This window comes from Pseudomonas imrae, from assembly GCF_046352735.2.
Classification (GTDB): Bacteria; Pseudomonadota; Gammaproteobacteria; order Pseudomonadales; family Pseudomonadaceae; genus Aquipseudomonas; species Aquipseudomonas imrae.
The window spans coordinates 3,616,326-3,671,446 of record NZ_CP110853.2 but is presented as its reverse complement, the minus strand read 5'-3'; the positions used below and the strand labels follow the sequence as shown (position 1 = coordinate 3,671,446).

The 55,121-nt window shown below is 56.5% G+C and carries 63 protein-coding genes (2 of these 63 cut by a window edge); 44 read left to right on the top strand and 19 right to left on the bottom strand.

Going from position 1 to position 55,121, the window contains the following annotated elements; genetic code table 11:
- The 7 genes in view from OQ460_RS16540 to OQ460_RS16510 are tightly spaced (at most 38 nt apart) and all read left to right on the top strand, a layout consistent with a single transcriptional unit that may run on beyond the window.
- Positions 1–2,172 carry the 3' portion of a polysaccharide biosynthesis tyrosine autokinase gene (locus tag OQ460_RS16540; RefSeq protein ID WP_410018485.1) on the top strand. It extends 39 nt beyond the left edge of the window, so the window shows 2,172 of its 2,211 coding nt (coding positions 40–2,211); its start codon lies off the left edge, out of view; the stop codon is at positions 2,170–2,172.
- A gap of 38 nt (positions 2,173–2,210) precedes the next feature.
- Entirely contained in the window at positions 2,211–3,311 is a 1,101-nt protein-coding gene (locus tag OQ460_RS16535; protein ID WP_410018484.1) for a glycosyltransferase, read from the top strand.
- Positions 3,308–4,420, top strand: a complete 1,113-nt coding sequence (locus OQ460_RS16530; RefSeq protein ID WP_410018483.1) for a polysaccharide pyruvyl transferase family protein — start codon at positions 3,308–3,310, stop codon at positions 4,418–4,420. The genes OQ460_RS16535 and OQ460_RS16530 overlap by 4 nt, the downstream gene beginning before the upstream one ends.
- The gene (locus tag OQ460_RS16525) at positions 4,417–5,637 is read left to right on the top strand and encodes a phosphoribosylaminoimidazole carboxylase (protein ID WP_410018482.1); all 1,221 of its coding nucleotides are present in this window, start codon (positions 4,417–4,419) and stop codon (positions 5,635–5,637) included. The genes OQ460_RS16530 and OQ460_RS16525 overlap by 4 nt, the downstream gene beginning before the upstream one ends.
- The gene (locus tag OQ460_RS16520; RefSeq protein ID WP_410018481.1) at positions 5,637–6,740 is read left to right on the top strand and encodes a hypothetical protein; all 1,104 of its coding nucleotides are present in this window, start codon (positions 5,637–5,639) and stop codon (positions 6,738–6,740) included. Before OQ460_RS16525 ends, OQ460_RS16520 begins: the two co-directional genes overlap by 1 nt.
- Before the next feature lie 12 nt (positions 6,741–6,752).
- Entirely contained in the window at positions 6,753–7,787 is a 1,035-nt protein-coding gene (locus tag OQ460_RS16515; protein ID WP_410018480.1) for an acyltransferase family protein, read from the top strand.
- Positions 7,788–7,814: 27 nt separating this feature from the next.
- Positions 7,815–8,981 carry an SGNH/GDSL hydrolase family protein gene (locus tag OQ460_RS16510; RefSeq protein ID WP_410018479.1) on the top strand — a complete coding sequence of 389 codons (1,167 nt, stop codon included), beginning with the start codon at positions 7,815–7,817 and terminating at the stop codon, positions 8,979–8,981.
- Positions 8,982–9,054: 73 nt separating this feature from the next.
- Here OQ460_RS16510 and OQ460_RS16505 read toward each other — a convergent pair whose 3' ends face one another.
- Together OQ460_RS16505 and galU are read right to left on the bottom strand one after the other, a co-directional pair.
- Positions 9,055–9,552 (bottom strand): mannose-1-phosphate guanylyltransferase, encoded by a 498-nt coding sequence (locus tag OQ460_RS16505; RefSeq protein WP_410018478.1) that lies wholly within the window; start codon positions 9,550–9,552, stop codon positions 9,055–9,057.
- Between the two features lie 69 nt (positions 9,553–9,621).
- A complete protein-coding gene (gene galU / locus OQ460_RS16500) occupies positions 9,622–10,455 on the bottom strand; it encodes a UTP--glucose-1-phosphate uridylyltransferase GalU (protein ID WP_410018477.1) in 834 nt (277 codons plus the stop codon).
- Positions 10,456–10,843: 388 nt separating this feature from the next.
- Here galU and galE point away from each other — a divergent pair, with 388 nt between their 5' ends.
- From galE to OQ460_RS16470, 6 genes are all read left to right on the top strand, one after another.
- A complete protein-coding gene (gene galE, locus OQ460_RS16495) occupies positions 10,844–11,860 on the top strand; it encodes a UDP-glucose 4-epimerase GalE (protein ID WP_410018476.1) in 1,017 nt (338 codons plus the stop codon).
- A gap of 254 nt (positions 11,861–12,114) precedes the next feature.
- Entirely contained in the window at positions 12,115–12,351 is a 237-nt protein-coding gene (locus OQ460_RS16490; protein ID WP_410018475.1) for a hypothetical protein, read from the top strand.
- A gap of 85 nt (positions 12,352–12,436) precedes the next feature.
- Positions 12,437–13,549, top strand: a complete 1,113-nt coding sequence (locus OQ460_RS16485; protein ID WP_410018474.1) for a polysaccharide biosynthesis/export family protein — start codon at positions 12,437–12,439, stop codon at positions 13,547–13,549.
- A 14-nt stretch (positions 13,550–13,563) separates the two neighbouring features.
- Positions 13,564–14,229, top strand: coding sequence for a YjbF family lipoprotein (locus OQ460_RS16480; protein WP_410018473.1), 666 nt, complete (start codon positions 13,564–13,566; stop codon positions 14,227–14,229).
- Complete coding sequence (locus tag OQ460_RS16475; RefSeq protein ID WP_410018472.1) at positions 14,226–14,987, top strand: capsule biosynthesis GfcC family protein; 762 nt, start codon at positions 14,226–14,228, stop codon at positions 14,985–14,987. Before OQ460_RS16480 ends, OQ460_RS16475 begins: the two co-directional genes overlap by 4 nt.
- Positions 14,984–17,062, top strand: a complete 2,079-nt coding sequence (locus OQ460_RS16470) for a YjbH domain-containing protein (RefSeq protein ID WP_410018471.1) — start codon at positions 14,984–14,986, stop codon at positions 17,060–17,062. The genes OQ460_RS16475 and OQ460_RS16470 overlap by 4 nt, the downstream gene beginning before the upstream one ends.
- A 177-nt stretch (positions 17,063–17,239) precedes the next feature.
- Here the strand turns inward: OQ460_RS16470 and OQ460_RS16465 are convergent, their stop codons facing one another.
- From OQ460_RS16465 to OQ460_RS16450, 4 genes are all read right to left on the bottom strand, one after another.
- Positions 17,240–18,634 carry an undecaprenyl-phosphate glucose phosphotransferase gene (locus OQ460_RS16465; RefSeq protein ID WP_410018470.1) on the bottom strand — a complete coding sequence of 465 codons (1,395 nt, stop codon included), beginning with the start codon at positions 18,632–18,634 and terminating at the stop codon, positions 17,240–17,242.
- Between the two features lie 346 nt (positions 18,635–18,980).
- Positions 18,981–19,652, bottom strand: a complete 672-nt coding sequence (locus OQ460_RS16460) for a winged helix-turn-helix domain-containing protein (protein ID WP_410018469.1) — start codon at positions 19,650–19,652, stop codon at positions 18,981–18,983.
- A 146-nt stretch (positions 19,653–19,798) separates the two neighbouring features.
- On the bottom strand, positions 19,799–20,395 hold the full coding sequence (locus OQ460_RS16455) for a hypothetical protein (protein WP_410018468.1): 597 nt from the start codon (positions 20,393–20,395) through the stop codon (positions 19,799–19,801).
- A 32-nt stretch (positions 20,396–20,427) separates the two neighbouring features.
- The gene (locus OQ460_RS16450; protein WP_410018467.1) at positions 20,428–21,171 is read right to left on the bottom strand and encodes a winged helix-turn-helix domain-containing protein; all 744 of its coding nucleotides are present in this window, start codon (positions 21,169–21,171) and stop codon (positions 20,428–20,430) included.
- A 562-nt stretch (positions 21,172–21,733) separates the two neighbouring features.
- Here OQ460_RS16450 and OQ460_RS16445 point away from each other — a divergent pair.
- The gene (locus OQ460_RS16445) at positions 21,734–22,567 is read left to right on the top strand and encodes an undecaprenyl-diphosphate phosphatase (protein WP_410018466.1); all 834 of its coding nucleotides are present in this window, start codon (positions 21,734–21,736) and stop codon (positions 22,565–22,567) included.
- A 39-nt stretch (positions 22,568–22,606) separates the two neighbouring features.
- Here the strand turns inward: OQ460_RS16445 and dusA are convergent, their stop codons facing one another.
- A complete protein-coding gene (gene dusA, locus OQ460_RS16440) occupies positions 22,607–23,626 on the bottom strand; it encodes a tRNA dihydrouridine(20/20a) synthase DusA (protein ID WP_410018465.1) in 1,020 nt (339 codons plus the stop codon).
- Positions 23,627–23,728: 102 nt separating this feature from the next.
- On the opposite strand from dusA, the gene OQ460_RS16435 reads away from it, so the two are divergent.
- Genes OQ460_RS16435 through OQ460_RS16425 form a run of 3 tightly spaced genes read left to right on the top strand, consistent with a single transcriptional unit; the run spans position 23,729 to position 27,536 of the window.
- Positions 23,729–24,823, top strand: coding sequence for a site-specific integrase (locus tag OQ460_RS16435; protein WP_410018464.1), 1,095 nt, complete (start codon positions 23,729–23,731; stop codon positions 24,821–24,823).
- Positions 24,824–24,875: 52 nt separating this feature from the next.
- Complete coding sequence (locus OQ460_RS16430; protein ID WP_410018463.1) at positions 24,876–25,589, top strand: ImmA/IrrE family metallo-endopeptidase; 714 nt, start codon at positions 24,876–24,878, stop codon at positions 25,587–25,589.
- A gap of 18 nt (positions 25,590–25,607) precedes the next feature.
- A complete protein-coding gene (locus OQ460_RS16425) occupies positions 25,608–27,536 on the top strand; it encodes an AAA family ATPase (protein ID WP_410018462.1) in 1,929 nt (642 codons plus the stop codon).
- A gap of 92 nt (positions 27,537–27,628) precedes the next feature.
- Here OQ460_RS16425 and OQ460_RS16420 read toward each other — a convergent pair whose 3' ends face one another.
- The 11 genes from OQ460_RS16420 to OQ460_RS16370 are packed head-to-tail and all read right to left on the bottom strand — an operon-like array spanning position 27,629 to position 33,177.
- Complete coding sequence (locus OQ460_RS16420; protein WP_410018461.1) at positions 27,629–27,901, bottom strand: pyocin activator PrtN family protein; 273 nt, start codon at positions 27,899–27,901, stop codon at positions 27,629–27,631.
- Positions 27,898–29,643 carry a DNA cytosine methyltransferase gene (locus tag OQ460_RS16415; RefSeq protein WP_410018460.1) on the bottom strand — a complete coding sequence of 582 codons (1,746 nt, stop codon included), beginning with the start codon at positions 29,641–29,643 and terminating at the stop codon, positions 27,898–27,900. The genes OQ460_RS16420 and OQ460_RS16415 overlap by 4 nt, the downstream gene beginning before the upstream one ends.
- Positions 29,640–30,317 (bottom strand): hypothetical protein, encoded by a 678-nt coding sequence (locus OQ460_RS16410; protein ID WP_410018459.1) that lies wholly within the window; start codon positions 30,315–30,317, stop codon positions 29,640–29,642. Before OQ460_RS16410 ends, OQ460_RS16415 begins: the two co-directional genes overlap by 4 nt.
- A complete protein-coding gene (locus OQ460_RS16405) occupies positions 30,314–30,856 on the bottom strand; it encodes a phosphohydrolase (protein WP_410018458.1) in 543 nt (180 codons plus the stop codon). Before OQ460_RS16405 ends, OQ460_RS16410 begins: the two co-directional genes overlap by 4 nt.
- Complete coding sequence (locus tag OQ460_RS16400; RefSeq protein ID WP_410018457.1) at positions 30,853–31,071, bottom strand: hypothetical protein; 219 nt, start codon at positions 31,069–31,071, stop codon at positions 30,853–30,855. Before OQ460_RS16400 ends, OQ460_RS16405 begins: the two co-directional genes overlap by 4 nt.
- On the bottom strand, positions 31,068–31,484 hold the full coding sequence (locus OQ460_RS16395; protein WP_410018456.1) for a hypothetical protein: 417 nt from the start codon (positions 31,482–31,484) through the stop codon (positions 31,068–31,070). The genes OQ460_RS16400 and OQ460_RS16395 overlap by 4 nt, the downstream gene beginning before the upstream one ends.
- Positions 31,485–31,539: 55 nt before the next feature.
- Positions 31,540–31,776, bottom strand: a complete 237-nt coding sequence (locus OQ460_RS16390) for a hypothetical protein (protein ID WP_410018455.1) — start codon at positions 31,774–31,776, stop codon at positions 31,540–31,542.
- A 43-nt stretch (positions 31,777–31,819) separates the two neighbouring features.
- The gene (locus OQ460_RS16385; protein WP_410018454.1) at positions 31,820–32,146 is read right to left on the bottom strand and encodes a pyocin activator PrtN family protein; all 327 of its coding nucleotides are present in this window, start codon (positions 32,144–32,146) and stop codon (positions 31,820–31,822) included.
- Complete coding sequence (locus OQ460_RS16380) at positions 32,139–32,276, bottom strand: hypothetical protein (RefSeq protein WP_410018453.1); 138 nt, start codon at positions 32,274–32,276, stop codon at positions 32,139–32,141. The genes OQ460_RS16385 and OQ460_RS16380 overlap by 8 nt, the downstream gene beginning before the upstream one ends.
- Positions 32,277–32,301: 25 nt before the next feature.
- A complete protein-coding gene (locus tag OQ460_RS16375; protein ID WP_410018452.1) occupies positions 32,302–32,586 on the bottom strand; it encodes a phage antirepressor KilAC domain-containing protein in 285 nt (94 codons plus the stop codon).
- Between the two features lie 9 nt (positions 32,587–32,595).
- The gene (locus OQ460_RS16370) at positions 32,596–33,177 is read right to left on the bottom strand and encodes a hypothetical protein (protein WP_410018451.1); all 582 of its coding nucleotides are present in this window, start codon (positions 33,175–33,177) and stop codon (positions 32,596–32,598) included.
- Between the two features lie 366 nt (positions 33,178–33,543).
- Here OQ460_RS16370 and OQ460_RS16365 point away from each other — a divergent pair, with 366 nt between their 5' ends.
- Positions 33,544–34,560: a DUF2806 domain-containing protein gene (locus OQ460_RS16365; protein WP_410018450.1), complete on the top strand. Its 1,017-nt coding sequence runs from the start codon at positions 33,544–33,546 to the stop codon at positions 34,558–34,560.
- Positions 34,561–34,566: 6 nt separating this feature from the next.
- On the opposite strand, the gene OQ460_RS16360 is transcribed toward OQ460_RS16365, so the two are convergent.
- Entirely contained in the window at positions 34,567–35,292 is a 726-nt protein-coding gene (locus OQ460_RS16360) for a LexA family protein (protein ID WP_410018449.1), read from the bottom strand.
- 78 nt (positions 35,293–35,370) lie between these two features.
- On the opposite strand from OQ460_RS16360, the gene OQ460_RS16355 reads away from it, so the two are divergent.
- The 26 genes from OQ460_RS16355 to OQ460_RS16230 form a co-directional block, all read left to right on the top strand.
- Positions 35,371–35,631, top strand: coding sequence for a hypothetical protein (locus OQ460_RS16355; protein ID WP_410018448.1), 261 nt, complete (start codon positions 35,371–35,373; stop codon positions 35,629–35,631).
- A gap of 330 nt (positions 35,632–35,961) precedes the next feature.
- Entirely contained in the window at positions 35,962–36,486 is a 525-nt protein-coding gene (locus tag OQ460_RS16350) for a phage regulatory CII family protein (RefSeq protein ID WP_162947755.1), read from the top strand.
- Positions 36,368–36,706: a TraR/DksA C4-type zinc finger protein gene (locus tag OQ460_RS16345; protein ID WP_410018447.1), complete on the top strand. Its 339-nt coding sequence runs from the start codon at positions 36,368–36,370 to the stop codon at positions 36,704–36,706. Before OQ460_RS16350 ends, OQ460_RS16345 begins: the two co-directional genes overlap by 119 nt.
- Entirely contained in the window at positions 36,696–38,918 is a 2,223-nt protein-coding gene (locus OQ460_RS16340; protein WP_410018446.1) for a VapE domain-containing protein, read from the top strand. Before OQ460_RS16345 ends, OQ460_RS16340 begins: the two co-directional genes overlap by 11 nt.
- Positions 38,911–39,276, top strand: a complete 366-nt coding sequence (locus tag OQ460_RS16335) for a hypothetical protein (RefSeq protein WP_410018445.1) — start codon at positions 38,911–38,913, stop codon at positions 39,274–39,276. The genes OQ460_RS16340 and OQ460_RS16335 overlap by 8 nt, the downstream gene beginning before the upstream one ends.
- A 518-nt stretch (positions 39,277–39,794) precedes the next feature.
- Entirely contained in the window at positions 39,795–40,139 is a 345-nt protein-coding gene (locus OQ460_RS16330; protein WP_065940028.1) for a phage holin family protein, read from the top strand.
- 205 nt (positions 40,140–40,344) lie between these two features.
- Entirely contained in the window at positions 40,345–40,947 is a 603-nt protein-coding gene (locus OQ460_RS16325) for a terminase small subunit (RefSeq protein WP_410018444.1), read from the top strand.
- 3 nt (positions 40,948–40,950) lie between these two features.
- Complete coding sequence (locus OQ460_RS16320) at positions 40,951–42,975, top strand: phage terminase large subunit family protein (protein WP_410018443.1); 2,025 nt, start codon at positions 40,951–40,953, stop codon at positions 42,973–42,975.
- Between the two features lies 1 nt (position 42,976).
- Positions 42,977–43,183 carry a phage head-tail joining protein gene (locus OQ460_RS16315; RefSeq protein ID WP_120733737.1) on the top strand — a complete coding sequence of 69 codons (207 nt, stop codon included), beginning with the start codon at positions 42,977–42,979 and terminating at the stop codon, positions 43,181–43,183.
- Complete coding sequence (locus OQ460_RS16310) at positions 43,183–44,664, top strand: phage portal protein (protein ID WP_410018442.1); 1,482 nt, start codon at positions 43,183–43,185, stop codon at positions 44,662–44,664. The genes OQ460_RS16315 and OQ460_RS16310 overlap by 1 nt, the downstream gene beginning before the upstream one ends.
- Positions 44,661–45,797 (top strand): head maturation protease, ClpP-related, encoded by a 1,137-nt coding sequence (locus tag OQ460_RS16305; RefSeq protein ID WP_410018441.1) that lies wholly within the window; start codon positions 44,661–44,663, stop codon positions 45,795–45,797. Before OQ460_RS16310 ends, OQ460_RS16305 begins: the two co-directional genes overlap by 4 nt.
- The gene (locus OQ460_RS16300) at positions 45,794–46,138 is read left to right on the top strand and encodes a head decoration protein (protein ID WP_410018440.1); all 345 of its coding nucleotides are present in this window, start codon (positions 45,794–45,796) and stop codon (positions 46,136–46,138) included. Before OQ460_RS16305 ends, OQ460_RS16300 begins: the two co-directional genes overlap by 4 nt.
- Positions 46,139–46,202: 64 nt before the next feature.
- A complete protein-coding gene (locus OQ460_RS16295) occupies positions 46,203–47,198 on the top strand; it encodes a major capsid protein (RefSeq protein WP_410018439.1) in 996 nt (331 codons plus the stop codon).
- A gap of 2 nt (positions 47,199–47,200) precedes the next feature.
- Complete coding sequence (locus tag OQ460_RS16290; protein ID WP_410018438.1) at positions 47,201–47,521, top strand: head-tail joining protein; 321 nt, start codon at positions 47,201–47,203, stop codon at positions 47,519–47,521.
- A complete protein-coding gene (locus OQ460_RS16285; RefSeq protein WP_410018437.1) occupies positions 47,518–48,174 on the top strand; it encodes a hypothetical protein in 657 nt (218 codons plus the stop codon). Before OQ460_RS16290 ends, OQ460_RS16285 begins: the two co-directional genes overlap by 4 nt.
- Positions 48,167–48,700 carry a hypothetical protein gene (locus OQ460_RS16280; RefSeq protein ID WP_410018436.1) on the top strand — a complete coding sequence of 178 codons (534 nt, stop codon included), beginning with the start codon at positions 48,167–48,169 and terminating at the stop codon, positions 48,698–48,700. The genes OQ460_RS16285 and OQ460_RS16280 overlap by 8 nt, the downstream gene beginning before the upstream one ends.
- Positions 48,700–49,275, top strand: a complete 576-nt coding sequence (locus OQ460_RS16275) for a phage baseplate assembly protein V (protein ID WP_410018435.1) — start codon at positions 48,700–48,702, stop codon at positions 49,273–49,275. Before OQ460_RS16280 ends, OQ460_RS16275 begins: the two co-directional genes overlap by 1 nt.
- 59 nt (positions 49,276–49,334) lie before the next feature.
- The gene (locus OQ460_RS16270; protein WP_410018434.1) at positions 49,335–49,625 is read left to right on the top strand and encodes a hypothetical protein; all 291 of its coding nucleotides are present in this window, start codon (positions 49,335–49,337) and stop codon (positions 49,623–49,625) included.
- Positions 49,626–49,630: 5 nt separating this feature from the next.
- Positions 49,631–49,957, top strand: coding sequence for a GPW/gp25 family protein (locus tag OQ460_RS16265; RefSeq protein ID WP_410018433.1), 327 nt, complete (start codon positions 49,631–49,633; stop codon positions 49,955–49,957).
- Entirely contained in the window at positions 49,954–50,934 is a 981-nt protein-coding gene (locus OQ460_RS16260; RefSeq protein ID WP_410018432.1) for a baseplate assembly protein, read from the top strand. The genes OQ460_RS16265 and OQ460_RS16260 overlap by 4 nt, the downstream gene beginning before the upstream one ends.
- A complete protein-coding gene (locus tag OQ460_RS16255; protein WP_410018431.1) occupies positions 50,931–51,650 on the top strand; it encodes a phage tail protein I in 720 nt (239 codons plus the stop codon). The genes OQ460_RS16260 and OQ460_RS16255 overlap by 4 nt, the downstream gene beginning before the upstream one ends.
- Complete coding sequence (locus OQ460_RS16250) at positions 51,647–52,333, top strand: phage tail protein (RefSeq protein ID WP_410018430.1); 687 nt, start codon at positions 51,647–51,649, stop codon at positions 52,331–52,333. The genes OQ460_RS16255 and OQ460_RS16250 overlap by 4 nt, the downstream gene beginning before the upstream one ends.
- 6 nt (positions 52,334–52,339) lie before the next feature.
- Positions 52,340–53,074, top strand: coding sequence for a hypothetical protein (locus OQ460_RS16245; RefSeq protein WP_410018429.1), 735 nt, complete (start codon positions 52,340–52,342; stop codon positions 53,072–53,074).
- A gap of 7 nt (positions 53,075–53,081) precedes the next feature.
- Complete coding sequence (locus OQ460_RS16240) at positions 53,082–53,543, top strand: hypothetical protein (protein WP_410018428.1); 462 nt, start codon at positions 53,082–53,084, stop codon at positions 53,541–53,543.
- A 100-nt stretch (positions 53,544–53,643) separates the two neighbouring features.
- Complete coding sequence (locus tag OQ460_RS16235) at positions 53,644–54,810, top strand: phage tail sheath subtilisin-like domain-containing protein (RefSeq protein WP_410018427.1); 1,167 nt, start codon at positions 53,644–53,646, stop codon at positions 54,808–54,810.
- An 18-nt stretch (positions 54,811–54,828) separates the two neighbouring features.
- Positions 54,829–55,121 carry the 5' portion of a phage major tail tube protein gene (locus tag OQ460_RS16230; protein ID WP_410022031.1) on the top strand. Its footprint extends 211 nt past the window's final position, so the window shows 293 of its 504 coding nt (coding positions 1–293); it begins with the start codon at positions 54,829–54,831; its stop codon lies off the right edge, out of view.

Here is a 55,121-nt window from a genome sequence, read left to right as displayed (position 1 = left end):
CGAGATGATATTGATCTGCTCGGTATATTAGGCAGTTTAATTGATCGTAAATGGTTAATAGCCGCGTGCACCGGCGTATTTATGGTGAGCGGCGTTGCCTATGCGGTTTTGTCGACACCCGTATATCTGGCAAACGCTTTGGTTCAGGTCGAACCAAAAAAGAGCGACATGCTTGGTTTCTCTGATCTCAACAGCATGCTCACTGGACAGTCTCCGTCGGTGACCGAGATCGGCATCATCAAGTCTCGAGCGGTGATAGGCAAAACCGTCGACGACCTGCACCTTGATATCGAAGTCACGCCCAACAGCTTCCCGGTCATTGGCGGTTTTCTTGCCCGACGTTATAAGGGCGGTGCCGTCGCCGCGCCGCGTTTGGGCTTGAACAGCTACGCCTGGGGCGGCGAGCACCTGGACATCGCACAACTCAATCTGCCGGAAGAATTGTTGGGCAAGAAGCTCACGCTGGTTGCCGCCGAACAGCATCGATTCCAGATTTTTGATGACAACGACAACCTGTTGGTGGACGGCAGCGTCGGTGAAGGGTTTGCGCAAAATGGCATCGAGGGGCTGATCGCCACGATGGCGGCCAATCCTGGCACCCGTTTTGAAGTGGTGCGCAAACCGCGCATCGTCACCATCCTTGATTATCAGGAGGCGCTGGATGTTTCCGAGCAAGGCAAGGAGTCGGGCATCATCCGGCTGGCGCTGGCCAGCACTGACTATGCCCAGGCGGTGAAGATCCTCAATAGAATCTCCACGTTGTATGTGCAGCAAAACGTGGAGCGCACGTCGGCCGAGGCGGCGCAAAGCCTGGACTTCCTGCAGGCCCAGTTGCCGCAGGTCAAGAGCGACCTGATCAAGGCCAGCGATGCACTCAACGGTTATCAAACCCGCGGCAAGACCGTCAATATTTCTCTCGAAACCCAATCGGTGCTGGAGCAGATTGTCGGCCTGGATACGCGTATTTCGGACTTGAAGCTGCAACAGGCGGAGCTTGATCGCAAGTTCACCAAACAGCACCCGGTCTATCGCGCCTTGATGACACAGATCGGTGAACTGACTCGCCAGCAGCAGAGCCTGGAGAACAAGGTTCAAGATCTGCCTGCCACGCAGCAGGAGTTGCTGAACCTGACCCGTGATGTGGAAGTGGCGTCGCAGATCTACACGCAGTTGCTGAACAAGTCCCAGGAACTGGACATTGTCAGGGCCGGGGCCGTGGGTAATGTTCGCCTGATCGACACCGCCGATGTCGACAACACCACGCCGGTCAAACCGCGCAAAGCCCTGATTGTTCTGATTGCGACGTTCCTCGGAGCGTTTTTCGGCGTCGCCCTGGTGCTTCTGCGCAAATCCTTGAGTCGAGGCCTGGAGGGGCCTGAAGCCATCGAGCAGCTTGGGTTGCCGGTGTATGCGTCGATTCCCTACAGCGCGCTGCAACAGGAAGAGGACAGTAAAAAAAACCGCTTGGGCGACGACTTTCGCAGGCAGGCTTTTTTGTTGGCCTCAAGCAATCCGACAGACCTGTCTATCGAGTCGATCCGCAGTCTGCGTACTTGCTTGCACTTTGCGGGACTGGATTCGACCAACAACCGGATCATGATTTCCGGCCCAAGCCCGCAGGTCGGTAAAACCTTCGTGTCTTCCAACCTCGCGGCAGTCATGGCGCAAAGCGGGCAGCGGGTGGTGTTGATCGATGCCGATATGCGCAAGGGGCATTTGCACAAGACGCTCAATATACCCATCGCCAATGGTTTGTCAGACCTATTGGTCAAGCGCTGCAGCATCGAGCAGGGCATCCATCAAACCGAGATTGAAAACCTGCATTTCATCAGTCGCGGGCAGGTCCCACCTAACCCCTCGGAACTGTTGATGCATGTGAACTTCCGTGAGTTGCTGGCACAACTCAGCGACTTGTATGACGTGGTGATCATCGACACCCCACCGCTCCTGGCGGTGACGGATGCCGCCATTGTCGGGCGTGAGACGGCGATCAGTTTGATCGTTACCCGCTTCGGTGTGAACCCTGCCAAAGAGATCGAATTGACGATTCGTCGATTCGCCCAGAACGGTATTCAGTTGAAGGGCGCGGTGTTCAATGGTGTCCAGAAACGCGCAGCGAGCTATTACGGCGAGGGCGGTTACAACTACGAGTATGCGTCCGACAAATCTTGATTCGACGTTGCTGATTACCTGCATGGAAAGGGTGGATTGTGAAAAAAGTACTGCACGTGGCCGAAACGATCAAAGGTGGAGTGGCCACCGTAATTCGTACGATATCGGCGCCACCTCAAGGCGAAGCTTCGAACTATGAGCTGGTGTATCTGATCCCGCTCGACCAGAAAAAAGAGTTGCAGGGCATTGATGAGCAACAGATCAGAACCTTCGTCAGAACCAAGCGAGATGTACTGTCGCTGCTGCGATTTGCCTGGAGTCTGGCCCGTGTGATTTTCAAGGAAAAACCTCATGTGGTTCACTTGCACAGCACCTTTTCCGGAGTCATTGGTCGTTGTGTGTGCCTGCTCCTGAAGCCGTGGCGTTCGCCGAGGATTATTTACTGCCCCCATGCCTTTTCGTTTCTGATGGAAAGTTCGCCGGCCAAACAGAAAGTCTATTCGCTGATTGAGCGGCTGTTGCAGAAAGTCACGGATGTGATCATTTGCGTCAGCCAATACGAGCTGGACACCGCCGCGACGTTTGGCATTGATCGCCATCGCATGACCTTGATCTACAACGGTATCCACCACAAGGACGATGTGCCTGCGAGCAATGAGCAAGGGCCTGTCCATCTGCTTTTTGTGGGTCGGCTCGACTATCAGAAGGGCTTTGACGTGTTGCTCAAGGCGTTTGCCGAGGTGCGACGCACTGATCTGAAACTGACCGTCGTTGGCAGTGCGGTCATCGAAGATGCGGTCGACCGACCGGTGATAGATGCGGTCGAGTATGTGCCGTGGGTGACGCCGGCCGAAGTGAGCGCGCTTTATCAGGCCGCAGATGTGCTGATAGTCCCCAGTCGCTGGGAGGGCTTTGCCATGGTGCCTCTGGAAGGCATGGCCATGGGGCTGCCGGTGATTGCCAGTGACTGCACGTCTTTGCCCGAGTTGGTCACCCATGGTGTGACCGGCTACATCTTCCCCACGGGTGACCACCAGGCTCTGACCGAGTTGTTGGCGAATATCGAGAAGCCCGGGTTGCTGGCACTCGGTGCCGAAGGCCGCAAGATAGTCCGCGAGCGATTCAGTGCCTCGTTAATGATCAGGCAAACCTACGACGTGTATTCCGCTCCCTCTTATCAAGTAGAACTCAGCTCATGAACGTAACTATTTTGCATGGCTACAGCGCCTCCAACTCCGGTGATGGCCTTCTTGTGGATTTGGCTATCGCCCTGGTGCTGCGAAATTTTGGCGCGGACACCTCAATCAACGTGGTGGCCTCAGACCCGCAGTCATTCAGTTACTTGCCCTACAAGCGCTTTGATGCACCGGTGATGGCCGCCAAGGGAATGGGACGGGTCAAGCAAGCGCTGTTTCTTGATCAGTCCTACACCGGCCTTGCGGACCTCCTGCGTTCCAGTGACTTGATTGTCGGCGTAGGCGGCGGCTACATGCGCTCCAAAAGCGCGTTTGAACATATCAAATTGAAGCTGGGGCATGCCAAGCAACTGGAAACGGCGATTCTCAGCAAAGTACCGTCGGTGTACCTGCCGCAAAGCATCGGTCCCTTCCACGGTGAAAGCAGCAAGATCGTCGGGCATTACGCCAATGCCAACGCGGTTTTTGTCCGGGACAACAGGTCATCGCAGATTTTCGCGGCCCATGAAAATGTCTACCGCGCACCTGACCTGGCCGTGCAGGCATTGGCCAGCAAGATTCTCCTGCAGCCCAAGTTCACCCGTTGTGCGTCTTCGCCTGCCGTGGTGTGTGTGGTGCTGCGCAAACCGCCGGCGTGGAGCAAGGAAAAGAAAGTCGCTTACGTGGCTAACCTGAAACGCCTGTTACAGCGGCTGAAGAACAAGAGCAAGGTGGTCTGCGCGGTGCAAAGTGCTGTGCGCGGCAACGACGACGGTGCGTTCTATCGAGAACTGGGCATTACCGAAGAGCTGCTGTCACTCAAGGCGACCCTCGCCAAATATCAGCCAGACGTGGTCATTTCCGTCAGGTTGCACGGTGCTATCGAATCGCTGCTGGCAGGCGTGCCTGCGTACCACATCAGCTATGAGCGCAAGGGCTTTGGCGCCTATCAGGACATGGGTGTGGAAGATTGGGTGATCAATGGCGGCGATATCAATGTCGACACCATTATCGACACGGTGTACGCACCGAATGCATTGTCCCGATTTGGCAAACAGTTGACGGATACCTGCAAGGAGATCGAAGCCAAGACGTTGGTCATGGACGGCATCATCAAGGGAATCGTTCGATGATATTTCGGCTATTGCTCCGGGGCGGAGCTTTAGGCGCGAAATTTTTGCTGGTGTTGGCCATCACCCACTATCTGGGATATGAAGCGTTGGGTTTTTACGGCGTGGTGATGGCCGCGTCTTTGATTGCGTCGAAGTTTTACAGCGTCGGGTTCAGTTCCGAAATCAATCGGCTGATCAGCGTCGGTGACAGTTCGCGATGGGTCGTGGATAAGGTCCTGCTGCTGTACCTGGCCGTGGGAATCGTGTTGTCGGTGGCGACGGTGGCGGTCTATTCGTTGTTCCAGGAGGTCGAGGCGAGTGCCGCGCTGATCGCTTGTGTGGCACTTTTGCTGCTCACCGAGCATCTGTCTTTTGAAATAAATTCGTTTGTGTTCTCTGCCCAGAAATCCACCTGGGGCGCGATTCTATTCTTTATCAAAACCGGGCTTTGGGCGCTGCTGGCGTTGGGCGGGTTGTTGCTGGGCTGGGTATCCAGTATTGCCAGCGTGCTGTGGTTGTGGGTGGCGGCCAATGTGCTGGTGATTGTTGCCGGTTACCTGATTGTGGTGAACGTTCACCACGAGCGGGCGACAGGTACCCTCACCACGGCCTCGGTCTGGAAGGCCGGGTTGCCGTTTTATCTGGGCACGGGCTTGATCGCGCTGAGCCAATACACCGAGCGCTTCCTGATTCTCGACATCGAGCCCTATGCGAGTCTGGGCAAGTACGTCTACGCCTGGTCCGCAGCCAATACCTTGCAAGCGCTTTCCTACGCGGTGGTTGCGGTAGTGGGCATCCCGGCACTTGCCAAGCGCTATCAGAACGACCGGCAAGCGCTGACCGTCCGGCAATTGTTCATGAACCAGTGGGTGATGCGCTCTCTGCTGGTGTCCGGCGTTGTGGCGTTGATGATCTATCTGTTCTTCAATGTCGCGCTTGATTATGTCGGTACGGCGGTGCCGCGTCCGGATAACGCCATCCTTGGCGTGCTGATTTTTTCCTTCGCCCTGCGTGCCGTCGGCGACATCGTCTGGGGCGGTCTTATCGCCTCGAAAAACAGTCGACTGTCACTCATGAGCGCGCTCATTTGCCTGTTGGTTTCCCTGCCGGTCAGTTATGTGCTGATCAAGCATCACTCTATTTATGGTGCTGCCTGGGGGAATGTCTTTTCGATCACCGTACAGCTCGGCGCCATTGTCTTGCTGACCCGGTTTTCTCGAGCGAAGGTGACCGTGTAATGGGATTGAGGCTGCCTTCCATCGAGTTTCGCGGCAGAAAACTCGACTCGTCGCTCTCGTTTCTGATTCTGTTCAGTGGCCTGTTTCTTTCTGTTGCCATGCCGCTTTTGATGCACCGGGATCCGGGCCCTGATGCCATGACGTTGTGGTCGTCGTACGCGCGTGCGGACAACTGCAACTTCTGGAATCCCTTCTCACCAGACAGGTCCTCCTACGAGTGCTCGGCATATCTACTACGACCCACTGGTATTGACCTGACCAATGCCTGGGCCTACGGGATGGCGTGCAATTTGTTCCTGACGGCAATCCCGGTGTTTATCTTCAGGCGCATGCCCCTGACAATTTTCCTCACCCTGTGCTTGTGGGGGGTGGTGCGCTCGTTTTTCTTGGAAAACCTGACCAAGGAAATCATTGTCTCGGTAGCGATGATTTCCATTTTGCTGTTCGCGTTTTCCAGGCGCTACCGCGGAGGATTTTTCTTCACGGCGCTGATCTACGGCGTGTTGATCCGGCCTTACTGGATATTGTTTTCGCTGGTCTGGGTCGGCGTGAGCTTCATGAAAAAGCACGTGTCTCGCCTGACCTTTTTCCTGATGTTGTTTGTGTTCTACCTGGCAATCGCCACGGCCATTCAGCTGGTGGCCGGTTATTCGGTGTCGTCGATTCGTGCCAGCAACAATGAGCTGCGCACGGCGGGCGAGGAGGGGTCGAAGTCGTTGATTGTGTCCTGGCTCAGCGGCGGTGACTTCGTGTCGCAGGCGCTTGATTCGATGATGATCTTTTTCCGCCTGTCGTTTCCCGTGGAGTTGATCCTGCTCTCAGGCCCAGGCCAGGTCATCTTTGTGGTGCTGATGATGATGACCTCGTTGCTGATGTTCAAAATGATCACGTCCAGCGACTACAAGGGCGTACGTATCGAAACCAAGGTCAAGGAACTGATCGCCATTCCCCTGTCCTTTTTGCTGGTGCAAGGTTTATTCGAGCCAGACTTCGGTTCCTTCGCCCGACACTTTTCCATGGTAGTGCCGGTGCTGTTCCTCGGCCTGGGGTTGCAGATGCGCGCCAGGAAACCTGAGTCGGTTGAATCAAGAATCCTGAACTGAGGCTTGTGCTTTATGTCGAGCAAGAATAAGTCGCTGGAGATCGAGACCCTGCGGGGTTTGGCCTGCCTGTTGCTGGTGCTTTATCACGTGATAGGCCCTTTGGGCGGTGGCTTGAAAATAGACCTGGGTTCGCCTTTGCGGGTGCTCGCCGACTCCATGGTGTATGTGCGCATGCCGTTGTTCACCTTTATTTCGGGCTACATCTATTCCATCTACAAAATCAGAGGCAATGACTTTTCTGCTTACTTTTTCGGCAAGGTCAGACGATTGATCGTGCCGTTGTTTTGCGTGGGTATTCCGTTCTCGGTGTTGCAGGCGGTCGGACCCGGGGTGAACAAGGAGGTGGATCTGGCCAGTGCGTTGCTGTCGTTCTATGTGCCGGTCAATCACTTCTGGTTTTTACAGGCAGTGTTCATCATTTTCATGTTTGTCGGCCTACTGGAATGGCGGGGCCTGTTGCACACAGTGAGGCGCTTGTATCTGTTGCTGGCGTTCGCGGCAGTGGTGTTTCTGCTGCCACCCTTTGCAGTCGATGCTTTTGGCATCAACGGTGCGATCTATCTGCTGCCGTTTTTTGTGATGGGGATGATTGGCCATGAAAAGGTCAACGCGATAAGGCAATCGCTCAAGGTCATCGGGCCGCTGGTATTTGTTTTGATATCAGTGGCGCTGGTGTATGTGGCGGCGATGGACCGCGAGTTGATTGTCGATCGCCGAGGCCTGGTTGGGTTGCTGGTGGGATGCGTGTCTTGCGTGGCCCTGCTGTCGAGCAACATGCGGGCGCAATGGCTGATCTGGCTCGGCGGATATTCCTACGGGATTTTCCTGTTTCATGTGCTGTTTGCTGCCACTTCCCGGCTCGTGCTGGGTCGCCTGGGTGTCAGCAATGAAGGCGCCCTGGTACTCAGCGGCCTGGTCTGTGGCCTGCTGGGGCCGGTAGTGCTGTCGAGCATTTTCAGCCGCTTCGCCCTCACCTCCACGTTGTTTCTGGGGGAGCGCGCGGCCCGTAAAAAAACACCGGCCGCTGTTACGCTACCGCAATCCTGATGACGACCCAGATAAGGGAGGTGGTGCATGTTCGCAATCGATGACGTGCGTCCCGCACCGGCTTCGGTGATCGAAGTCGGTGATGCTCGCGCACGGTTCGAGCACTGGCGCGCAGGAAAGTCAGGGAAGGTGCTGGCCATCTCGGTGATCGGCGACAGCTACAGTGCCGGACAGGATTTTTATCTGAACAAGCTTGTCCAGCGGCTTACTAAAGTGGCGGGCTTTGCCGGGCCGGGCTACGTCGGGTTCAACCACGGCGCGGCGCTTGGCGGTACACACTACAAATACACGCGAAGCAGCGGAAAGTATTTCGGCGGCGATTGGACGGTGTCCCGCCTTGGCCAGGCGAGCCCCGACAGTCGCACCATCAAGGGCCGGCCCGGTGCTTATCTGCAAATAGATGCCAGCCCCACAGCTGCCGTTGATACGTCCATGGACCAGGCGAAATTACTCTACTTGGGGAACGGAGAAACCAACGAGGTGCGCTACCGCTGGGCGGCATCGGATACCTGGCATGTGTTGAAGCTCGGTGGCACAGGCGTCCAGGAGGTATCTGTGCCTGAAGTGCCTGATACGGCCAAGTGGGCGTTCCGGCTCGAGGTGGTCAAAGGCGCGCCAACGTTGTTCGGCCTTTGGTTGGGCAATCAGCAGGGGGGAGCCAGGGTGTCCAAGCTCGCGGCTTCCGGCGCAGCATCTGCAGATTTCTACAACAGCGATAGCCAGTGGCAGACCCAGTGGAAAGCGGTGGTGTCAAAGATTCCTGCAGACATTTACCTGATCATGTTGGGTGGCAATGACCAGGGGGTTGGCGTGAAACCGCAACAGTACCTGCAGAACATTCAAGGCCTGGTGCGAATGGTGCGCGAGATTCAGCCCGCGGCGAGCATCAACCTGATCCTGCGCCAGGACACTACACGCTCGAGTGCTTATCCGATGTCGGCTTACGCGCAGGTCCTGGTGCCTTGGGCGCATGCCGAACACCTAGGGTACGCGGACATGCAGTGTGCATTCGGTCCCGACTTCAAGCGCTACGCCAAGAACGGGCCCACCCCGATGATCGGCCCCGACAGCATTCACCCGATCCCGGGCTCGGGAGGGCGGGTGATCGCGGATTACATCTATCGCCTGATTGTCGGTGGGAATGCTGCGGTTTCGCCGCAGGATAACTGTGGCGCGAACCCCCCCTCACCCTAACTCTCTCCCCAGAGGGGCGAGGGAACTGGCCGAAGTGTGCCGAGAAAATTCGCGGCCTGCCGAACCGAGTCGATCATGGATTCAAAGCGCTACCTTCATGCTGCCGCAAATCTTCAATCTCCCCTCCGGGGAGAGGGTTAAGGGGCGCGCTCAAGCCAAACATGCCTTTCTCGAAGCGCTCCAACTGGCTCAACAGTTCTGCGGTCTTGAGGGGCATCAACTGCTGGTCGCAGCGGGTCTCCACCGTGATGACGATGGCGGGATCGCTGCCGTGGATACGCGCCCGGAATCGCCAATCGCTGAAAATGACTTTAAGCCCGTCGCGCTCGTCGATATCCAGCGCTTGCTGGCCATACAGCGATTTCAGATGTGAGAGCAGGGCGTCGGGGTTGAGAACCGGTCGACGGATCTCCCCGGAGGAGGGGAACAGCCCTATCCGTTCAACCATCAATGTGGCGCCCAACCAGGCGCCAATGGGGGAGGGCAACGACGGATACAGTGACGCCCACGCCATCACCCCGACGTTGCCCATCTTCAGTTCAATATCTGCCGCGCGTTTTGCAATGTTCATAGTGGCCTGCCTGGATAACGATTGGCGATGGTTGTGCCTTGCGAGCGATGAGGTGAGATGGCAGCGCGGTTAAAGGCCGTTGAGGTATAGGTGCTCGTAACAGAAATTGGTTGCCTCGACATAACCCTCTGCACCGCCGCAATCGAAGCGCAGGCCGGCGAACTTGTAGGCCAGGACGAAGCCAGCCTGCGCCTGTTTCATCAAGGCGTCGGTAATCTGGATTTCTCCCCCTTTACCGGGCTGGGTATCGGCGATCAGATCAAAGATATCGGGTGTCAGGATGTACCGGCCAATGATCGCGAGGTTGGACGGAGCGTCTTGCGGGCTGGGCTTTTCAACCATGTTGCTGACGCGGTAGACACCTTCGCCAATCAACTCGCCGGCGATCACGCCATACTTGTGGGTCTGGTCGCGGGGGACTTCTTGAATAGCCACGATCGAGCAGCGGTATTTCTTGTAGAGCTGAATCATTTGCGCCAGTACACCATCACCCTGCAGGTTCAGGCACAGGTCATCGGCCAGCACCACGGCAAAGGGTTCATCACCGATCAACGGGCGGCCACTGAGAATCGCGTGGCCCAGGCCCTTCATTTCGACCTGGCGGGTGTAGGAGAAGGTGCAGGTCTCGATCAGCTCGCGGGTACCGGCCAGGAACTTCTCCTTTTCGGTGCCGCGAATCTGATGTTCCAACTCGTAGCTGATGTCAAAGTGATCTTCCAGTGCGCGTTTGCCTCGCCCGGTAACGATTGCCATGTGTTGCAGGCCGGCGTCGCGTGCTTCTTCTACCGCGTACTGAATCAGCGGTTTGTTGACGATCGGCAGCATCTCCTTGGGCATGGCTTTGGTAGCCGGCAGGAAACGCGTGCCATAGCCAGCGGCGGGGAACAAACATTTACGAATCATAATTTATCCTGGTAGTCATGAATCACAGGCGACTGATGTGTGCAATAAAACAGTGATTATAAGTTTTACTAAACGACTACTTTAATACCTGAGATAGGTTGTTAATGGCAATTGCTCCCAGGTGTATAGCGTTGGAATGTTATGACTTGTCGGCTTGCGCGCTGTTAGTTATTTTTCGTCGGTATCTGTTGATAGTGGAGAGCGTTTCATAGTGCTAAATAAGTACCGTTATTACTGTATGGCTGGCTTGAATATTTGTCGGCAGCAGTTGAACTAACGGTACCTCTTGCTGTTGTTGCCCCATTTTTCTGTGCCGTGCATTTCACGCGCACATTCAAGTGGGGCACGGCACAGGTTATTAGCCCTTGATCTTACTATGGACCGCGCTATGAAGATTCTAGTAACGGGTGGCACCGGATACATCGGCTCGCACACCACTCTTGCGCTGCTCGAAGCTGGTTTTGATGTGGTGGTGCTGGACAATCTTTGCAACAGCTCCGACGCTGCGCTGCACGCTGTGGAAGCCATCTGCGGCAAGAGTGCGCTGATGATTCATGGGGACGTATGCGACAGAGCGTTGCTGGACCGGATTTTCCAGCAGCATGCCATCGATGCTGTCCTGCATTTTGCCGGGCTCAAGGCGGTCGGCGAGAGCGTGCGCAAGCCGCTCGAGTATTACGAGGCCAATGTCGGTGGCAGCCTCACGCTGTGTCAGGCGATGACCGCCGCCGGTGTGTTTCGCCTGGTGTTCAGTTCATCGGCCACGGTGTACGGCACACCGGAGCAAATGCCGATCAGCGAGGACCTGCCTACCGGCAGTCCCACCAACCCCTACGGCCAGTCCAAGTTGATCGTCGAAAACCTGCTGCGCGAGTTGTGTGCGGCGGACCCGCGCTGGAGCATCGCACTGCTGCGCTACTTCAATCCGATCGGTGCGCATGCCAGTGGCCACCTGGGCGAAGACCCCAATGGCATACCTAACAACCTGGTGCCCTATATCAGTCAGGTGGCGGTTGGCAGCCTGCAAGAATTGTCGATCTTCGGCGACGATTACCCCACGGTCGATGGCACCGGCGTACGTGACTATATCCACGTCGTGGACCTGGCAGACGGGCACCTGAAGGCTCTGCAGTCGATTTCGCAACGCACGGGCATCAATATCTGGAATCTCGGCACGGGTGACGGCTATAGCGTGATGCAAGTGCTGCGCGCGTTCGAGCAGGCATCAGGTCGCCCGGTGCCCTATAGAGTGATGCCGCGCCGCTCGGGTGATGTCGCCGAGAGCTGGGCAGACCCTTCCAAAGCCGCTCGTGAACTTGGCTGGAAAGCCACACGCAGTTTGCAGCAAATGATGACAGATACGTGGCGTTGGCAATCGAACCACCCGAGGGGATACCTCGGATAAAGACGCGGCGATCGTTGCAAGCAATCCCTGTGCTGAACGTTATAAAACGGCTGGAATGTTAATTATCGTCGGGAAAATCGGCTGGCATTGCCTTTGGCAAGTCCGTAGATATAAACCCTGCCGTTCGACATTTATTCGTCAGGTTTGACTGTGAATGAACAACGGATCTTGTTCGCACTTTTTGCGGCTTGAACTTTCCACCTCTAACTGAGTGTCTGTTTTATAACAGGCGCGAACGTTAGAAAGGAGTTGATATGAAAAAAGTGATGGCAATTGCCCTGTTGTCGATGTTTGGCAACTGGGCGTCCGCAGCGGAAACACCGCTGACACAAGCAACCAATGTCGCGGGTAACGTAGCTGCTTCACAGGCGCCTGCGGCCAGTACGGCAATGGTGGCAAGTGCAGTGGCCGCTTCCAACAGTGGCGGCAACGCCAACGGCGGTACAACCGGGACGACAGGGACTACCGGTACTACCGGCACCAGTAACTGAGAAACCCTGTAGGTGTAATACAAGGTCGCCCGATGAAAGTCGGGTGACCTTGTTTAGATTTGCCCTTGAATAGCGTAGTGCCATTATGACTCGTAGTTTTCCTTTTTTGATGCTGGCAAGTATCGCTTTGCAAGGTTGTATGTTTTCTCCGGGGCAACACCTGAGTACCAGCGATATCACGCGCCAAGGTGCCAGTGAGAGCAGCCGCGTCGAGCTGATCCCGATCACGCCCAAGCTCATAGCAATGGACAGGGCCACGCACAAGCGCGCGGCGCTGCCGGCGGAGTTGTTGAGCGCCCCGGCGGAATATCGCATCGGTAACAACGATGTTTTGTACATCACGGTCTGGGACCACCCCGAGCTGACGGCGCCCTCCGGAGCGCAACAGCAGATCGATGCCAACGGTCGCCTGGTACGATCCGATGGCACGCTGTATTACCCCTATATCAAAGAAGTCCAGGCGGCCGGTAAAACCATCCAGCAACTGCGTTCGGACATTGCCTCAAGGCTGTCGGCCTTTATCGCCGACCCGCAAGTGGATGTCGCGGTGTTGCGCTTTGCCAGCCAGAAAGTGGTGGTGTCGGGTGCGGTCTCGAAGGCCGGTCCGCAACCGATTTCCACCAACCCGCTGAGTTTGGTCGAAGCCCTCGGTTCTGCCGGTATCGATCCGCTGAATGCGGACCTCTCCGGCGTACTGCTGACGCGCGGCGAGCGGGTATATCCGTTGAACCTCGATGCGCTCAACCAGCAGGATTCCGAGTTGCAGAACGTCTACCTCAAAGGTGGCGACCAGCTGTATTTACCCTACAACGACAACAAGCGCATCTACGTCATGGGCGAGGTCAACCAGCCGCGCGCCCTGACGTTCAAGACCGCGACCATGAACCTGTCCGACGTACTGGGCTCGGTGGGCGGGTTGAGCCAGACCACCTCGAACGGCAACGCGGTGTACGTAATCAGGGGGGTCGAGAACCTTGATGTGGAGCCGGCGAAAATCTATCAACTGCAAGCCGAATCGCCGACGGCCATGGCGTTGGCCACGCACTTCGATGTACGTCCCCAGGACATTGTCTATGTGGGTCCGGCCAATGTGACCCGCTGGAACCGTTTTATCAGCCAACTGGTGCCGTCGGCAGCCATCCTTGGCGCGGGGGCTTCGGCAGCGAAGAACCTGAATGATGCCAGCAGCAATAAATAAGGCCTGGTCTGACTGTGAGAACGTTGAATGTTTGCGTCTGCGTGATAGCAGCGGCCTTGTTGTGTGGATGTAACCCGCTGATGAATGCATCTATGACCAACTTCAAGGCGGCGGTGAGCGGGCCCGATGATGTGGATGTGACGGCGGCCCAGGTGGCGCAGGTCAAGTTTCCCCAACTCATATTGACCACGCCTACCGGCTCCGGCGTGTTGGCGATGGTGCGTGAGCGGGGCGACCTGCAGTTCTGGGTCGCATCCGGCAAGCAGGTGCTTCTGCTGCGCGACGGGCTTGCGGTACGCACCGTCGGCCTGGGCTTTGACGGCGACCTGGACGGGACACGGCTCGCTGCGGTCTCGCCTTTCAAACAAGGCCTGCACACCCTGCCTGAGGGCTACACCAGCCAGCGCTGGATTGATCTTTACCGTGGCAGCGAAGTGGGTGTGACGTTGAACAGCCGCTTCTCGCGCAAGGCCATGGAAACTCTCGAAATCCTCGGTAAGGAATATGCCGTGCTACGTGTCGACGAACAGATCGACGCCCCGGCCATTGGCCTGCGCGCGACTAATCACTATTGGGTTGATCCGGTGGACGGCTTCATTGTGCAGAGTGAGCAGCAACTGACCACTCGCCTGCGGATCAAGATCGTTCAATTGATTCCTGAGCGCAGGTTTGCCCATTGAAGCGGGTAGCGTTGTTGTCGGCGTGCATGCTGTTGATCAGCGGTATGAGCCAGGCGGCAGTCACCGTCAGTGGCGATGTGCTTAATCCGGGGCCGGTTGACCTGCCAGCGGGCGCAAGGTTGTCGGACGTAATCAGCGTTGCCGTGCCCAATGCCGAAAGCTATTGGCTGGCGGCTGCCCTGCTGCGCCAGTCACTGCTGGAGGCGCAGACTCGGCTCAAGACCGGTGTGCTGTTCGATCTGCAGGTGCTGCAGCGTACAGCCTTGCTCTTCGACAAGCCCAGTCGGGCAAGCCTAGCAATGCGTCTGCACCAGCAAATCAATGACATGCCGGTCACCGGGCGCCAGGTCACGATCCTGGACCCGGTTGCTATCGAGGTCGGGTTCGCCCGCAACCTGCGTTTGGGCGACGGCGATCACCTCATCTACCCGTTGCGTGTCGATGAAGTTGAAGTGCTCGGCGCCGTTGCACAACCCTGCCGGTTGCCTTTTGTCGCCCTGCAAGAGGCCCGGGATTATCTGCAAGGGTGTGCAGCGCTGGCCGATGCCGAGGCCGACTACCTGTGGCTGATCCAACCCAATGGCGTCACCCGGCAAGTCGGCATCGCGCCCTGGAATCGTGAGAGCGGGCAGGTGCCTGCAGCTGGCAGCAAAATCCTGGTGCCTGTCAAAACCGATGATCTTGATCCGCCTATTCCTGAACTGAATCAGCAGTTGGCCGAATTTCTTGCCACGCAACAGGCTGAGGTGGTTCGTTGAATTTACGTTTTGCAGCCGTATTGTTATTGCCCTGTGGTTTGGCGCATGCCGAGCCGCGTTTGACTCAGAATGATTTTGGCGGTGTGGGCTTGCTACAGACGCCGACAGCCAGGATGTCCCCGGCCGGCGAGTTGAGCGTGAATGCCAACCGGACCGAGCCCTATAGCCGTTACAGCGTGGCGCTACAGCCGTTCGACTGGCTGGAAGGTGCGTTTCGCTACACCGCAATCACCGACCGTCCCTACGGCCCCGAATCACTGAGCGGCAGCCAGAGCTATAAGGACAAGGCGGTCGACCTCAAAGTCCGATTATGGAAAGAAACTCATTGGACGCCCGACGTGGCGTTGGGGTTTCGCGACATCGGCGGTACGGGCCTGTTCGCCAGTGAGTTCCTGGTGGCCAGCAAGCGCTATGACAATTTTGATTTCAGTGCCGGCATTGCCTGGGGGTACCTGGGCAATCGCGGCGATTTCAACAACCCGGCAGGTTGGGTCGATGATCGCTTCAAGACCCGGCCTGACATGGAGGGCACTGGTGACGTCAACACCGGCGCCTACTTTCGCGGGCGGCCTTCGTTGTTCGGCGGCGTGACCTACCAGACACCCTGGGACCGGCTCAGCCTGAAGCTCGAGTACGAAGGCAACGACTATAAGAACGAGCCCAGTGACAGCGTGATCAAACAGGACTCACCGATCAATGTCGGCGCAGTGTTCAAAGTCACCGACTCGCTGGACTTCAATGCGGCCTGGGAGCGGGGCAATACCGCGATGTTCGGCCTCACTCTCCACACCAACTTCGTCAGCCGCAAGGCCCCGGCCAAGACCTTCGACCCGCCCGCAGAACCGTTGCCGGCGAAGATCCCGAGTACCTCGATGGCACAGGTCGATTGGCCTGACGTATCGCGGCGCCTGCAGCAAAATGCCGGCTACAAGGTAGAGCGAATCAGCCAACGTGGCCCCGAACTGATCGTGTACGGCGAGCAAGGTCGGTATTTTCATTCGGCCAAAGCGGTCGGCCGCGCCAGCCGGATTCTGGATAACAGCGTCAACCAGGACATCGACTGGTTCACATTGGTGAACAAGCGTTACGACCTGCCGCTGGAAGAAACCAGCGTGCCTCGCAAGACTTTCCGTGAGGTGCTCAATAATGAGGAGCCGCTGCAAGCGTTGCACCGCACCACCGAGATCAATCCCGCGATGCCCCACAACGAGAAGACCCTTTATACCGAGGCGCGCGCCCCCCTCAGCTACGGCATGGGGCTGGGCTTTAAACAGAACGTCGGCGGCCCTGACGGTTTCCTCTACCAGTTCAGTGCCGACGCGGACGCCGAGTATCGCTTCAACCGCAACACCTGGTGGAGTGGCCTGCTCAGCGCCAATCTGCTGAACAACTTCGACGACTTTGACTACGACGCACCCAGTGGCTTGCCTCGGGTTCGCACGGACCTGCGCAAGTACCTGACCACCTCTGAAGTGACCATGCCGCTGTTCCAGTTCAGCCACGCCGAGCAATTGGACAAAGACCTGTATGGCATGGTCTACGGTGGCTATCTGGAGTCGATGTTTGCCGGTGTGGGCGGCGAGGTGCTCTTTCGCCCGGAGGGCCAGCGCTGGTCGGTCGGCGCAGACCTGAACTACGTGCGTCAGCGTGAATTTGACCAAGGCTTTGGCCTGCGGGACTACTCGGTCGTCACGGGGCACGTCACCGGGTATACGGACCTGCCGTTCGACACGCTCGCAGCGGTTAGTGTCGGACGCTACCTGGCGGGGGATTGGGGGACCACGATCGATCTGTCGCGAGAGTTCTCCAACGGAGTGCGGTTTGGGGCCTGGGCCACGTTCACTACCGCCTCCGGCGCCGAATATGGCGAAGGCAGCTTCGACAAGGGTCTGTATCTCTCTATCCCGTTCGATGAACTGATGAGCATGTCGACCATGCGCCGCGCCAATCTGGTCTGGGCGCCGCTGACCCGCGATGGTGGTGCACGACTCAATCGCAGCTTCCAGTTGCACTCGATGACCGATAGCCGTGACAACGACATGTTCTACCGCAACTTCGAGAAGATCACCGAGTAAAGGCTGATGGTCTGCAGGGCTGGCAGCCTTGTAGATCAGGCCTTTGGCGTGAACGGTAGTGCCTGCGCCGTACAGGACTTCTGCATTCAATCCTGAAGCCGACAAAACCCTGAAGCACACCCATGAAAAAGGGGACTTTCGTCCCCTTATGGCGGTGCGTGCTCAATACTCAGGGCATCAATAGATGTCCTTCGAGAGCAGGGTAAAGGGCGTCTTGACCAATATCTTCAGATCCAGCCACAACGACCAGTTGTTGATGTACTTCAGGTCGATCTCGACGCGCTTCTGCATTTTGTCGATGGTGTCGGTTTCGCCGCGGCAACCGTTGATCTGCGCCAACCCGGTAATGCCCGGCTTGATCCGATGGCGTGCCATGTAGGCAAGAATCTTCCCCGAGTAGTAGTTGTTGTGCGCGATAGCGTGCGGTCTCGGGCCGACCAAGGCCATATGTCCTTGCAGCACATTGAACAGTTGCGGCAGCTCATCGAGCGAAGTGCGGCGGATAAAGCGACCGACGGCGGTTATGCGCGAGTCGTTGCGGCTGGCCTGCTTGACCTCATGGTCGTCGTGCACGCGCATCGAGCGAAACTTCCAGACCTGGATCACCTTGCCATTCCAGCCATGACGATCCTGCTTGAAGAGGATCGGGCCGGGGGAGTTGAGTTTGACCGCCAGCGCAATGAGCGCCAGCACCGGGCTCAGCAGGATGATTGCCAGCAGCGCCACGCTTTTTTCCAGCAAGCTCTTGCTCAGTGCGGCGGTGGGCTGGCTGGTCAGTGGGCTTTCGTTCAAATAGATCGCCGGCAAGCCGTCCACGACTCGCACCGAGTGATTGAGCAGCGTCAGGCTGTTTAAGTCGGGCACCCAGACCACGTCGACGTTGGCGCCCAGCAAATCGATATACATGGCTTCGATTTTTGCCGCTTCGTTCAGTGGCAGAGTGATGTACAAACGTCGAATGTCATGGAGGCTGATCAGTTCCAGAAGGTCTTCCTGCGCACCCGCGATGCGTGGCGCATCGGGTGCCAGCGGGCTTACGGCTCCCGTGCTGACCAGTCCGACCAAGGGCAGGTTCTCCAGACTGCTCAACTTCCTGGCCAGGCCGAGCGCAAGCTCCCCTGTCCCGACGATCAGCGTTCTGTGCTCGCTTTTGCGCGAGCGTTGATAGTACTTGGAGAACCGGTGCAAGGGCGCATACAGCAGCGCCTGTCCGAGGAAACCGAACACCGCCCAGTTGAGTATTACCTGGCGGGAAAACAGCGCATCGGCCTTACAGACAAACGCCATGCATGCCAGCGCAGCCATCGTCATCGACCAGCCCATGAACAGCCGGCCCAGTCCTGTCAGGTAGCTATCTCGTTTTCTATATACACCGCTGAATGTATAAGCCGGAACCGACGCCAGCACCGCCAATGCGGCGCACACCCGATAATAGAACTCGACCGTTCCGGTCTGCCGCTCAGCGAGTATGAATAACAATGTAACGGCAAAGGCTTGCGCCAGCGCCCATTGGCCCCAGAAGGTAAGCCCCTTCAGGCCGGTATTGCGATTGATACGAAACGTACTGTCCATGCGATATCCCCTAAGACGTCCATTAAATATCGGCAGTCGAGACGCGAGTTGTTTAAGCAGGAGTTGTTATTGTTTTAACTGATGTCCTGAGGCTAACAGCATCAAGAAGTCGAACTGTCGTCAGTCAATAGATTAAGTTATTGATGGAGGGGGCTGTCTGACGAGTTCTAACAAGTAGCGAAGTGCCATTTTTTCAAAATGTAAATTCTGATTGTTAGAAAACGTCGACAACGAATTGCGTCGGCAGCAACAGGGAGAAGATGAGGGGGGCGGTAGCGAGAGTAACAAACAAAGTGCGTTTTTTATTGTTGTAGTCGCACTGTCACATGTTTGTGTTAGAAGGGGGTCAGGCGGGGTGCGTCTCGGAAACTACTTCTTGGATAAGGCAATAACCACGGTTTCTCACGGCACGAAACAGTCGTTCGCCTTTGCTGGCGTTTTTGAACTTGTCTTGCAGTCGACTCAAGCACATTTCCAGGCCGCGATACTGCTCCGGTTCTCTGCCGATGCTTAGAATCAGGTCATCTCGACTGACGACACGATCTTCATGATGGAGCATCTTCCTTACCAGAGTGGCTTCCAGTCCCGTCAAGCTGATCTCGACGTTTTCTTTAATCAACGCACTTTGATCAGTGTCGAGTTGCCAGGCCTCGCTGTAGAGCCCGCCATCGTTCTGTTCCCTAGGTCTGCCGCTGAAGCCCGCTGGCATTGGCGTGACACTGGTTTGCCCCTCGGACTGTACCGCCAGCCACTCGGCTTCAAGGGTGGCAAGGATTTTCTGTGTTTCATGTTCGATACGGTGAGCTACGTTCTTCCTTATCAGACTCGTGTATGAGAACTCCATCAGTACCGGGGAAGAAGAGGGCTGGGCCGTATCTTCGATAAACATCTGCGTCTGGGACGTGCCGAATGAGTTGAAGCGTTCGCTGGAGAGTATGCGCTCAAGCTCACGCTGGGATGTTGTGCTGTGTGTCACAACGACAAAATACTTTCTGGGGAGGGTTGTACCGATTTCCACGTCTTTCTCTCCTTAGTGTTCACCAAATTTCGGCTAAAAGTTGACCGGCAGGGGAGTAATCAAAGGACAACGCCTGGGCCACTGAGGGCTCTCGATATGCTCTACGCGATCGGTGTTAAAAGAAATCTTGTTATTGTGGAGTAGTGTCACCATGCAATCATGGGCTTGTTGAAGAACTCAGGATTAGCATTGAGTCTCAAGCACTGGTCCAAGAATGAGGACGATACCTTGATGTAGTTGAGCCGAATCAGGTTGCCGAAGCTTGTTAGCGATTTGTGTTGCGTCCAGTCATCATTCGGCGTGATTTCTATAGCATGATTTTTCAAGCAAGACATATTATTGATGTTGTTTTTTTTATATTTGGAACCCACTTCCCAAAGTGGGGGCTCATTGAGTGAGCTGGCCAATGTATGGCGCAGATCACGCAAGTTTTTGCCAGGCTGGATCAGCTCTTTGACTTGAATAAACCTGGCAAGACCCAGTTTAGACCAGCAGAGAAACATTCGGTTCAAATGTTTTTTGGAGTTGTCCGAGCCGCAGTTTTTCCGGGGGTGGGAGGCCCGGCGCTGCGGCCCTGATTCATCCCAGGCTCCCTCATGGAGGTGGCCCGGTGGCGTCACGCAGTGCGGTAGAGCCTTGGCTCGTGTCACATTGGCAAGCGCGCGCTTATTGCGTGACAAGATTAAATGGAGCATGTAGCGGCTCGGTGCCATTATCGGTGAGATACCTCCAGTCGCATTCATGCAACAACTCCTGTCCAGAGGTAATTGGTCACTCAGGCGGTTGAGATCAGGCCTCTCATCAAGCGATATCCATGCCCGCGAATGCTTTGAATAGCATTATTGGTGCCATATACGTCTTTGATTTTCCCGCGCAGGCGACTGATTGATTTCTCCAGGGCCCTGGGATCGTAGAAATTGGCGTTAAGCCCCATGATCCTGGCGATTTCATCATGACTTAATATGTGGTTACTGGTTTGCGCCAACGCTTCCAGAATTTTCATTTCTGCAAACGAGATATCCAGTTTCTGGCGAGGGCCTAAAAGGCAGATGCGGGTGGGGTCCAGTATCAGATTGACCTCCCGTTGCCATTGTTCACTGGTAAAGAACCCCGACAGCAACTCGGAGCTTTCGTCGGACAATGTGTTGAGCTTGATGCAGCAGTCGGCTCCAGCAAGATAGTACTTCATCTTGTTGTAAGCGCCCCGGCCCGTGATGACGGCGCAGATGATCAAGTTCAAATAGGTGGCGCGCAGGTTTTCCACCAGCGCCAGGTTCTCTTCGAGTGCCTGAGGATTGTCGATAATGATGAAGATGGCACGATACACGTCCGGGTATTCATTTCGATTATATGAATGAGGATAGGAGCTAGCATCAAGCGCTATATCAGAATGCACATGCCTTGCGACTAATGCTTTGAAGTTTTCGGCCACACTGCGAGTGCGGCCCAGGGTGAGAACCCCTGGCCCCTCGTTTGTCGGGCGCTGGCTTCCAGTCGCTAATTTCCCTTTAAGCATCATGCCTTGACTCGAATGGGTACTGACATCGGGATGTTAAAGCACCCGTTCTCATTCGTGACTGACAATTGGTAACATTCGCGCGGATTTTTCACGTGTATAAAGAGTTTTCTAACACAGTAGACTTTTTTCGATTTTTTAGTTGATTTTTGCAGCTTTCTGAACCAGCGAATAGCGCGCTTAGATGGTGGCAAAGTGGAATTGTGCGCCTATTATTGAAACGGTGGCAATTTGTTTTTTAGTATTCAAAAGGCCATCATTTCGTCTGTGGGAGTTGCTCCATAAATTGTGGGTATGTGAACTGTGTCACGTTTTGGTGATTGGGGGAGCTTCCGATATACATCGAGCCTGCGCAGGCTCGCTAGTCGACGATTAATAACAAGTATTGAGCCGCTGATTTGGTAGGGCTTACTATTCGCCAGTTATCTCTGCTGATGGACAGGGTTTATCCAGTGTCATCATTAGTCAATGAGTGTCTGCTGGTTACCATTTATTACTGTTCGGTTACTAAATGCCCTGATGTGATTGGCGAGCTGTTCAATAAGAATGGCCTGACGGAGGATTGATGGATTTTTGGACCTTGGTACAGGTACTGGCGTTAGGTGCGGTAGAGGGGCTGACAGAGTTCTTGCCTATCTCCAGTACCGGTCACCAGATTGTTGTAGCAGACTTGCTGGGTTTTGGTGGTGAGCGTGCCATGGCGTTCAATATTATTATTCAACTGGGTGCCATCCTGGCTGTTGTGTGGGAGTTTCGTCCAAAGATTTTTGAAGTTGTCAGCGGATTGACAACCCAGCGTAATGCACAACGCTTTACGCTGAACTTACTGATCGGATTTCTTCCTGCCGTTGTCCTGGGCGTGTTATTCGCCGACAAGATTCATGCGTACCTGTTCAATCCGATTACCGTGGCCGTCGCGCTGGTGGTGGGTGGCGTTATCATGTTGTGGGCAGAGCGGCGCGAACATGAGGTACACGTCGAACATGTTGATGACATGGTCTGGTCCGATGCGCTAAAAGTTGGTTTTGTCCAATGCCTGGCGATGATTCCCGGCACCTCCCGCTCCGGATCGACCATTATCGGTGGCCTGTTGTTCGGCCTGTCACGCAAGGCCGCCACCGAGTATTCGTTCTTTCTGGCGATGCCGACCATGGTTGGCGCCGCCGTGTATTCGGGCTACAAGTATCAGGATCTGTTCCAGGCCAGTGACCTGCCCGTATTTGCCCTGGGGTTTGTGACCGCGTTCGTTTTTGCGATGATCGCAGTGCGTGGTTTGCTCAAGTTCATCGCCAGCCACAGCTACGCGGTATTTGCCTGGTATCGGATTGTCTTCGGGTTGCTGATCCTGGCGACCTGGGTGTTCGGGTGGGTGAACTGGACCGCAGTTTCAGCCGGCTGACCGCTTTTGAAGGGCGCAGGTGTAAGTACCAGCGCCCGGTTAGCGTCCCACCAGCAACTCAGCGGCCTGGTCCAACAACGCCAATGGATCGGCGGCTTTATGGATATCCACCGACAACAACTGCCGAAACCTACGAGCCCCCGCAAACCCCGTTCCCAGCCCCAATACATGCCGGGTAATGTGATGCATCGATCCACCCGTCGCGAGGTGCTCGGCTATATAAGGTCGCAGTTGCGCTAACGCTTCAGCCCGACTGAGCTGAGGTGTGGAGCTACCAAACAGCCGTTGATCGACTTCCGCCAGCAAGTACGGATTGTGATAAGCCTCCCGCCCCAGCATCACTCCGTCAAATGTCTGCAAGTGTTCTTCACATTGCTCAAGCGTCTTGATTCCGCCGTTGAGGATAATCTCAAGTTGCGGAAAATCCTGCTTCAATTGTGCGGCCACATCGTAACGCAACGGTGGAATATCCCGATTTTCCTTCGGCGACAACCCCTCCAGAATCGCAATCCGCGCGTGCACGGTAAAGCTGGTACATCCTGCGTCCTGCACCTGCCCGACAAAATCACACAACTGGGCATAACTGTCCCGACCATTGATCCCGATACGGTGCTTCACCGTCACCGGAATCGACACTGCATCGCGCATCGCCTTCACACACTCCGCCACCAGGGCAGGGTGTGCCATGAGGCAAGCACCGATCATATTGTTCTGCACTCGATCGCTGGGGCAACCCACGTTCAGATTCACCTCGTCATAACCGGCGGCCTCGGCCATACGAGCGCAGGCAGCCAGATCTGCCGGAACGCTACCGCCCAACTGAAGCGCGAGTGGGTGCTCGGCTTCGTTGTGACGCAAGAAGCGCTCATGATCACCATGAAGAATCGCGCCGGTGGTGACCATTTCGGTATAGAGCAGGGCGTTTTTGGAGAGCAGGCGCAGGAAATATCTACAGTGCCTATCGGTCCAATCCATCATCGGGGCCACGCTGAAGCGCCGCGACGGCTCTGAGCGAGAAAGGCTAGTATTTGCTGGGCTTAAGGTTTTTTCTGAGTTCATTAATACTGATCTTTTATACAGCGGTTTTTACCCGTTTTTCCTTGTTTTCTGAAGTCGGTTGCTACATTGTAGCGACTGACTTCGGCAATGTAGCAACTGGAAATGGGCACGATCACAGCACGTAAGCGCAAGGACAACTCAACAGCCTACACGGCGCAGATACGGATCAATCGGGATGGCAAGACAGTTTATCAGGAAAGCCAAACCTTCGACCGTAAGCAGGTCGCCCAGGCCTGGATCAAGCGACGGGAGACCGAGCTGGCCCAGCCAGGTGCTATTGAGCGGGCGAATCGGAAGGGGGTGACGATCAAGAAGATGATCGAGCAGTATCTGGATGAGTACGAGAAGATCCGGCCGCTGGGGAAGACCAAGAGCGCGACGTTGAGTGCGATCAAAGAGACCTGGCTGGGTGAGTTGGACGATTCAGCGTTGAGCAGCCAGAAGTTGGTCGAGTTCGCCCAGTGGCGTATGGGCAAAGAGGGCGGAGGTGTTCAGGCACAGACGGTCGGTAACGATCTTTCGCACCTGGGGGCTGTGTTGTCTGTGGCACGGCCGGCATGGGGTTATGAGGTCGATTCTCATGCAATGCCTGACGCTCGCAAGGTTTTACGCAAGCTTGGCATGGTCAGCAAGAGCAAAGAGCGTAATCGCCGGCCCACGCTCGATGAGCTGGACAAGCTAATGAACCATTTTTTTGAGATGCAAAAGCGCAGGCCTGACTCTCTACACATGCCGAAGATGATTGCATTTGCGCTTTTCTCGACGCGACGGCAGGAAGAGATCACTCGGATACGATGGGAAGATCTCGATTGTGCTCGGCAGTCGGTGTTGGTGCGGGATATGAAAAACCCAGGACAGAAGATCGGTAACGATGTGTGGTGTCATTTGCCGGATGAGGCTTGGGCGATTCTGCACACAATGCCGAAAATTGAACGAGAGATTTTTCCGTACAATGCCAAATCGGTGTCCGCATCTTTTACACGAGCGTGTCCGATACTGGGAGTTGAAGACCTGCATTTTCACGACCTGCGTCATGAGGGAGTCAGTCGTCTGTTTGAGATGGACTGGGATATACCAAGAGTTTCCAATGTGTCAGGTCATCGGGACTGGAACTCATTACGTAGGTACACGCATTTGCGTGGTAGGGGCGATCCATACTTGGGGTGGCGGATGTTTAAACGTATTTTGGGCTCGTAGATGTTACCGCCCTCTCAATAAGCCGTTAATCATGACTTGGAAGGGAATGATCATGAAAAAGCAGGCAGGTAAGAGCAAGAAAAAGAAAAAGAAATTAATTTCTCCGGCTGTTGCTGTCCCCTTTGTGGAATCTGAGCTTATAGAAAATGCATCGTATAAATGTGTGCGTTTTAAGGATGAGCGAGTATGTCTCGATGAGGTTTTTAAAAGGCTGGATCCGACGCTTGGGTTAAAGTTGATCTATTCGGAAGCGCCTTCTACGGAAATTGGTAGTATTGATTTTTCTAACCTTACGTTGACAGTGTTTACCTTAGGGAAAAGCGCGGGCGTTCAACGGTTCGCGCTGGCTTGCTTGATAGGTCATGTTGTGATGGGGCATGGTTCCTATATGAAGTCTGCGGTCTGTCATGAACTGCGCACTGATGTTGTTTTAAAAACCCGTGTTTCTGTGGGAGGGGCTGCTGATATTGAATGGCAGGCAAGATTTTTTGCATGTTGTTTGCTAATGCCTCGGCAAGTGTTTAACGGGTATTTTATTCATCTTCAAGAAGAGTTGAATTTTAAAAATCGAGGGCACGGACCTATCTATCTCGATAATCAACCTTGTAATTTATTGCTTTATTCAGAGATAGTAAATAAAATGCGAGTTTTCTTCAGTGCTCCAAGATTTCTTGTTGAGTCTCGCATTAAATCGTTAAATTTGCTGGTTGATGCACGCAGGCCGGTTCGTGTCACTGACGCAGCAATTAATAAGCTATTTGTTTAGCTTTTTGTGGGTGGGGTTATGCGTAGGTTTTTTGGTACTGTAGAGGATAAGTTTTACATTCCCTTGTGTGAGGGGAAAGCTAAAGCTCTATCTCTCTCTTTGTCCTCGTCAGAATTGTTTGATGAAATGACTGTTGCGGAAATTGCAGGCGCTCTTTTAATTCAGCATATTGCATCGGTTGAGCGTGGTGTAAATGTTGTTATTGTAGCTGAGCGAATTTTATTTGATTTGATTGCTTGGGGAGTGAGGAAGGGGGAGGGAGGTGCAAGTCTTGCGTCTGAAGCTAAAAGGCTTTTTGAGGGAGGTAAGTTTAATTCTGGACTAGAACGTCTTCGTGAGGTTGGGCTGGAATTGCTCTCGCCAGAAGATGTGAAGGCCGAGGATTATCTGCTTGCAAATGGTACGTGGGATTATGAGTTTCGGTTAAGGCATTTTAAGAAGGTGGCTGCATTTAAGATTGAGGTCGAAACACCGAGTGGAGGGCTTTTATGCTTAAGTTCGCCGCAAAATCTCATAGTTAAGTCTTTCTTGGCAGAGAAAGACGAGTCTATTCATATTCAAGGTTATGCGGGTACCGGGAAAACGCATCTAATTTCCTCGCTGATCGAATTTATGAATCCTGGCAAGACATTGGTGCTTGCTAAAACCCAAGTTCAACTTTATGAGCTGACTGGGCGGATCAAGAGTCGTGGTGTTGTAGCAAGAACATTCAAGATGCTTGCTTCCGAATTATTAGGAACTATTCACCCCCATCTTTCCATAGCTGCCGACGATTATCTCCAACTCAGTGATGCTGAGGTCGCTCGGGTTCTGAACCTTGGGCCTGTTGGCGGCATTAGCCCTGCAAGGGTTGCTGCGATATGCAGAAGGGCTGTAATGCGTTATTGTGAAAGCTTGGATGCTTCGTTAAATAAACGAAATTTGCCCTATGTTAAAGAGCGGCTAAGTAGTATTGATTCGGATGTTCTGGTGCAATACTCGATTAGAGTCTGGGAGGCTACAATTTCTCCCGCAACCTACGAGGTTAGATTCCCAGTTCTCGGTTACCATTTGTTGAAGTGCCTGTCGCTTTCAAATGAGGTTGTGCCTGATATTTATACTCATGTAATTGTTGACGAGAGTCACGATCTTTCGCGGCCGGTACTCCAGATTCTTGATCGCAGTCCGCAAGCAGTAATAACTTTGGGTGACGAGTATCAATGTATTACTGGTCCTGTATTTCAGCGAGCTAAAAGAATTCGTCAACGGGATGTCACTCGCTCCGTCAGAGCAGGCAAAGATATGGAGGGCGTCTTGAATCCGCTGATTGATGCTCACCCAACTAAAATAAAATTACCGTATGAGGGAGGGGGTAATGATCCGACAAATGTTGTTTTCTATGACCTGAATAAGGTGCCCGATACCCCTTCTACTATTCTCGTTGAGTCTGAGTGGGGTATGTTTGAATGGTTTCAGCGGCTGTCACATGCAGGTGTAAGATTTGCTATCTTGCACGGATCGAGGAAGTCGTTTGAGATGTTTATGGTTGACTGCATAAACCTATTTTATGCGGGTACCCCACCTAAGCATAGAAAATTGTTTTTTTATCCTACTTGGGATGCGCTGGCTCAAGGGCAGTCCGAGAATAAAGTGTTTGATAAGATTCAGGCGATGATGGAGAGAGGCTATAATTTGGAGAGGCTTAAAGTCTCTCTTCTCTCACTTGATAGTGTGTCATCTGGTGGCTACCAGTTAGGTATGGTGGAGAATGCGAGAAATGCTGAGTACGATTCGGTAATGTTGGCGCCGGATATGTTTGGTGATGTCAGGCGAGGTGACGTGCTTGGGTTCGATAGAAAAGTTTGTTCACTCTACACTGGAGGATCTCGAGCTAAGTTTGAGCTTATGGTGCCTGGCTATATTGGTGATTGGATTTCTAGTCAAAAATATAGCGCATTGAAAAAGTGATCCTTGTTTGCCGTTTTGCTTTAATTGTATTTGATCTGGCATGAAAATGGGGCCTTAGGCCCCAGATGGTAGTTGAGTTTTTGTGCAGTTGTTTAAGCTGCTTTTCTTCCCATTAATTGATTTTGCTCGCGTGTTGCTTTCTCACGTTGGCGGTCAATATAGTCTGACAGGTCTTTTATATGAACTCCCAGTGCTGCTTTTTGGGAGTTTGCTCCTAGTCGTACGACAGCTATGTCGATCTCGCCATCTAAACGTTTACGTTTGAATTTCTCAACGGTCAGATGCATGTAGTCAGCGCATACTCGATCAAGAGGGATGACTGCTTGACCTTCGTACTGCGCCATAAGTAGGAAAAGAGTATTCATGCTGCCTCCTTGGTCAATTCTCTTTCACTTCGGCAATTATTTACTTTGACCAGCGCCATCATCGGCCACGGCGACACCGAGTTCCCCACCATCAACACCTGAGTTTTGTTGCTGAACTTCCGGCCATCGTGTCCACGGTCGATCACGTAGTTGTCGGGGAAGCCCTGGGCACGGTAAAGCTCACGTGGGGTGAGCATGCGCATGCCGATATCCACGATCACATACGGCGTGCCCTTGATCGTCACCGTGACAAGTGCAAGACGGTCCCGAGTGGTGATGGTCGCGGCTGGGTTGCGCAGGTCGTAGGTGTTGTCGCTGCCGTAATAGCCCATTAGGAAGGCGGCGACACGCATAGCACCGGCCTCGACCTCTGGAGCGAGCTTGTACTCAACCAGCGCGTGATGTTCGGCGCCGGCCGTGATGGTCGGTACCAGCTCGTCCATGGCCCTGCCCACGCAGTTCCTGCGAAGTGTTGATAGGTGTGCGGTGACGACTTGCTGCTGACTGCCTGTGGTTGTGATGGCTGTCAGGGGGGTTACAGGGTGATGCCCTGGCGTTTCGTTGTACCCGCCGTTGTGCTGTGCAACATAGGCGACGGCCAGTGCGAAGTGTCCGCCCTTCACGCCGCTGCAAATTGTGCGAAGGGGATCATCACCTGGCATGTTGCGTTGGCTGCTGCCATTGGCATGTTCGGTGATGAAGGGCGCGAGCTGGGGAGTGACAAGTGCAAAGCCCTGAGCGCCTGTGATGGTTTTTGCTGGGTTGTACACAGATTGGCAGCGCGCCAGGTCGTTGCCTGTGTGATTCACACTGACGATGAACGGGTTCTTGTGCTCAATGACGTAGCGCTTGGCGCCTTTGCGTAGGCGCTCCATCGTGTTGGTCACCAGTGGTCGCTTGACGCCTGCAGCACGGCCTTCTTCCTTGGTAAGGAAAATGCTCGGGCACGGGATCGACCAGTCGATGCAACTGGCGGCGGTGCGGTACGCAGACTGCCCTTTGCCCGGGTTCTTGAAGTGCGTCGGTTCCGGCCAGCGCAGTGGCTGTCCGTCACGACGTGCGATTAGGAACAGGCGTTCGCGGGTGGTAGCGGCGCCGAAGTCGCAAGCCTTGAGCTTGCCGTACATCAGGTCGTAACCCATGGACCGCAGGATGCTTTCGAAACGACGCCAGGTCTGTCCCTTGTGCTTTGGATCGGGCACCAGGTACTGATCCTGCACCGCCACACGCTCGCCGACAGCGGCAACGGTCAGATCCCGGCGGATCACTCGGCCCGTCTTGGCGCAGCGCTTTGCGATCAGTGGACCCCATTGGAGGATCTGCACGACGTTTTCCATGGTGATCATGCGGGGGCTGGCTTGGCCTCCCCATTTAAGGATGACCCACGATTGGGAGCGGCTGGTGGTGCTGCGCGCCTGACCGCCGGCAGCGAGGCTGTGGTGGGTGCATTCAGGGCTGGCGTGCAGGTGCGCAACGGGGCGGCCGCGAGTTGCCACACGCGGGCACACGTCGTAGACATCGGTGATGTAATGCTCGGCGCTTGGGTGGTTGCGCTTGTGCATGCTGATGGCGTCGGGGTTGTGGTTGATGGCGATGTCGACCGGCATGCCAGTGCCCATCTCCTGGCCCATGGTTGCGCCGCCACCGCCGGCGAAGAGGTCCACGCGGATCTCGCCGGCGAAGTCTAGGCCGAATTGGGTTTTGACGGCGGATGTGATTGGGGTTGGATTGAAGGCAGTCATACCCGTTGCTCCCTGACATACAGCGGATCCGCGCCAATGAACACCTCTTCCGGTGCCTCCGGCCACTCCTCGCGGATCGTGTCGAACTCGCCCTCGTTCCAGATTCGAAGGAAAGTCATGCCCTCTTCTGCAGAGAGAGCGAACTGGATTGCTGCTATCGATGCCTCGTTGTCTGAATTATTGGCTGTATCACAAGGCGAGCGTGTGTAGAGCGGGACTTTGTATTTTGATACTGCTCCAGAGCGGACAACGGCGTGTCGATCTGTACCGCCTTGTAGGTACTCAAGATCCTTCAGACCGATATGGCATATTGGCTGTGCATCGACCTGAGTCTCGTTGTGGGCTCCATTTGAATCGGGCAGACGGAACCCAGCTGCATGAATTCGTGCAGCCGTCCTACGGCCTACTCCGTGGATGCTCATCAACTCTTTAAGTTCGGCTTTATACCCCAAGGCAGGCTGCGCGAGCGGGCGTTCCTGAGCGTTTAGCGTTGCATCAGCGAGCGCTGCCCCGCGCAGCTTTTGGTGGGGTACAAGTGCTTCGGTGGTGGCGCTGAGGGGAGCAATAATGCCTGCTGCTACGCAGCAGAGACTGTTTGTTTCTAGCGTGTCGCCACCACTGGCTGTGCGGAGCAAAGCGGGCAGGGTGCTGTTGTTGTCCTGGTGGTTCTTCATGCCGCTTTCCTCCGGTGTTCGATAGCGAGTTGGTCCATCAGGCGGTGGTGGTAGGTGAGTCGGGCTTCTGCGGCAGGCCATGGGCGGATGGTTTCGGTCATGGGTTCGATGCCGACCAAGCAATCCCAGATAGCCGGATCGGTTGGCATGAGGTCGCGGCGTTCGGTCGCCAGTGCAATCAGGTCGGCCTGGTGCACGTGAGCGGGGAGATCGAGGGCCAGGTCGAAGCGCTCACAAACGCGCTGCCAAATCACGTCCTCGAAGCCTCGGTAATAGGGCATCCACTGCTTGAGTGGCTTGGTCATGTCGCCCAGGTATGCCTCGGGGGCGTCGTGGAGCAAGGCTGCGAGTTTGTGTTCTTCCGGCACCAACTCGGCGACGATGCAACTGTGCTGGGCCACGCTGTAGAACTCACGGGTGTGTCCGTTGAACCGGCACAGGTGGGCCAGCGCGTGCGAGATGTCCCGTGGGTCGATCATGTCGGCGTCGGGCTCGAACAGATCAAAGCGTTTGCCGGTGGAGGTCAGGATCCAGTTCATGCGGCCTCCTTCACGAGATCGGCCAACAGCAGGGCGTTGTCGGTCGCCTTGTGTAATTGGCGCAGAGCGTCATGGCCGATCAGGGCTTTCAGCTGCCGGTCGAACTCTTTGGTGTGACGAGTCAGTGCGTGCAGATCTTTGAGGGCCTTTGCATGCTGTTGCAAGGTGCCGGCAGCCTGGGGTGTCAGGCGTAGCATGGGGAGGACGCGACTCATGCTGCTTTCTCCTGTGCAATGGGCTCCAGCAGTGCGGCAATGGACAGGGCTTTATCGCGCAGGGCAAGGGTCTGGACGGCGTGGCTTTTCGAGTTCACAGCGCGGAATGTATCTGAGGCTAGCTGGAGTTTTTCAGCGATGGCTATGAGCTGAACACGGTCGGTCGCCCCTAGCTTGGTTGCTTCCAGGACTCGGGTGTAATGCCCGTATAGCGACTTGTGGTGAGCCCTGGCTTGTTCGAGCAGAAGGTTCACGTTGCGGATTTCTTCCGAATTGTCGGCACGCTGAATGTTCTTCCCTTCCTCGATACCTTCAACGCGGCCATCGATCAGTCCGCCTCGGTAGCCAGTCCAGTAAAGGATTGCGAGTGCGATAACGCTGACAATCAGTGCGCAGATTTCAATTGCAGTCATGTGGTGTGCTCCTGGTGGTTTTTTTTGCTGGTGGTGGCAGCGGCGGTGGTTCGTCTTATTCGTCGGGATCTGGCGGATCTATCAGGCCGGCCATTAACTTGGCTTGGTAGACTCCATGGCCCTCTGCGCGCAGTTTGTCGTAGCGGTGATAGTCAGCGGCAAACCAGCAGCATTCGTCGCATAGCCGTGATTCTTCTCCGTCTGCCAGCAGATCGGCGCCGCAATGTCGGCAGGGTTCAGAGAGTTTTTCGGTTTTGGTCAATGGTTGGTGATGACTGTTGTTTGTTTTCATGTCTCGTTTACTCCATACGCTGGTGGTGGCAGCTATTTCTGGATTAGTTGTTCTGCTCAACTGAACAGGTTTGCTTTTTCGCTTGTTCTTCATCAGCTAGATAGGCGCGGATATCGATCCACGCCGCTAGGTGGCGGATGTGGATGTACTTATGGGACTTACGACTATCCTTCAGAGTGGTCACGGGTAGTGGTAGGCGTCCGCTATCTAGGTCGGATGCAAACGTCTGTTGATTGAGATTTCGAAAGTACTTCACGCGTACTGCCTCCAAAGGGATCAGTACGTCACCGAAGGTTCGGTACACCAGCTCGACGGTGGCACTCTCTGGTGCGGGTAGCAGTCGTAGCGGTGTTTGACTGGCGTTACTCATGGGTGGCGGCCTCCTTGCGTTTGAGTCGTGAAGGGTGGTTCCACGCATTCAAGCAGTGGCGCTTGGTCAGCTCCCGCAGATGCTCCGGCACTTCGAGCAGCGCAGCGTTGCGCTCCTCGCGTGTGCGCATGGCGACGATCTGGCGGGCGTACTCCCTAGGCCACATCACGGTTGTCTACCGGGATCGCTGGGAGTTCGAGCCCCAATTGCTCGGCCAGCCAGCGCATGCCGGCCTGCCGGATCCTGGTCGACTGGCTGTACTGCATGCCGGCCTTCTCGTGGTACCAGTTGCTGTTCTTGATCCGCAGGTATTCGCGATCACGGACGGGGAAGGCCGGCAGGTTGTGGTCGTTGAGTAAGCCCTTGTGACGCATGAGTGCGATGAGCATGGGGCGGGTGAGGCCGAAGTACTTGGCGGCTTTTTCCAGGCTACGTTCCATCTCGACCTCCTAAGCAGCATGCGCGGCGGGTGTCGCCACGGCGGCTAGGTGAGTGATGGATTCAGCGACCATGGAGTAGATCTCCACGTCGCTTCCGTAAACCGTGAAGCACTTGGTACGCGGCTTTCTGACGCCGATGCTCAAGATGGTGGTGATGCCAGAGCGGGTTTTGTTGCGATGGATTGCCAGATTGATCGGTTGCTCAAAGCCCATGTCGAGACTGATGACGCCGCCGGTTTGCACCAGGTCGAATACCTGTTGCTTGTGTTCAACCTCAAACACACCATAGCGGCGGTTTGCGTGCGGCAGAGACGATTGCTCTGCAGGGCTGGTTGGACCGTTGACGATCTCCTCAATGAAGTCAGCAAGCTTGAGGTGCATCTTCTTGTTGTTGGTCAGGGTCAGCGTGTGGCGTTCGCTTCCCAGTTCAACGGTGAAGTGCGTGTCGGCTTTGCGGCGCTCGACTTTCAGGCGAAAGGCTAAGGACTCTCGCTGAGTCTCGGCGCGCAGGAGGTGGTTGAAGGTTTCGGTCAGATTAACCTGAGCCTTGAGCAGGGTCAGCGTGCGGTTGTCGAGTTTGAACTTGCTCATGCCGCGTGCCCTCCACCGTTCGGATCGAAAGGTGTGGGTGCGGAGCGGTGTTTCAGCTTGGGTTTGGATGCAATGAAGGTGCAGCCGCAGTCTTGGGCTAGGCGGCGGATTTCAAAGATGCGGCAGGGATTAGCGGCGGCCGGGTGGACGTGTAGGGTGGCTGTGGTGTGCATGGTGTTGCCTCGCTCTGTGGTGGAAGAGTGAAGCAAATATCAACCATTAGTTGATTTTAGTCAACAACCATTGGTTTATGTTTTTGCGGATTTCGAACCTCAGGTTAAATTCAGGCGACTGGTAGTTTCTAATTTTGCTTGCATGGAGCCGTAGGGGCACAGCAGGTGTGATCCAGATAAATAGGAGATTTCAATGAACTGGCCCGGTGAGCAGCTGTTAATTCGTCTATGGGATACCCTTGCAGAAAAAGGGGTTGGGTCAGTTTTAAAGCCACGCCAGTTAGTCAGAGAAGGTTTGGCTCTTATAACAGTTGAGAGAGCGAAAAAACTTGTAGAGGCCCAAACTCAGAGAGAAGTTGATGAGATTTCGGCAGGCAAAAGGGATGTCTCAGATTTTGAAATAGAACTAAAATTTTTAAAATCAGCCGGTACATCGAACGCGGTGCGGATTGAGCCGACGATCAGCTATGAGGATTTAGCCAGAGCAGTCAAAGAAAATTTAATAAATGATGCTGTTAGAAAAGAGGTCAATACAGTTAACACGATACTTCATGCGGAGTATGTTTTGCGTGAAGATCAGTCCCTCCCTCCAAAGGAGAAGGTTGATGAGGATTGGTTATTTCGGTGGAAGGATTATACTAGTGGGGTATCAGACTCTGACTTGCAGAAAATGTGGGGGAAAGTCCTCGCCGGTGAAATTAAAGCTCCTGGAAGTTACTCTCTTCGCTGTTTAGATTTTTTGCGTAATCTGTCTCATGCCGATGCCAAATTAATTGAGGTTATGTGCGGTCTAATTTTGGATGATAAATTTATTTGGAGGCCACGTGATTGCTATTCGTTATCACTTGATTTTAGTGAACTGCTTGAGCTAGAAGAGCTTGGTGTGATCGGAGGGGTTGGAAGCGCGTTAAGTATTTCATTTACTGATAGAGATGCACCCGAGCCCGACTGGGTTAAAGTTATCGTGTCGGGTAAAAAATGTTTGGTTATAAGACATTCCGATAAAAACGCAGTATTGCCAGTGAATGCATATACAGTGACTAAGCTAGGTCGGCAGCTTGTGAAGCTTGGAAGCTTTAATCCTGATTTGAATTATTTGAAGGCTTTCGGTAGTTATGTAGTGAAGCAAGGCTACAGTGTCTATCTGGCTGATCTGAACTCTAATGATGACGAGGCCGTATCGTGGTTCAATGAGCGACCCTTGTCGTGATAATAACTATTCTGGTATAAAAGATCCTACTACCTTTCCACAGATATGCGTTTCTTCCGTGATATCAATGATTGGGTATTGCGGATTGATGGGTCTTAGGAACTGCCGTCCTGCATCCGCCACCAAAATTTTAAATGTAGCTTCATTGGTACGAGGGACCCTAGCTATCACTCGATCACCAGTCTTGGATTCAGCTTCCGGATCGACAAAAATGATGCATCCGGTTGGATAGCTGCGGCCTGGACCAGGGTTCGTCATGGAGTCGCCAAGAACTTTCAGTGCATAACCGCTCTCGCTGATAGGCACGGGGCAGGATAGCCATGACTCTCCGTCATGCTGCTCAAAGTTTGACTCACACCATGCGCCTGCCTGTACCCAAGAAATTAGCGGGACTTTTCCAAAGCGTCGAGTTACTTCTCGAACGTTGCTATCGCCTGCTGCGCCAAACTGGCGGACGTTGCTGTCCCCTGTTTGCTCTTTAGGCAGCACACCATACTCAAGCCATTCCCTCCGCACCTTCAGCCATGAACACAGCACAACCATGCTGTCTGCCTCAGGTATAGATTCGCCGTTCAGCCACTTACTGATGGCCTGCGTGCTTTTTTCAGCCCCGACCTTCACCAAATGCTTATGAATATCCACTCCACGTCCCCGGATACGTACACCGGCATCGTCGAGTGCTTCGTGAAGGCGCGCCGTAAAAGCTGCCCGTAGCCCGTTCTTGTCAACCATGAGTTGATACTCTCACAGGGGTTGCGCAATAGTCAGTTGATGTTAATATCAACTGCGAGTTGATAAATGGAGGTTGCTATGTTGGACCCCGCAGATTTTCCGAGCGCCATCGCGTTCGCATTTGAAGCAGTCGGTGGCATCGGTGCCGCCGCCAAGGTATGTGAAAGGAGCTATCAGGCGCTCAATAAATGGCGCTTGGCTGCAAGCCTTCCACGCACCGATTACACCGGTGAAACGCGCTACGCAGAACTGTTAGCGACCGCAGCGCAGCAAAAGGGCAACTCGTTTGATGCAGCCTGGTTGCTCAACGCATCGGCCCCACAGAAAGCTGCAGCGTAGATAGAAAAAAGGCGGCCCAGGGGCCGCCCAGTTCCTCCCGGCACACACCACCACAGTGCTGTCGGGTCGCGATAAAGGTAGGCGGGCACACCACATGCTAAACCACCTCCCTTTACCGCGCTTTCAAGGCACGGATGCCTTGGGTTACTGCCTTTTCCACCACAGATTAGGCAGCTGTTGCGCCAGAGGTGAGAGACGGATCACTCACCTCGGCACGGTGCCGGTTTCGATCTTGAGGATCTTGCCGGCGTTTGGGCCCTTTCAAGCCACGCGGCAAATGTAACACCACTGCACGCCGTGCGGCACTGGCAACTTATAAGGATTAATGCCATGAGCCGAATTGCTCTGAGTTGCGTTGATCGAGCACAACGGGAAGTCCTGACGCTCGAATTAGCGCTGTACCACGCCGCACGGGACTATCCAGGCGGCGCTGCTGCAATCGCCGCCACCACCGGTCGAAATCGAACCACCTTGCAGCACAAACTATCCCCGACCAATACCAATCCTAACCATGTCATCAATGTCCGAGAGTTCGGCGAGATCCTGGAGTTGACCAAGGACCGTCGCATTCTCGATGCAGTGCACGCGCTGGTCGGCGACACGACCTGGCAGGAGCTTGCCGAGGCGTACACCAACGACATGCCGGAGACATTGACCACCGGCATTGCAGTCTACTTCCGCCAGGTGGCTGATCTGGCTGACACCTGGGCCAAGAGCATTGGCGACGGTGTCGTGAATGACCAGGAGTTGGCCGAGATTCGCCTGCAAGTGTTTCGCGGAATCCAGGGGCTGTTGGGCATGCTCAACCGTGCTCAGTACGTCAACCAGACAACGCGGGGGGCGGGCCGTGGCTGATATAGCTGACTTTGCCAATGAGATGGTGCAGGACGGTCTGGATCATATCCTGGCCAAACGTGCTGCACTCAAGGCCGCGAATGCGGCGCCTTCGCTTGAAATCTGTGCTGAGTGTCTAGAGCCGATCCCGGAAGGCCGGCGTTTAGCTCAGCCCGGATGCACCTTCTGCGTCGAATGCCAGTCTGTGGAAGATCTGAGGGCTGCACGTTATGCTCGATGAAGTCCTCAATCAATTCGCGGATTACGGCTTGGAGCCCGAACAGCCTTTGGTGTTCGGTAAGCTGACCCGCTGTAAAACCACTCAGGACAAAGGCAAGGAAAAAAACGGCTGGTACGTGGTCCATGAACACCGGACCCAAAAAAACGAGACGCTGATCTTCGGCAGCTTCGGTGACTGGCGCTCTGGCGACACCCAAAAGATCAGGGTCAAGGCCGGGCGTATGAGCCCCGAAGAGCGCGAAGTCATGCGTGCTCGACAGGAAGATGCCAAGCGGAAAGCTGCCGAGGTTGCGGCCAACGCGTCACGCCGAGCTGCCAACCGTGCGGCCAGTCTGTTCAAGCGCATGCCTGAAAAGGGCAAGAGCGCCTATCTGGATCGAAAGCAGATCGTAGGGTTCAAGGTTCGCTATGCGCCCCGTACCGGCGCATTTTTAGTGCCTATGTGCAACGTGCGCGACCAGATCGTCGGCCTGCAGGTGATTTTCCCCGTTAAGCAAGAGGACACCGGGCGCGACAAGGCGTACTGGCCGTACGGCATGTCGAAGGAAGGCGCCTTCCACCTCATCGGCCCTCACCCTGAACCAGGCGAGCCGGTACTGGTATGTGAGGGCTACGCCACGGGCGCAAGCCTGCATATGGCGACTTCGCTTACTGTCGCCATCGCCTTCGACGCGGGTAACCTTCTGCCGGTCTCCAAGGCCATGCGCGAGCGTTTCCCCGGTTGCCCGCTGATCATTTGCCGCGACGATGACTGGAAAACCAAGCGCCCAAACGGTGATCCATGGAACCCAGGTGAGGAGAAGGCCTCCAACGCCGCGCTGATCGTCGGTGGTCAGTTAGTCGCGCCTGTGTTCTCCGTCGAGCGCGAGATCAAGTGGACGGACTTCAACGACCTGCATGTTGCTGAGGGATTGGAGGCTGTCCGCCGCCAGGTGTTGGCGGTGGTCAAGCCTCCTGCAGCTGGTGGTTGGAAAGACCAATTGGCCCGAACTGAAAACGGCTCCCTGATAGCGCACATGCAGAACGTCGAATTAATCCTCGGCAACGATGAGCGCTGGGCCGGCGTGATCGGCTTCAGTGCTTTCAGCTCCAAAATCGTCAAGTTACGGGCAGCACCATACGGAGGCGGTGTCGGCGACTGGGCAGATATCGACGACATGCTTGTAATGAAGTGGCTCGCACAACAGTACAACCTTCGGGTCAAGGCCAGCAGCGTGATCGAAGCGGTTAGCGTGGTTGCCCATGATCATGCCTTCCATCCTGTACGCAATTACCTCCATGGTCTGGAATGGGACCGTGTACCACGGTTGGCTACTTGGTTGACTGACATCATGGGCGTTGAAGCAACTGACTACAGTTCGAAAGTTGGTAAGCGCTGGATGGTGTCAGCGGTCGGGCGCGTGATGCAGCCAGGTTGTAAGGCTGACTCGGTGATGATCCTCGAAGGGGCACAGGGCGCTGGTAAATCAACAGCAATGTCTGTGCTAGGCGGTGCCTGGTTTATGGATACACCTTTCGCCCTGGGCGATAAGGATGGCTTTCAGGCGATCCGTGGTAAGTGGATCATTGAGCTGGGAGAGCTGGACAGTTTCAACAAAGCTGAGTCGACCAAGGCGAAGCAGTTCTTCTCTGCGTCGACTGACACCTATCGCGAGAGCTATGGCCGAAGAACGATGGACGTGCCACGCCAGTGTGTTTTTGTGGGTACGACGAACCAAGACGAATATCTCAAAGACGCCACGGGTAACCGGCGTTACTGGCCTGTTGCGTGTACCAAGGTCGATTTGGAACAGTTGCGCGAAGTCCGCGATCAGCTCTGGGCCGAGGCGATGTTTTGCTATCAGTCCGGGGACGTTTGGTGGGTCAATCGAGATGAGGCTCCACTGTTCGCCGAGGCGCAGGAATCGCGCTTTGTCGTGGATGAGTGGGAAGGGCCAATTCTCAAGTGGCTGGAGGAGTCTCAGATCGGCGCGACAGCGAGCGGTGAGGATGTTTTGGCCGGTGCGTTGAAGCTTGATTACGGCCATTGGGGGAAGCCTGAACAAATGCGTGTTGGGGCAATCATGCATCGCCTTGGATGGCGAAAGGTGCGGCTTCCGCCGTTGCCGAAAAGTGGTATTCGGCCATATGCATACAAGAAGCCAGATCATTGGGGCGGTGCATCGGCGCTGCAGATTGAGAGCCCACGCGATGAGGAGCCTTGCTTTGATTAAGCGAATCGATGAAATGCTCAAGCTCTGGGCGCAGGATCTCCACTCTCCGGTGAATCCAGACTTCGGTGGCTCAGGCGGCGGCAACATGATTGCGATGCTCATGGAATGCAAGGGTGAGCTGATACGGGGGACTCGCGGTAGTCGAGTACTGTTGGATGAGTCAGCCGATATCGAGCTGATCGTCAATAAGCATCTGCCAGCGCAGCTATCGGTGGTCGTATGGGAGCATTACTGCAACCACGAAAGTTTCCTGTCTCAGAAATACACCCATTGTGGATGCAGTCGCGATACCTACTATCAGCGCTTGCATGAAGCTCACCTTCACATTGCCAGCATGTTGATGGGAAAAGCTGCATGACCTCTCGCATATTAGCGCCTGCAGCAGTCCTACTGTCCGGCCTTGCCCTACCTTCATTTTGCAAGGTAGGACAGCCACAAGCCGCGCAGTTCGTGGCCTGTCCTACTACCCTACCTGTTATCGCACTCCGCGCATATGAGCGTAGCGCGATGCATCACGCGCCGTGGGCGCGCATGCGTGCTTTTAGTTTTCTCTCTTTACACGAAGAAAAGTTAAAAGAGGTAGGGTAGTAGGGCAAAGCCCCGAATTCAGGGGCCTTTAGCTGCCCTACCATTGATTCAAATGGTAGGGCAGGTAAGACAGCGCCGAAGGCGCTGAAAGCCGGAATAAAGATATTCACCGACATTGCCTAGGCGTAGCCCATACATTGGCCGGGTGGCATTAAAACAGGCTTGCTGCCACCGGAATTCACCTGTAAAAAGTAGTCATCTTCGATAGGTGCGGCCGCAAAGAGCGGTACTCACCAACACACCAAACCCGGCCATTGCGCCGGGTTTTTGCGTTTATGGGGTAGGGCAATGACGAACGAGCAGCAAGCGCTTATTGATATGCCGATCTGGATGGTGATCGTGCTGTCCCTGGTCGGCGGCATATCCGGCGAGGCATGGCGAGCCGACAAAGCGGGAGTAAGCGGCTGGTCCTTGGTTCGCCGCTTGCTCCTTCGATCCGGTGCCTGCGTGGTCTGCGGGCTTTCCACCATGATGTTGCTGCACGCTTCGGGCATGTCGGTCCTGGCAGCAGGGAGCATCGGATGCCTCACCGCGATGGCCGGCGCCGATGTCGCCATAGGGCTGTATGAACGCTGGGCCGCCAAGCGGTTGGGCGTGTGCGATGTGCCGCCCTCGGGCAGCGGTCAGGCATGATGCGCTGGAGGCCACGGAATACGTGGCTTGTAGCGGGGCGCGTCAAAATGGTGCGCCGAAACTCGCCGGGGACCCTGGCGGCATTCGAGGGACACGGGGCATGAAACCCGCGGGAAAGCGTTAGCGGCAGGGCTGCCAGCTTACTGAAATTCAATCCATTGAAATTGAAAGGTTTCCATTGAAAAGCCGTTGAAAAGGAGGGCTTATGACGGATTCACTGTTCCTGTCAAAAAGCGCCTTCGCGGCTCGCATCGGCAGGACGCCGAGTTACATCACCTGGCTCAAAGGCAACAACCGCCTGGTGCTGTCGCCGGATGGCAAACAGGTGGACGTGCTGGCAACCGAAGCGCTGATCCTCGAAACCGCCGACCCTAGCAAGGCCGCCGTCGCGGCTCGACACCAGCAGGATCGGATTCAGCGTGACGTTTACAGTCAACTGTCCACCCAAGTCGAGCCGACTAACACGGCTGCGCCGCAGCAGCTTGTTCCTGGCAGCAGCAAGGGCCACGACTTCCAGAAAGCTCGCGCCATGCGCGAACACAACCTGGCGCAACTGGCTGAGATCGAGCTGCACAAGGCTCAGGGCTCGCTGGTAGCCAGGGATGCTGTCGAGCTGGGCGCCTACAACGCGGGACGCCATCTGCGCGACCAACTGTTCGGCCTGCTGCCCCAACTGTCCCACAAGCTGGCACCCATGACCGACCCTTGGGACATCGAAAAACACCTGGCGGCAACGCTGCGTAAATCACTGGAAGAGGCTGAGCGCATGTCCTCGTCCGACCTTGAACGTGCCATGACATCGAGCTGACTTATGCACCCGGAAATCCCTAACGGTGAGCAGGTCTACCGTGAGGCGTATTTCCGTGGGCTGCGTCCAGATCCAGACCTCTGGATCGACGAGTGGGCTGACGAGTACATGCGCATCCCGCGAGACACTGGCGCGCCTGAGCCCGGCCAGTATCGGACCGAACGTACGCCGTACGCTCGCGAGCCCATGCGTTGTCTTTCGCCGGCGCACCCATGCCGGCGCGTGGTCACCATGGTGGCTTCGCAGCTGATGAAAACGCAGATCGCGTTGAACTGGATGGGCGGGCTGATCCACATGGCGCCGTCCAACATCCTGGCCCTGTTGCCCAGCCTGAGCCTGTCGAAGCGGGTTTCCGGGCGGATCAGCAAGACGATCAAGGCAACCCCGGAACTGGCAAAGCGTGTAGCGGCCAGCCGCTCGCGGGATGCTCGCAACACCATGGACACCAAAGAGTTTGAGGGCGGCGCTCTGTACGTCACCACGGCGGGCTCAGCGGCTAACCTGTCCGAGCTGTCGGCACGCTACATCTACGGCGACGAGGTCGACCGCTGGGAAAACGATGTCGGCCAGGAAGGTGACCCCATCGTTCTGGCGGAAACGCGGGCGACCAACTTCGGCCGCAACGCGAAGATCTACTTCTCCAGCTCCCCCACGATCAAGGGCGCTTCGCGTATCTCGGATCTGTTCGAGTCCAGCGACCAGCGTTACTACTACGTGCCATGCCCGACCTGCGGGCATATGCAGGTGCTGGAGTGGGAGCGTCTGCTCTACAGCAAGGACTACAGCACGGTTCACTACCAGTGCGCCGCGCCTGAATGCGACGTGCTGATCGAGGAGCATCACAAGACCGACATGCTCGCCCGTGGCGAGTGGCGCGCTCATGGGAGCGGCGACGGTAAAACGGTGGGCTTCCATCTCAACGCGCTGTACTCGCCGATTGGCTGGAAGGATTGGCCGTCGCTGGCCGAGGAGTTCGAAGACGCCAAGAAGGCTCAAGCCAAAGGCGACATGGGGCTGATGCAGGTGTTCTACAACACCCGTCTCGCCAAGGTCTGGGACAGCGCGCAAGAGCAGACGAAGGCCGAAGTGCTGGTCGCTCGGGCACGGTTGGAGACCTACACCCTCGGCTGCATGCCGGTGGGCGTGCTGATGCTGACCGGCGCTGTCGACGTCCAGGCAAACCGTCTGGAGCTGATGGTGATGGGCTTCGGTGTCGGCATGGAACGTTGGGTGGTCGACCACCAGGTGATCTGGGGTGACCCAGCCGATGAGCGCACCTGGGCGGTGTTGGATGAAAAGCTCAAGGTTCGATACCGGCATCCGTGCGGTGTCGGGTTGGCGATCTTGGCAACGGGCGTCGACTCCGGCGGTCATCACACCGACGAGGTGTACCAGTTCTGTCGTGTACGGCGCTGGCGCAACATCTTCGCCATCAAGGGGGCGAGCAAGCCCGGAAAACCGGTGATTGCTCAGCGGCCGTCTATGGTCGACGTGACCTGGAAGGGCCAGACCGAACGTGGGGGCGCCGAGCTGTGGTTTGTCGGTACCGACACCGCGAAGGATTGGATCTACAACCGCTACGCCTTCGAGGACGGCCCAGGCTCGCTGCACTTTGCCAACGACCTGCCGGACGAGTTCTTCGCCCAGTGCGTGGCCGAGCGCAAGGTCGCCCGATACGTCAAAGGCTACAAGCGCATCGAGTGGGTCAAGGGCAAGGCTGAGCGTAACGAAGCGCTTGACCTGATGGTGTACTGCTTGGCGATGGCGCATTACCTGGGCATCAATCGCTACCAGGAACACGACTGGGAGCGGGTGCGCCAAGCACTGGCCCAGTCCGGTTTGTTCGACGATGTGTTGGGCGTCAAGCCCGTACAGGGTGAGCGCGTCGACTCTGACGAAACACCGGCACCGGTTGCGGCGCGTCAATCGCTACCGGCGCCGCCACCTGCTGTCCCGGTCGCACAATCGCGACCCGCTGCTCCCCCTCAACGCCGCAGCTCCACCAGCGGTTACCTGAAGAGACGCTGATATGTCGTTTACCCCGAAACACCTCGAAGCCATCGAGCGCGCCATTGCACGCGGTGAAAAGACCGTGCGCTACAGCGACCGCACGGTGGAATACCGTTCTATCGATGAACTGCTCAAGGCCCGCGACCAGATCCGCACGTCGCTGACTGACTCTGCCGGACCGCGCTCTCGCGTGATCCGGCTCACTCACGGAGGCAAGGGGATCTAATGGCCCGACATTTTCCGACGCTCTCGCGCAGTGGATTCTTGTTGCCGTCGAACATCAAGGCCAGTTACGAAGGCGCCGGGGAGGGCCGCCGTTCGGCCAGTTGGGAAGCCAGCGACAACGGTATCAACAGCATCAACACCCCGGCCCTGCGCAACCTGCGGGCGCGCTCGCGGGCAGCTGTGCGCAACGATCCGTATGCGTTCAACGTCATCGACAAACGTGTCAGCAACCTGATAGGCACGGGCATTACGCCCAGGCCGACCACCGACGACGCAGCCCTACGCAAGGTGAAACAGCAGCTGTGGGATGACTGGGTAGACGAGGCAGACGCCGACGAGCTGACCGACTTCTACGGCATGCAAGCCCTGGTGGCTCGCACCGTGGAAACGGCCGGTGAATGCTTTGTCCGGCTGCGGCCTCGCGGTATGGACGAAGGGCTGGCGGTGCCGTTGCAACTGCAAGCCCTGGCCCCGGAGTTTGTCCCACACGACAAATTCGAGACCACCAAAAACGGCAACATCATCCGCGCCGGGATTGAGTTCACTCCGGCGGGCAAGCGCGTGGCGTACTGGATGTACCGCTCACACCCACGCGATTCGTCGTCGTTGAACAGCGGTTACAACCAGTTGGTGCGTGTACCGGCCACCCAGGTGCTGCACATCTTCGAGCCGGTGGAGCCGGGCCAGTTGCGCGGCGTGCCTCGCTTGGCGCCGGTCCTGAAGCGCCTGCGCAGCCTGGATAACTACGATGACGCGGTGTTGTTCAGGCAGGAAGTCGCGAACCTCTTCGCGGGCTTTATCAGCAGGCCGGCGCCGGACGCAGGGCAAACCCCACGCGATCCGGTCACCGGCCAGCTGCTGACCACTGACCGCGACGGCTTCACGCCGATGGTGGCGCTGGAGCCCGGCACCATGCAGGAGCTGGGGCCAGGTGAAGAGGTGGAGTTTTCCAAACCACCAGACGCCGGCAACAACTACCCGGACTTTATGCGTCAGCAGTTGATGGCTGCGGCTGCGGGCTCGGGCACGCCTTACGAGATCCTCACGGGCGACATGCGTGAGGTCAACGACCGTGCGCTTCGGGTGGTGCTCAACGAGTTTCGGCGGCGCCTGGAGCAACTGCAATTCGGCGTGTACGTGCATCAGCTATGCCGCCCGGTGCGGGCTGCCTGGATGGATATGGCGGTGCTGTCCGGTGCCCTGGTGCTGGAGGATTACGCGCAACGTCGGCGCGAGTACCTGCGCACCCGTTGGGTACCGCAAGGCTGGGCCTATATCCAGCCGGTACAGGACGTGCAGGCCCGGCGCATGGAAGTGCAGGCCGGCTTCGGTTCACGCAGCGAGATGTGCCTGCGCAACGGTTACGACGCCGAAACCATCGACGCGGAAAACGCCGCCGACCTCGCCAGGGCCAATGACCTTGGCCTCAACTACACCACGCTTGATGCCATCGAGCCGATTGATGACAAGGAACAACCATGAGCAAAAAAGCGATCCCGCGCATTTATGACAAGGCTGGCAAGCCGGTAAAGGTCGCGGACAAAAGTTGGTACACCCTCCAGGCCAGCGGTGAAGCCGAGCAACGCAGCATCGAGATCTTCGTGTACGGCGAGATCGGCGCGTGGGGCGTTACGGCCAATCAGTTCGTTCAGGATCTGCGCACCATGGATGACGGTACCTCACCGATCATCGTGGCATTCAACAGCATTGGCGGTGATCTGTTCGACGGTTTGGCGATCCACAACGCGCTGTCGCGCTTGGGCGAGCGCTGCACCGGCCGTATTGATGCCCTGGCGGCCAGCGCGGCCAGTGTCGCGGTCTGTGGCGCGCACCGGGTGGTGATCGCGGCCAACGCCATGTTGATGATCCACAACCCCTATACCTTCAGCGGCGGTGATGCCGAAGACTTCCGCCGGGTCGCCGATGTGCTGGACCAGACTCTGGAAGCGATCATTGCGGCTTACAAGTCCAAGGCGCCGGACATCGACGAAGTGGAACTGCGGCGCATGGTCCACGCCGAAACCTGGCTCACCGCCAATGAGGCGGTGGCGTTGGGGCTGGCTGATGAGGTGGGTGACGGGCTCAAGGTTCAAGCCTGTCTCGGCCAGGGCAGCGTGCTGCAGCGATTCCAGAACGCCCCCGCCGAGCTGCTCGCCCAGCTTGATGACGAACCGGAGTCAGAGCCAACGGAGCCAGTCGACCCGCCGGCCCCTGTACTGGATGCGGCCAAGCTGGCGCTGATGGTGACGCAGGGGTGTGCTGCAGCGGGCATCAGCAACCTGGTGGAACCGTTGCTCGCTACGACCAAGCTGGAAAGCGAGGCCGTGATCCAGGCGGCACTGACCAAGGCCAAGGCGCTGCATAGCCTCTGTGTGGCAGCACGCCTGCCAGAGCTGACCGGCGAATTCATCAGCGCCGGCCTGGACGAAGCCGCTGTCAGGGCGCGTCTGTTCGACAAGCTGGTGGGTAAAGGAGGCGGCTTTGAAATTGACAACAGCCTGCCGCTGGAGGATGACCCTGCACCCACAATCAAGGCCAAACAGGCCGACCCCCAAGCGATCTGGGCATCCCGTCAGGCGGCGCAGAACGGAACCTCGAAAGGAGCAAGAGCATGACCATCAAAGTCGAATCGATGCACGCAGGCGAGTTCCTGCTGTCCGAAGGCGCCGGAAACATTTCCCGTGAAGCGATCAACGTCGCAGCAGGGCCGGCGCTGCAACCCGGCCAGATCCTTGGCTTGGTGACGCTTTCGGGCGAGTTCGCACCGTATACCCCCACCGCTGAAGACGGCAGCGAAAACGCTGTCGCGATCCTCTGGGGGCCGCTGGGCGAGTCGGATGTCCCTCGTCGCGGTCGTGCTGTGGTGCGGCTGGCCGAGGTCAGCGAAGCACACCTGACCGGCCTCGACCCCGCCGCCGAAAAGGCCCTTGCGACCCATTTCGTGATCGTCCGCTAGGGCGATCCCCCCTGTTTATTCATCCCGCCGAGTGCGGGATTTTTCGTTTCTGGAGAGTACCCCCATGGCCGATATCGCCATTTTTGAAGACGATGTGTTCAGCGTTTCCTCGTTGACCGCTGCAATCAATGATCAAGAATTCTTGCCGGGCCGCATCAGCAGTTTGGGCCTGTTCCGGGAGGAGGGCATCAGCACCCTGACCGTGCAGATCGAGAAGGACGGCGAGACCCTGGCCCTGGTGCCAGCCGGTGAACGTGGTACGTCGGGCCTGGTGGTCGCCGGGTCCCGGCGTCACATGATCCCGTTCAACACCGTGCATTTGCCTGAGCGCTTTACCATCAAGGCGGATGAGATCCAGGGCATTCGTGCCTTTGGTACCCGAAGTGAGTTGCAGGCGGTACAGGACGTGGTCAACAAGCGCCTGGCAAAGGCCCGGCGACAGTTGGACGCCACTCACGAATTTCATCGCATGGGCGCACTGAACGGCCAGGTGCTGGATGCCGATGGTAAGACCATCCTCTTGGATATTTACAAGACATTCGGTGTCGATCGCCAGAGACTGAAGATGGGCCTGAACAGCCCTGAAACCGAGTTGCGGGTCAAATGCGGCGAAGCCCTAGATATGCAAGAGGACGCCTTGGGCAGCATCACCAGTACTGGCTCCCGCGCTTTCTGCGGCAAGAATTTCTGGAACAAGTTGATTGTCCACCGTTCGGTCAAAGAGACCTTCATCAACAGCCTACAGGCTGCCGAGTTGCGCGGTGATGCCCGTGAAAGTTTCGAGTTCGGCGGGATTGTATGGGAGCGCTATCGCGGCAAGATTGCTGGCGTATCGTTCATCCATGACGACAAGGCACTGTTAATTCCTGAAGGCGTCCCGGACCTGTACATCTCGTCCTTCGCACCGGCCGACTATATGGAAACGGTCAACACCCAGGGCATTCCGTACTACAGCAAGATCGAGCCGCTGCCTTTCAACAAGGGCGTGGCCGGTGAGGCGCAGTCCAACCCGCTGCACATTTGCACGCGGCCTCGTGCGCAGATCCTTTTGGAACTCTGACCGTGGCCTTCCGCGATCTGATCGACGACATCGACGACGTGATCTTCGACACCCTGGGCGACACCGCCCTGATCGAGGGTCGCGCCGAGCCGGTGCTGGGCATGTTCATCGCACCCTGGAAGGCCCCGCAGTTCGGCAAGACCCACACTGCCATTCGTGAGCCTCGCTTTGAGGTGCGGGTGCGTGATTCGGATGGGCTCAGCAAGGGGCTGCGGGTCACCGTCGATCTACCGGTGCTGGATGGCGGCGGCGACTACGACCTGCTGCAGCTGGAGCCCGGCGGCGATGGTCTGGTGGCCTTGATCTTGAGGAAACGCCCATGAGTGTTGGCAGCTACGTGCAACAAACGCGTGACAGCGGGATGATCAACATCCTGCCGTCAGCGGTGCATTCCCAGGCGTTGCGCGAGTTTGGGCAACTGGTACCGAAAGCGGCAGCATCTGCCCAGCGCCGAGCTATCAACAAGACGTTGGGTTGGTTGCGCACGCACATCGCCAGGGCTGTGGGCAGGCAGGAACGGATAGCCATCGGCGCCGTCCGGCAACGCTTGCGGGCCTACCCAGTGAGCGGCGGGACCATGCGCGGGAAGTTGTGGTTTGGGGTCAATGCCATCGAGGCCAGCCGGGTTGGCCGGGCTCGACAAACCCGCGCTGGTGTTTCGGTAGCGGGGCGGCGATACCAGGGTGCGTTCTTCAAACAGGTGTATGGCAGCAGTCCGGATATCTGGATTCGTACGTCCAGCAAACACTTTAACAGCACGGACTATCCCGATAGCTCGCAGGGCCGGCGCCGCTCGGGTTTTGTCGAGGAAAGCGACAACCGCTTCCCCCTGGCAAAAGCCAAGGTCTCGCTGGACCAGGTGCGTCCGCACTTCGACAGTTGGATCAAACGTGCCGATGAACGCTTGCTGGAGATCCTCAAGCAGGAACTCAACTTTGAACTGCAGAAGTATCTGAAGGGGACTGCCCGTGTCTGATCAGCCTTTTAGCCTCGAACAGTTGTATGAGGCCATCGAGCGCCACCTGCAGGAGAATCTGCCGGGGATCATGGGGGCCTCGTTCTGGCCGGATCTGTCGGCAGAAACCAGCATCCCCACTCCCGTGGTGTTGCTGGAAATGGCTGAGATGGAGCCCGGCCAGGACCTGGGCACGGGTGAAACGACACTGGCCTGCAAGTTTGAAGCTCGGATTGTTGTCGACTCTCTCAGCTCTGATCCGCAACGTCAGGCGGTGCAGTTGGCTTCACAGCTCGCAATACTGCTTCGGGCGCAGAGCTGGGGCGTGGCGGTTGAATGTGCGCAGTTTGTGCGCTCAACCCAAGACTGGACCAAGCCCGAACTGGACGGCTACTTCGTGTGGTTGGTCGAATGGGACCAGACCATCTACCTCGGTGCCGAAGAATGGCCGTGGCCGGATGAGCCTGCAGGTGCGTTGCGCTTCGGCTTTGCGCCTGATACTGGCCCAGGTAACGAAGACAGATACTTGAAACCGGAGGATCTGTAATGAGCTACCCCGTTGCCCAACATGATCGAATGATCGCCTCCATGGTTATGCCGTGTGTGGTGGTGGCGGTTGACCTGTCCGCCGGCATGGTGCGCGTGCAGGCAGGTGACTGGGTTAGCGCCTGGGTGCGCTGGCACAGTCAGGCCGCTGGCAAGGCTCGCCATTGGCGGGTGCCGAGCTTGAGAGAGCAAGGCGTGTTACTGAGCCCCAGCGGCGAGGCCGCAATGGGCACCTTCATTCCCGGTCTGTATGGCAATGCAGGCTCGCAGCCAGACAACCGCGATCATGTGGAGGTCTGGCGATTCGACGATGGCGGCTCGCTGGTTTACGACTGGCAAGCCAACAGTTACACCATCGATCTGCCAGCGGGCACGGTCACCATCAAGGTGGGCGACTCGGTGCTGGAAATGACACCGGGTAGTACACGGTTGGTGTCTGGAAAAATCAACCTGGTGGGTGAGGTCACCATTGATGGCAAGACGGTAATCAACAGTACGTTGAACACTGTCGGCGACATCAATAGCGCTGGAAAGGTCATCGATGCCGGCGGTAATACACCGAACCACCAACACTGATCGATCCGTTATTGATAACCCGCCGCGTGCGGGTTTCTTCGTTATTGGAGTATGCATTTATGAGCAAGCTTAAGCGGGAGTTCGAGCCAACGTCCTTGGCCGAGGCTTTGCCGGTACCGGATCTGAATCCATTGCCGCAAGGGTATCCCGGCGTTGCCACTGCAACAGACCAGGAAGCTCTGGAGGTTGGTCCGGTCCGTACCTTTCGAGACACGGTTTACACCTCTCGTGTCCTGGTGATGGAGGACGGTCAAAGCATTCCGGTTATCAAAGGCCTGGTAGCGGCATGTAGTGACGATCAATGCGAGTTTCTGCGCAATCACCCTGAACTAACACCCGCTGCGGAGTAATCCCGATGATCGGAATGGATCGCCGCACCGGCAAACAGCTGTCGGGGCTCGACCATCTCCGGCAGAGCATCGAGGACATTCTCACCACGCCTGTGGGCAGTCGCCGGATGCGACCGGAATACGGCAGCAATTTGCGGCGCTTTGTTGACTTACCGGTGAATGAAGGGTGGAAAAGCGCCGTACAGGCCGAGGTGGCCCGGTCGCTGCAACGTTGGGAGCCGAGGCTGAAACTGGAGCGTGTACAGGTCATATCTGTCGTCGGCGGTCGTATCGACTTCGAGTTGGTAGGTGACTACTTGGGCGAACGGCAATTGCTGGAGATACGTGCATGATTGATCTATCGACATTGCCAGTCCCTGAAGTCCTGGAAGATATCGACTTCGAGACCATGTATCAGGAAGTGCTTTCTGATTTTCGTCAGCAGATGGGCAACCAGTGGACGGCGGTGCTGGAGTCTGATCCGGTTGTCAAACTGTTGGAGGTCGCGGCATATCAAAAAATGCTCGGCCGGGCGCGGGTCAACGATGCCGCCAAGGCCAGCTTGCTGGCATACGCACAGCGCACCGACCTCGATAACCGCGCTGCTGACTATAACGTTCAGCGGTTGACGATCACTCCAGCGGATCCAGATGCCTTGCCACCCGTCGCTGCCGTGATGGAAAGCGACACTGCGCTTCGGTACCGCACCCGCTTATCGCTGGAAGGGCTGTCGGTCGCCGGCAGTCGCGGCGCGTATGAGTTTCACGCACTGTCCGCTTCGGCCAATGTCGCTAACGTGTCGGTTGATTCACCGACCTTCAAGGGACTGGTTGTCAGTAACGCTCTACGCGCTCAGTTGCCACCGGGGGCCATCGTAGTGGTGTGCGACTACGACGCAGGTTTGCAGGATCCGTTGCCGGGGGACGTGTCCTTGGCGGTGTTGCCCATCACTGGAAGCGTGGTGCCGGGTGACGAGCTGGTGCAGACGGTACTGCAGGTGCTGTCTGCCGAGGATGTTCGTCCGCTGACCGACCGGCCACGCGCCCAGCTCGGTAAGCCCCAGACGTTCCGCGTTGAAGCGTCTCTGGAGTTGGAGAGCGGACCAGATCCGGCTGTGGTGTTGAGTGCTTCCAGGGTAAGCCTGGACAGGGCTATCGCGGACGCTCGACGTTTGGAAGGCCAATTGTCTTTGTCAGGGATTTATGCGGCGTTGCACGTTTCGGGTGTCCGGCGCGTGGAACTGAAGTCGCCTACAGCGGATGTGGCGTGTGATAAACGGCACTACCCCAGCTGCACAGGTATTGCGCTGACGTCGCAGGTGGTCACATGAGCCTGTTACCGATCAACGCCGTTTCGCTGGAGCAAGCGCTTGAGTACGCCTGCGACTTGGGTATTGATCCGACCATCATTCGGGGCATAGCTGACTCTGCTCGATGCCCGGAAAACTTCCTGCCCTGGCTGGCCTGGGGCATGAAGGTGGATGGCTGGGAAGCGGCTGAGAACGAAGAGCAGAGGCGGGCGCTAATCAATCAGTCGATCCCTGTTCACAAGACCAAGGGAACCCTGGGTGCGGTCCGCCGAGTACTTCGCGCCGTGCGGGTGAATGCGGACTTCAAGGAGTGGCGGCAGATACCTGGTGCAGCACCCTACACCTTTGAGCTGGTGGCCTGGGCCAACAACAACCGGGGTGGCGAAGGGTCAATTATCTCTCCGCAACTACTTGAGCGCTTGCGTGCTTTGGTGGATGCCAGCAAAAACGAGCGCAGCCATTACACCCTCAAGCTGGGCGCTCGCTTTGATGGCGGCTTGAATTTTGGCAATGCCACGCAGAGTCGGATCGTCCAACATCGGTCGGCTGAAGTCCTAGTGGCCCCGCTTGCTGCCGAACAGTCATTGGCTGTCGCCAGTGCCGTAAATGCGCGCTTTGTGGTGCGTCATAGCGCCGATATGCAGGGCGTTCCAATCAACTCAGAAACAGGGGTCGCCGTCGCCAATACGACGCGGCTTCGCATTGTCGTGCGCGGCACGATGGAGGCCATCCGATGAGTATCCCGCTACAGCCCATTATTACCAAGGCCGGCCTAACTGCTGTTTTTCGAGCAGATAACGCCGGCCTGGCGGCCGAAATTACTCACATCGTTGTGGGCACGCTTGGGTATACACCCAGCAGCGAGCAAAAGACCCTGCGAGCGCAGATCGCGAAGTACCCAATCGCAGGTGCGCAGCGGTTGAGCCCTACACAAATTCACCTTACCGCGCTGGCAGATGGGACCCAGGCATTTTGGGTGAAGGAGGTTGGGTTCCTGTTATCCGACGGCACCTTGTTGGCCGTTTGGTCGCACCCGACCGAACCTCTGGCGTACAAGCCGGAAAACGCTGACCTGCTGCTGGCTTATGACCTGGCACTGTCAGCCCTTCCCGCGAACAGCGTCACCATTAACTCTCTGCCAGGTGACCTAAACCTGACCTTGTCCGGCCCGTTGGCCTCGCTGGCAACGGCACAGTTGGCCGCAGATCTGCGCGGACTTAAACAGCAGGATCTGTTGAATGAACACGGCAAGCGCCACGAGTCTTCAGAGACTCAGTTAGCCGACCTGTCGGGGCGGGTGCCGGTCCTTGAGCGTCAGCGTGCCACTGACCGTGATGGCCTGCTGGGGGCAATTACCGCCAATGCCGCCGGTCTCGTTGCAACCCAAATCCTTTTTGTTACCACCAAGTACGGAGCGTAATCCGCCATGTCACTCGAAAGCGAAATTGCCAACCTGGTCTCCAAAACGACCGACCTTATTACTTACTTCAACGGTAAGAAGGCGGTTATCGATCAAGCGGTCTCAGCCGCGGTTGCGGCCGCACCTGCTATCTCGCGAAACTTTTTTGTCGATAGCCAGTTGGGCAGTGATGACAATCTGGGGACGCAGGCCAGCCCCTTCAAAACCTTTGAGGCTGCTATCAAGGCCACACCAAAAGGTGGGCGAGCGGATGTGACGCTGCAGCGCGACTACTCCCTGAGCGCCCATGTGCAGCTGTTAGGCCGAAAGCTGATGGTTCGCAGCGAAAATGGGACTAATCGCAAAATCACCCTTAACGAATTTTCTGTTGAAAGCGATGGCAGTACCACGCGCCGTATGGGCTCGTTCTGGCAAAGCGAAGAGTCGTCTGTTGAGCTGGCTAACGTGACGCTGAGCCTCCCGGCCAGCACCGCTGGCGAAGTCGGCGCTTACTACGCGCTGGTGTTCTGCAGCGGGGCTTCGGCTCCGGCTGTGAATATGCTGCGTCTTTACAGCGTCGCTTTCGAGCTGCGCGGTACTTTCCTCGGCTTGCTCATGGGTGCCGGCACTTCGCTGTTCCAGCTGTCTTTGGTGGGTACGTCGCTGCCCTCTGCCTTGAATGGTCGAATTTTTCCGGGGGTGGCAGCTGGTACCGCTTCTAAAGACCTGAGCCACATCACCACCAACCTTGCCACCCTGTGAGAAAACCATGCAAAAAGAATATTTGAACGTCGTTTTCGGCGGCACTTCCTACGTTGGCTTTGAGTTCGACCTTCTGCCTTTGGGGGCCGCGCTGCTGGCTGCGCAACAACAGATTGATCAGGTAGCGAACCAGGCGCGCACATCGATCTTGGGCGATCCGCTACTCGCCGTTGAGTTGGACATGGCCGCGACTGAGGCCAAGGCTTTCGCCGCAGCTGGATTCGAAGGTGATGTGCCTCGGTCGGTTCAGGCCTGGGTAGATGCCGGCGAACTGACACCGCAAGCAGCGACCGAAAGCATTTTGGCGGAGTGGGCCGAGTGGGTGGATTTACTGCAGACAGTCCGCGCCGCTCGCCTGATGGGCAAGCAACGGGTGCTCAAGGCCACCAGTCACCGCGAAGCCGAGGTGGCGACGGATGAAGCCATTGGTCTCATTCGTGCCAGTGCGGAAGGCGTAGGCAGCGCCTAACGGCTCGCCAAGCCCAACCTTGAGCGCCCCGCATTGTCGGGGCGTTTTCATTTTTGAGAGCCGTGCTTTTGCACGGCTTTCTGGTTTCTGGAGTTTGCTAATGTCTGGAATTTTTCACGGCGTAACGGTCACAAACGTCGATACCGGGTCGCGTCCAATCGCGGTGCCGTCTTCGTCCATCATCGGCCTGTGCGACACTTTCAAGCCCGGTGCGCCGGCCCTGGCTAAACCCAATCAGCTGGTTCTGCTGACCAGCGAGCGTGAAGCGATTGCTGCATTTGGCGCTGACTCGGCGATCACCCAATCCGCCAAAGCGGTATTCATGCGCTCCAAGGCAGTGATTGTCGCGGTTGGGGTGGCCTTGGTTGCCGACCCTGCGCTACAGACCTCGGCCATCATCGGCGGCGTTTTGGCAACTGGTGAGCGTACAGGGCTGCAAGCACTGCTGGATGGCAAGAGTAAGTTCAACTCTCAACCGCGCCTGTTGATTGCACCGGGACATTCCTCGACACGGGCGGTTGCCACTGCCTTGGATGGCCTGGCCGCCAAGCTGCGAGCCGTTGCGATTGTCGATGGTCCCAACACTACTGATGAAGCGGCGATTGCCTTTGCCGGCAACTTCGGTAGCAAGCGTGTGTACCTGGTCGATCCTGGGGTGCAGATCTGGAGCACGGTCGCTAATGCCACCGTCACCTGCCCGGCATCGGCCTGGACCGCCGGCTTGTTTGCCTGGACCGACGCGGAGTACGGGTTTTGGGCCTCGCCGTCGAACAAGGAGTTCGTCGGCATCACCGGTACCAAACGGCCAGTAGAGTTTCTCGATGGTGACGAAACCTGCCGCGCCAACCTGCTCAACAACGCCAACATCACCACCATTATCCGTGATGACGGTTACCGTTTGTGGGGCAACCGCACCTGTTCCAGTGATCCGAAGTGGGCCTTTGTCACCCGTGTCCGCACCATGGATATCGTCATGGACGCGATCCTCTACGGCCACAAATGGGCTGTCGACCGCTCGATCACCAAGACCTACGTGAGTGATGTGACCGCCGGGCTGCAGGCTTTCATGCGGGATCTGAAGAACCAGGGCGCAATCATTAATTTTGAAGTGTTTGCTGATCCTGAACTGAACACTGCCAGCCAGCTGGAACAAGGCAAGGTGTACTGGAACATCCGTTTCACCGATGTGCCACCGGCAGAAAACCCCAACTTCCGAGTCGAGGTCACCAATCAATGGCTGACCGAAGTCCTCGACACCAACGGCTAAGGAGACCTCGCAATGTCTATGGTTCCGCAAACGCTCTACCAAATGAACATGTTCGTCGATGGGGTCAATTTCTCCGGCGACATCCCGTCGTTATCCTTGCCCAAGCTCAAGATCAAGACGGATGAATATCGTGCCGGTGGTATGGATGCCAGCATCGATATGGACCAGGGGATGGAAAAAATGGAAGCGTCCTTCAGCGCCAAAGGCGTGCGACGTGAAGCCATGATGTTCTTTGGTCTTGCCGATCAGAACGCGTTCAACGCGGTTTTCCGCGGCTCCTTCAAAGGGCAGAAGGGCTCGACCACCCCGGT

Bases quoted from the DNA above. Each gene is read 5' to 3' on its own strand.
- OQ460_RS16530 (WP_410018483.1), top strand. From the start codon at position 3,308: ATGAACGTAACTATTTTGCATGGCTACAGCGCCTCCAACTCCGGTGAT.
- OQ460_RS16525 (WP_410018482.1), top strand. From the start codon at position 4,417: ATGATATTTCGGCTATTGCTCCGGGGCGGAGCTTTAGGCGCGAAATTT.
- OQ460_RS16520 (WP_410018481.1), top strand. From the start codon at position 5,637: ATGGGATTGAGGCTGCCTTCCATCGAGTTTCGCGGCAGAAAACTCGAC.
- OQ460_RS16515 (WP_410018480.1), top strand. From the start codon at position 6,753: ATGTCGAGCAAGAATAAGTCGCTGGAGATCGAGACCCTGCGGGGTTTG.
- OQ460_RS16510 (WP_410018479.1), top strand. From the start codon at position 7,815: ATGTTCGCAATCGATGACGTGCGTCCCGCACCGGCTTCGGTGATCGAA.
- OQ460_RS16505 (WP_410018478.1), bottom strand. From the start codon at position 9,552: ATGAACATTGCAAAACGCGCGGCAGATATTGAACTGAAGATGGGCAAC.
- galU (WP_410018477.1), bottom strand. From the start codon at position 10,455: ATGATTCGTAAATGTTTGTTCCCCGCCGCTGGCTATGGCACGCGTTTC.
- galE (WP_410018476.1), top strand. From the start codon at position 10,844: ATGAAGATTCTAGTAACGGGTGGCACCGGATACATCGGCTCGCACACC.
- OQ460_RS16490 (WP_410018475.1), top strand. From the start codon at position 12,115: ATGAAAAAAGTGATGGCAATTGCCCTGTTGTCGATGTTTGGCAACTGG.
- OQ460_RS16485 (WP_410018474.1), top strand. From the start codon at position 12,437: ATGACTCGTAGTTTTCCTTTTTTGATGCTGGCAAGTATCGCTTTGCAA.
- OQ460_RS16465 (WP_410018470.1), bottom strand. From the start codon at position 18,634: ATGGACAGTACGTTTCGTATCAATCGCAATACCGGCCTGAAGGGGCTT.
- OQ460_RS16455 (WP_410018468.1), bottom strand. From the start codon at position 20,395: ATGAATGCGACTGGAGGTATCTCACCGATAATGGCACCGAGCCGCTAC.
- OQ460_RS16450 (WP_410018467.1), bottom strand. From the start codon at position 21,171: ATGATGCTTAAAGGGAAATTAGCGACTGGAAGCCAGCGCCCGACAAAC.
- OQ460_RS16445 (WP_410018466.1), top strand. From the start codon at position 21,734: ATGGATTTTTGGACCTTGGTACAGGTACTGGCGTTAGGTGCGGTAGAG.
- dusA (WP_410018465.1), bottom strand. From the start codon at position 23,626: ATGAACTCAGAAAAAACCTTAAGCCCAGCAAATACTAGCCTTTCTCGC.
- OQ460_RS16435 (WP_410018464.1), top strand. From the start codon at position 23,729: ATGGGCACGATCACAGCACGTAAGCGCAAGGACAACTCAACAGCCTAC.
- OQ460_RS16430 (WP_410018463.1), top strand. From the start codon at position 24,876: ATGAAAAAGCAGGCAGGTAAGAGCAAGAAAAAGAAAAAGAAATTAATT.
- OQ460_RS16425 (WP_410018462.1), top strand. From the start codon at position 25,608: ATGCGTAGGTTTTTTGGTACTGTAGAGGATAAGTTTTACATTCCCTTG.
- OQ460_RS16420 (WP_410018461.1), bottom strand. From the start codon at position 27,901: ATGAATACTCTTTTCCTACTTATGGCGCAGTACGAAGGTCAAGCAGTC.
- OQ460_RS16415 (WP_410018460.1), bottom strand. From the start codon at position 29,643: ATGACTGCCTTCAATCCAACCCCAATCACATCCGCCGTCAAAACCCAA.
- OQ460_RS16410 (WP_410018459.1), bottom strand. From the start codon at position 30,317: ATGAAGAACCACCAGGACAACAACAGCACCCTGCCCGCTTTGCTCCGC.
- OQ460_RS16405 (WP_410018458.1), bottom strand. From the start codon at position 30,856: ATGAACTGGATCCTGACCTCCACCGGCAAACGCTTTGATCTGTTCGAG.
- OQ460_RS16400 (WP_410018457.1), bottom strand. From the start codon at position 31,071: ATGAGTCGCGTCCTCCCCATGCTACGCCTGACACCCCAGGCTGCCGGC.
- OQ460_RS16395 (WP_410018456.1), bottom strand. From the start codon at position 31,484: ATGACTGCAATTGAAATCTGCGCACTGATTGTCAGCGTTATCGCACTC.
- OQ460_RS16390 (WP_410018455.1), bottom strand. From the start codon at position 31,776: ATGAAAACAAACAACAGTCATCACCAACCATTGACCAAAACCGAAAAA.
- OQ460_RS16385 (WP_410018454.1), bottom strand. From the start codon at position 32,146: ATGAGTAACGCCAGTCAAACACCGCTACGACTGCTACCCGCACCAGAG.
- OQ460_RS16380 (WP_410018453.1), bottom strand. From the start codon at position 32,276: ATGCGCACACGCGAGGAGCGCAACGCTGCGCTGCTCGAAGTGCCGGAG.
- OQ460_RS16375 (WP_410018452.1), bottom strand. From the start codon at position 32,586: ATGGAACGTAGCCTGGAAAAAGCCGCCAAGTACTTCGGCCTCACCCGC.
- OQ460_RS16370 (WP_410018451.1), bottom strand. From the start codon at position 33,177: ATGAGCAAGTTCAAACTCGACAACCGCACGCTGACCCTGCTCAAGGCT.
- OQ460_RS16365 (WP_410018450.1), top strand. From the start codon at position 33,544: ATGAACTGGCCCGGTGAGCAGCTGTTAATTCGTCTATGGGATACCCTT.
- OQ460_RS16360 (WP_410018449.1), bottom strand. From the start codon at position 35,292: ATGGTTGACAAGAACGGGCTACGGGCAGCTTTTACGGCGCGCCTTCAC.
- OQ460_RS16355 (WP_410018448.1), top strand. From the start codon at position 35,371: ATGTTGGACCCCGCAGATTTTCCGAGCGCCATCGCGTTCGCATTTGAA.
- OQ460_RS16350 (WP_162947755.1), top strand. From the start codon at position 35,962: ATGAGCCGAATTGCTCTGAGTTGCGTTGATCGAGCACAACGGGAAGTC.
- OQ460_RS16345 (WP_410018447.1), top strand. From the start codon at position 36,368: ATGACCAGGAGTTGGCCGAGATTCGCCTGCAAGTGTTTCGCGGAATCC.
- OQ460_RS16340 (WP_410018446.1), top strand. From the start codon at position 36,696: ATGCTCGATGAAGTCCTCAATCAATTCGCGGATTACGGCTTGGAGCCC.
- OQ460_RS16330 (WP_065940028.1), top strand. From the start codon at position 39,795: ATGACGAACGAGCAGCAAGCGCTTATTGATATGCCGATCTGGATGGTG.
- OQ460_RS16325 (WP_410018444.1), top strand. From the start codon at position 40,345: ATGACGGATTCACTGTTCCTGTCAAAAAGCGCCTTCGCGGCTCGCATC.
- OQ460_RS16320 (WP_410018443.1), top strand. From the start codon at position 40,951: ATGCACCCGGAAATCCCTAACGGTGAGCAGGTCTACCGTGAGGCGTAT.
- OQ460_RS16315 (WP_120733737.1), top strand. From the start codon at position 42,977: ATGTCGTTTACCCCGAAACACCTCGAAGCCATCGAGCGCGCCATTGCA.
- OQ460_RS16310 (WP_410018442.1), top strand. From the start codon at position 43,183: ATGGCCCGACATTTTCCGACGCTCTCGCGCAGTGGATTCTTGTTGCCG.
- OQ460_RS16305 (WP_410018441.1), top strand. From the start codon at position 44,661: ATGAGCAAAAAAGCGATCCCGCGCATTTATGACAAGGCTGGCAAGCCG.
- OQ460_RS16300 (WP_410018440.1), top strand. From the start codon at position 45,794: ATGACCATCAAAGTCGAATCGATGCACGCAGGCGAGTTCCTGCTGTCC.
- OQ460_RS16295 (WP_410018439.1), top strand. From the start codon at position 46,203: ATGGCCGATATCGCCATTTTTGAAGACGATGTGTTCAGCGTTTCCTCG.
- OQ460_RS16285 (WP_410018437.1), top strand. From the start codon at position 47,518: ATGAGTGTTGGCAGCTACGTGCAACAAACGCGTGACAGCGGGATGATC.
- OQ460_RS16275 (WP_410018435.1), top strand. From the start codon at position 48,700: ATGAGCTACCCCGTTGCCCAACATGATCGAATGATCGCCTCCATGGTT.
- OQ460_RS16270 (WP_410018434.1), top strand. From the start codon at position 49,335: ATGAGCAAGCTTAAGCGGGAGTTCGAGCCAACGTCCTTGGCCGAGGCT.
- OQ460_RS16265 (WP_410018433.1), top strand. From the start codon at position 49,631: ATGATCGGAATGGATCGCCGCACCGGCAAACAGCTGTCGGGGCTCGAC.
- OQ460_RS16260 (WP_410018432.1), top strand. From the start codon at position 49,954: ATGATTGATCTATCGACATTGCCAGTCCCTGAAGTCCTGGAAGATATC.
- OQ460_RS16255 (WP_410018431.1), top strand. From the start codon at position 50,931: ATGAGCCTGTTACCGATCAACGCCGTTTCGCTGGAGCAAGCGCTTGAG.
- OQ460_RS16250 (WP_410018430.1), top strand. From the start codon at position 51,647: ATGAGTATCCCGCTACAGCCCATTATTACCAAGGCCGGCCTAACTGCT.
- OQ460_RS16245 (WP_410018429.1), top strand. From the start codon at position 52,340: ATGTCACTCGAAAGCGAAATTGCCAACCTGGTCTCCAAAACGACCGAC.
- OQ460_RS16240 (WP_410018428.1), top strand. From the start codon at position 53,082: ATGCAAAAAGAATATTTGAACGTCGTTTTCGGCGGCACTTCCTACGTT.
- OQ460_RS16235 (WP_410018427.1), top strand. From the start codon at position 53,644: ATGTCTGGAATTTTTCACGGCGTAACGGTCACAAACGTCGATACCGGG.